This is a genomic window from Psychrobacter celer (genome assembly GCF_016107555.1).
GTDB classification, from domain to species: Bacteria; Pseudomonadota; Gammaproteobacteria; order Pseudomonadales; family Moraxellaceae; genus Psychrobacter; species Psychrobacter celer.
Genome location: NZ_JABASU010000004.1, coordinates 1 through 57,671, shown reverse-complemented (window position 1 = coordinate 57,671; position 57,671 = coordinate 1). Strand labels below are relative to the sequence as shown.

The window sequence follows — 57,671 nt, the reverse complement described above, 5'->3', positions numbered from 1 at the left end:
TTTAGTAGTGACTCTAAAACTGTAAGGCTAACCCTGTATGGCGCTCAGTGGGCGTTTGAACGGCTTTTTCTAGTGCGTGTTTTGTACTATATATGGTCACTTGTTTTTTGGCACGTGTCACAGCGGTGTAAATCAGCTCTTTACTCAGCAGCCTTGCGTGACTATTGTCAAAAGTAATGAGCACATGATCAAACTCTGATCCTTGGGATTTATGAATAGTCATCGCATAAGCGGTGGCGATGACCTCTTCATTGAGCAAATTAACAGCAATCCCCTGCTCCTTATTTTCAAAAAACACCTCGAGACGGCTACGATCATCGCTAGTCTGCAAACAAAAACCAATATCGCCATTAAACAACCCTAACTCATAGTTGTTTTGTAGAATCATGACAGGGCGGCCATGAAACCAAGTGTTTTGACCCAGAGGCAGCTTCAGCTCAGCAAGATGCCACTGGGTAAAATAGTTATTGATGTAATGATCACCCCATTCACCATTGTGACCGGCAGTTAATATTCGAAACTGATTGAAGGTGTTCATTAGTGAAGTAATGGTTGTTTTGACTGATTTTGGCATGGATTTTTCTACTGGTTTTTGCAGAAGAGTTTTGATTTTATTTAAGTATGAGTTGTAATGTTTAGTTGCTTTTGATATTTTTTCTCTATTGCTTAGGCTATTTATTATAGCGTTATCATTAGCTGATGAAGTTGGCAAGCTATTGACATTGTTTATATACTCAAAGCTCAGCGCCTCATCATATTTTAACAACTGCCAAATAGCCTGCGTGTCCGTTTCTATTTTATTTATTTGATAAGCAAGTTTACCAATACCAGAGTCAGCGGTAAATCGGCGACTTTCTGTGAGCTCCGCATGAATCGCCTGCAAGCGCGGAATACGGCATAAATCAGCCAATACCGCCCCTGCATCTACCGCAGCCAACTGGTTGGCATCACCCAACAATATCAGTCGCGCCCCAGGCTTTACTGCGCTGACAAGGTAATTTGCCAGCTCCACCCCTAGCATCGATGCTTCATCGACGATAATGATATCCTCGCCAAGTGGATTATTGGCATCATAACGCGGTCTGCCCGTACGTCCGATACCTAGCAAGCGATGAATGGTTTTGGCTTCTTGTAATTGTAGTTCGACATTCGCGGCATCTAACGCGGCTTGCAAAGACTCTTGCATACGCTGTGCCGCTTTACCCGTTGGCGCGGCTAACGCTAGGCTAGCACTGTCTGTACTAAACTTGATTTTTTCATGTGCCGCCCCCCTACTCTCTGTCGCTTGCTGCAATGCCATCACCAGCTGCGCCACGGTGTAAGTCTTGCCCGTGCCTGGGCCACCTGTAATGATACTAAAGGCATTTTTATTAGCGATATCAATCGCCTTTATCTGATTTTTGTGAAGGTTGTCAGGTATTGCTATCTTAAGCGGCGTTACTTGTTGGTCTAAAATAGTATTGATGCGTGCCGCTAAGTTAAATTCCGCTTGCCACGCTCGGTGTAACCAAAACGTGATTGCTGCGTTTTGGTTATCATCCTCCTTGCTGTTAATGTGCTGATAAATGATAGGTTGGTTATTTTTACTTAGGCTATTTTTATTTTCATTATGGTTTGCGTTTGCATTAACGTCAGCGAACAAAGTGTGCTCATCGATTAACTTAGCAAAAAACGTTAAGTTACTATTTTTCAATAACTGGTAGAGTGCCGCTACTGCATCAAGCCTGTTAACCAACATCTCTTTTTCATGATTGCTAAGTGCCAGCTGCGCCCATAGCTGGTCTTGCTTAGCAAACAAATTCTCCAGCAACACAAATATTGATGCCTCTGCCGTAATATCAACCTCTGATGGAACCGCTATTTGAGTGTCAATCAAGGCAATCAGCGGCATTGCTAGCATCTCTAACAGCTGCTGTTGCCACTCATATAGTGTCACTGTCTCGCCACCAACCTGACCACTATGCGGCGCTTCATGCTCAGTTTCCTGAATGCTTAGTACAGTATGCCCCTCTTCTAAATGCGCAGCCAACATAGTAAATAGAGCGGTAAATAAGCCGTTATCTGATGCTGAGTCTACTTTTGCACTACTGTCCTTAGCCGTTGCATCGGCCTTGCTATAGGCTACATGCGTTTGCTGACGACGTAGCAAAATATAATCGCTAATATTACTGGCCCAGCTTTCTTGTGAGCTGATATCAGCTTTACTTTTATTGTTATTATTACTCATGATGTGTTCTTCTCTATATTTATATAATCAGTTCAATTTAGGGCTTTAAAAAAGTATCCTAGCAGCACTATGTTATCCTTAGATTTAATAAACTATAGACTGCTAATTTGGTATGCCAAACAACGTGTCTAAGGCCTTAATAAAATCAATGGGTATATCCCACGTCACCAGTCCGTAGCGGGCATTGCTTATTGGCTTATCATGCATTGTCTCACTGGCTGTTGAGTCGCCGCCGCTCAGTATGTTCGCCTCTTTTTCCTTAGTCGCCAACTGAGAGGCTGGATCATATACACCTCGTAAAAAGACATACTCCACTGCGCCCAAATATTTATCTTCATTGCCTATATAATCAGCAATTCGCATCGACAAAAACCGATTCAATGCCACTTGATAAATGGCAGCTTGTAGCCAGTACCCTGCTTTCGACATTGCTCGCTTGAGCGTAGTTTCGTCATAATCGCTTAGGCTATTTCCTAAAAAATTACTTTTATAATCGACGACATAATACTTGCCAGCATGCTCATATACCAAATCGATTTCACCACGTAAATAACGATACAAATGCGCTTTGTTTTGCGGAACCAGATTGATGTGCTTGTCGGTCTCATCTGGTAGGTACTTCTCAAAAAGCTGATTGATATCCTGTGCTTTAAAACGCTCTGATAGCCCCATATTGAACTCTAATTCGGCAAACCTATGACCTTCATCAATAGCATGTAACGGCTGATCAGACGCTAAGAGTGGCGTATGTAGCACCTCTTCTATCCAGTCAATGAGCGCTTCATGCTTACTAACATCGATCGCCTCCGAATCCAATAAATCAGTATTTAATGACGCACTACCACCTTTGTCTTGTGTCTTTGCTTGTAGGCGACGGCTTTGGGCCTCAGCACTGCTATACACCAGCGGCAGCTGATAGCTACTGACAGCCCTATCGATAACCTGTGGCCACTGCGATTTATTGCTAAAATCAATTTTTTCAAATATCTCATGCAAAAACGTACCCGCATTGGCACCTTTGACAAAGGTAAAACGAATATCATCCTCTAACTTGATATTTGCCTGATCGACTTGCGCGGCAGACTCATAACTATCTGGTTCATGACCACCCAGTGACGGTGAAACTGACGTTTCGGTGATATTGATATCAACATCAATATCTACCGCATCATCTATACGCTCATCCATCACAGCCATTGTCTGCGCCGATTCATCTAGCTGACGAGCCAAGGCGGTAAAACTGGTCTTGGCCCAACCATAAAAATAATTGATTTTCATAACCTCTGAAAAATCATCATACTGAATAGGCTCGGTTTTGGGCTTAGTCGAGGCAAGCGCGCCATTATTCGTTAATGCGCTTATTGCTGTCACGCAGTTATCACGATAAAACGCATCGACCTTATGCCCTCTAATCATGCCTATGATGCCTTTGAGCCTATCTGGCAATTCAAACTTGGCCTCCTCGGAGTCAAACCAATAACACACTGGCCTGAAGTCACAATCAATATTTCTATAGGCATCTTTTAATACCACATAAAGCTGTTCACTGGCGCGCGTAAAGGCGACATAGCCAAGCCGGCGCAGCTCATCAAAGCCCTCCTGCGTCTCAATATCAGTATAATAGCCGTCTGTGGTCGCAGAGCCTTGCACTGGTGAGAATCGGCGCTGATTGCCTGTCGATTGCTGCGCCAACGCTGACTGATTTTGTTGAGAAGCGTCTTGTTGAGTAACATATTGCTGGCTAGGGTTTTGTTGCGCATTATAGAGATACAACCCATAGTCTTCTTTATTACCTGATTTTCTACTGGCATCGTCCATACCCAGTACATAGACAATGGGAAACTCTAGTCCTTTAGACTTATGAATGGTCATTAGCTGAACGCCAGACTCTGTCGGTAGCGGATATTGCTTAGCCCAATCACTGCTCGGCGCGCTATCTATGTTCTGTCTAAACCACGCTAGCAGCTCATACTCACCCATGCCGATACCATACTGCGCCAAGATATCCATCACATGACGCAAATCCATAATATGACGCGCGCCTTCTGGATGCGCGGCTAGTGCTTGCCACACGCCTTGCGGCTGTACAGGGCTTTTGTCCAACAAGTAATGCATGGCCGATAATATGCCAAAGTGCTGCCAACGCTGGCCGCCTTCTTTTAAATAGCTAATAAAGTCTTGATAGCTGTTCTTATTATCAATGGCTTGTGTATTAGCGCTATTTAAATCTACAACCCCTGACTCATGGTCCGTCATCATGGCTTTGACATCTCTGATGCTTAGGCCATATAAATGACTGGTCAGCACCCGATTGATCATATCGTGACGATACGGGTATAGCATGGCACTTAGCAGCGCTGCCACATCCTCTGCCATGATGGTTTCAAAGATACTGACATCACTGGTGGTCAGGGTCGGCACACCAAGCTTGACAAGCTCGTCTTCGACTTGCTTTAGGTCTTTTTTGGCACGTGCCAGCACACCGATATCGCTCGGTTGAATCGGTTTGCCTTTAAGTGTCTGATGGCTGCTAAGCAAGGTGGCAATATGACGGGCTGTGATTTCAAACTCGTCGTACTCAAGCGCCTTATCATAAGGCAGGTGCAACACACTCACGGGCTGAGCAGAGAGCACGTCATTTACTAAGTCATCTACCGAGTCACTATTTAGGTCGCTGTTTGGCATGTCTGGCTGACGAAACCAAGACAGCTGATTTTCTTGCTTTTCAGCTTTGATGTGCTGGTAATAAATACCACTACCTAACTGTGCCAGCCTATTCTCTTGAGTCACTGGCGCAGGCATACCGAACCAGCAGTTTAGAGCGTTAATCACACTGGCGTTTGAACGACGGTTAGTATCGAGCGTCCATAGGCTGCTTTTTTCAAACTGGGCTTTCATATAATTGTAGTTGGCGACATCACCGCCGCGAAACCCATAAATGGCCTGCTTAGGATCACCTACCAATAGCAAAAACTCATGGTTGGCTTTATTGCTCGCTTTATTACCCGTAGCCTGCTTGTCATTGGCCGATGGTTTACGCTTCGGCAGATAGATGCTTTCAATCATAATGGCTTGCTCGCCATTGATGTCTTGCGACTCATCAATCAATGCCACTGGATAATGATGACGAATATAACGCGCCAGCTTCTCTCCTTGCCGACCGGTCAATGCTTGGTTTAAGCGTACCATCTGCAAGCTAAAGGTGGTCTCACCGCGCTCTTCTAAGATAACCGGCAGTCTGTCACGCACCGCCAGCACGATATGGCGGTTGATATTGGCTAACAACATCACAATATGCTGATTTAAACCATCAACCATATCTAAGATAGCCATTAATTTACTAATGGTGTCTAATGCGAAAAATGCTTCATGCTCTTTTTCTCTATTCTTATTAAAATTCTTAATTTTACCTTCTTCATTGGGATATCTAGAATCCTGCAATGAGGTAAGAATCTTATTTTCACGTTCATTTAAATAACTGGTAAACGCCAGCTGATGTTCCGCTATTTTTTGATGCACCTCAATAATGGCATCAAACTGTGTCATTAAATTAGAGCGCCCATTAAACCCTTGAGACTTTCGATAATCAGGATTTAAGTACGGTTGAATATCTGCCAAATCTAATGTCGCAAACTCATGCAATAGCTGTTCATATAAACCAAAATCAAAATCTGCTAGCCTTACCTCATCAATCGGCGCAGAGATGAAATTCAGTGAGCGCGTCACAAAGCTCTTGTGATCCCCCACTGCCGTCAGCTTGCCTTGCTGATCCATCAATGCATAAAGCTTGGGCTGCTCATGGTACAGTCGGCTTTGAAACTGACGCAGTTCATCATGAATGATACTGTCCGTCACTTGCTCGATGCTACTGTCGTCAATAATGGCCATGCCTTGCTGGTGGCCTGTCTCGCTACTGTATTCTGTAAGCCACTTTTGTGCCAAGCTATCGAGGGTACCGACAAACAGCTTATCCAAGGTCGTCAACACCAATGCCGTACGGCGAATCGCCTCTGTCATAGGATAGCTATATACATGATCAAGCAAGTAGCCAACCAGATGCAGATTGATAGGATCTTGCATGATGTCATCTAAGCGCGCACCTTTTGCCTGCGCGACTAGCCATTTTTCACGATTTTGTTTTGCTTGTACACGCTTTTTGGCCGCGGCTTTTTTGTCATGGGCTTTGTCATAGTCAATGTCTTGGTTGAGTTCATCAGCGTCTTTTTCAGCAGTCGCATCCGTGTCTGCGTGCTGACTTACCTGATTATTCTTCTTATCTTTATCGCTGTCTGGCATCACTTGTAGGATAGGTGGATATAAATGCTCTTTATTTGCAGAGTTGGCACTCAGGCTACTCACCCATTGCAGCAGCTGATAAAAATCCACCAAACGATCATGAATGCGCTGACGCATCTCGGCTGCCGCAGCGCGAGTAAAGGTCGTTGCAATGATTTGCTCTGGCGCGCGCCGTGCTTCAATGAGCAAGCGCAGTACGATGCCCGTAAGTGTCCAAGTCTTACCCGTACCGGCTGATGCTTCGATAAGATGCCGACCTGTCAATGCCACCTCAATCGCTGGTATCACCTCGGCCTTGGGCTCTGCAACATCCAAACCTTGAGAAGAGGGTTGGTACAATTCATCGTCAAAACTCGGTGATATAGGTGTATCAGTGATAAATTCTGTCATAGGGGCGTACACTTTTTATTATCCATTAAGCCAAAAGGTAAAAAACGAACCGTGTTAAGTAATCAGTAATCAGCAAACAACTAGTAAGCAATCAACTAGCCAGCTAACTATCTAGACTTTGCAGGGCTTTATACATCAGCTCATACAGCGGCTGTGCTAACGTCGTTAAGGCTGCTGATAGGGCTTTAAAGGCATCTTGATCACGCAGTACGTATTGCCAAATGGCATGCTGCGAGCAGGTATCATATACCGTATCTACGTGATAATTGGGCCTTAGCCACTCTAAGAAATCTGCACGTTTTGGCCAATAGCTGCCGCTCTCATCTTCACTCTCTGCCGCTTTTGCGCACTTATCAAGATAACTGAGCGCATATTCTGGCAATAAGGTAATCGGTACTTGACCGACTAGCTTGCCAAAAATTGCCCATTTTATTAGCTCGGCCAACGCATCTTCATACACAATAGGGCTGAGCTGAAAGGCGGTTATTTTTTCATACCTTTTAACTTGTGAGCTTGGTTTATTAAAACGCCAAATACTCACGCCATCATCTGCTGCGACTTGCTCGGCAGTTGTGCGTCTGGCGACTTGCCAATACAGATGTGACAACCAAAACTTGATTAAATGCTTGGGGCTAGCAGAATTGGGCAGTATATTTAACCACTGCTTGGGGGATTGCTCGGCATAGGACATGCCAGCCTGTAGATTAGCAAGAGGATTATTAGCATCTATCGGTACTGATGTTGGTACTGAGCCTTTTATTTTAACCACTTTAGGTAATAGTTTTAGTAATGACGTATCATCAGCCTCATTACTAGCATCAGTTAGCACAGATGCTAGCGCTAGCTGCACGGGATGCTCGATCGTTGGGGTCAGTAGCTGCAAACCACTTATACCATTTCCATCAACTAGCTGGGCATTATCCAAATCATTGTCCAAGCCATTAGCAACCAGCTGCTCTTTAAACTCCTGACATTGCTGCTGCAGTTTTTGCTGCTGATTGGGCAAGGTCGTTTGGCGCGCCACCCCTGCTGGCATGATTTTTTGATACATTAAAATTGGGTGATCTTGCTTGGCTGTACTATCACTATCAACATGGTTATTAGCGGCATCGCTCGCCAGTTCATGAATCAAATGCGCTTTGATCTGATAAGTCGTCAGATTGTCTAGGAATAGTGGCTCTTGATTAGCCATCGCTTCCTCGCCTTGCACCACATGCACCTTTTGAGTACGCAAAAACGCCTTGGCGGGATGACGCACTTGATAGGCCAATGCGCCTTCAACGTCTATCTCCTCAATATTGAACACCGTATCAAACATAGCGTCGATATTAATGGTGTCTATACCAGACCCTGCGTCTAGTGATAGCATCTCAGCCAATGCCGCTAAGGTTTGATTGTCTACTTGCCCCAATTGACCTAGAGAGTGTCCAAGCAGCTGAGCGATGGCTTCATACTGGGACTTAGTCGGCAAACCAACCAGCGCTGTCTGCTCATAAGATGCACTATCCTTTAAAGTACGAAACACCGCTTGCCACAGCGGCGCTGGCGGAAATTGGCGTTGTTGCGCAAGCTTGGTTTTGCGCATGGCGGTATGCAAAATAGCATCCAGCGCATCTGTCTTGTCTTTATCGACGCGCTCGCTCTGGTTGGGATGAAGGGTTGAATGAGGCGTAGACGTATCAGATGCTTGCTCAAAAGCATCCGCCTCTTCACTATTTATTTCAAACAAGCTCTCGTGAAACGGCAGTGCCGGATGCTCCGTCACCAGCCACTGCTTAATCAATTTAGGTAAATAACGCTTAAGACTCTCGGTGGTAGAGTCAACACTCTCAGGCAATGCGTCTAACGTGTCTAAGGCTTCAAGCGAGTTGACCTGCCACTGCACCTCGCCTTGCAAAAACTGCAACAGCTCACTGACTGGGTTGGCAGGCAGGTGCTCGTGGGTGTCTGTCAGACTTTGACCATTATAAAATATCCAGCACGCACTGCGCGCGCACAGTAGTGCGTCTAAGAACGCACCATTATCGTCATCTTCACTGACTCTATCACCGCGGCGAGCATTGGCAGCTTTCATCAAATCATAGCGATTATCACGGTCACGCCCAGGGAACTCAGATAAATCCATATTGAGCATCACCACCAAATCAAAAGGCACGTTTCTGAGCGCTCCAAATCGACCAAAAGTAATCACTCCAGTCGGCTCAGCACTGACCTGCTGACTCTCAAGCTCCGCCTCGATACTGTCCAGCATAAAGCTCAGCTTAAGCGGCAACTGCTCGACACCTGCCAGCCTGTGTTCTACCTCCCTGTTGGCACTATCACTACTGGCATACTGTCGATAGTGGCGATTGGCCCTCAGGCTTGATTTAAAGCCATTCATGGCATTATAGATGGCACGCATCGTACGTGTCTGATCGACATCACCGAAGTAGCGATGAATCACTTGTGTCTCAATCTGCGCCAGCCAGTCCTCGGCTTTGAGTTTTTTTGTATGGTCATCACGGCGCGCAGTCAAGCCTGAATAAATACGGCAAAGCGCTTCAACAATCATCGCATCATTTAGGCTCACTTGCGACAGCGGCAGAGTCATCTCGGGCAAGGCGGTGCTTGGCCAGTCCTCCTGTGCCAAAGGGTATAAGCAATCGCTCAAACTGGCTTCTGGCATCACCAGACCAAGCGTCAATCTATCTAACGCTTGAGCAAAGGTAAATCGGTAATCATAGTCGTGGCTATCTAGGGTTTGTTTAAGATGCCATTCATCAAAACCGCGAATAAAGCCTGCCTCGATCAGCAGATCACAACCACGGCTCATCTGCTCATGGGTTAAGCCGAAGTTTTCATACAGCGGTGGCAGCATCAGCCAATCAAGCACCTCAGCCGCTTCAAAGCGGGCGCTATGACTGCCTAATAACTTATAAAAACCAATAATAGCCTCCCATAGCTGACGAATATCGGCATCAACCACCCCCGTCACCTTTGCTGGCAGGGTTAAACCATCTTGACCTTTACCACTGACAAATATAGAGCTGATCAGCGCATGATGCCGCTCAACATCGGGCAGCAACACGACAATATCGGATATATGGCGTTTTTTCTCACCAGATGCTAGGGGTTCATTGAGCCAGCGCCCAATCATGATACGCAGCACTTCTAGCTGACGCTGTAGGCTATGGCATGAGTGAATGCTGAGGCTATTGTCTTGTGCAGACATCGCCCACAAACGCTCCTTCTCAAAGCGCTTGTTTTCTAATACTTCATCGTCATACCACGCCGTTTGCTGCAGCTTTTGATCAACTTGCTCAAAAGACAGCTCTATTTGCTCACTGACTGCTTGCGAGACTTTGGCTGCGGTCGCTTGCTGGGTAGACTGCTCATCTAGCATCAATACATCATTTTGCAAACGCTTTAATAAGCTTGGGCTGTCTTGCGGCTGTTGCGCACTGTCATCAGAATCAATACCGAACGCATCGCTCAAGCCCTTATTGCTATCATCGCCCTCATCAAAGATGTCCTGCCATTCGACGAGTGCGTCTTGGTACTGCTCATTACCCGATAAATTCGCAAGCATCGCAAAAGTATCGCGCGACTGCTTGCCCAAACGCGATAGCAAACTGTGCCCATAATCACGCAAAAACACGCTTTCAGGGTTGATAATCTGCTGACGCTGTAGCCACGACTTGTCCACGATATCCGCCCAAAACAGCTTAGACGGGTTATAGTGTAGTAGCGTAATATCCATGTATTGCGATAAGCGCTGCAAAAAGTCGAGCTCGGTCTGTGGCAATTGCTGAATGGTAAAAATGCGCAGCACTTTGGGCAATTGCGCGCGTTCATTTGCCTTGTTTTCTTTTAAGGCTGACCAAAAGGTATCCTCAAGCGCCACCCGGTGCTGATGCACATCAGCAAACAAATGCGACCATAAGAAACGCTGCGCGACCTCTAACTCTACATAATGCGCCACCAACCAATCAGGGGTGCCTCGCGCATACTTATCAAAGCGCAAAGACAGAGTATCCTTTTCAGCGATCAGCGCCTCTACAGTCAGCGGTTTATCATGCGACCAGAGATCTAGCCAGTCCTCACGGTGGGTTAAATAGCGGTTAAATACCCTCGCCAAATCACTTGCCAGCTGCCAAATGCGCGCGTCTTGCTGTGCCTTATCCTGCTGCACTTCTTCTTGCGCCTCATCAATCAAAGATGCCAGCAGTGGATAAACGGGATGTTTTTCATCAGCGACAATGGCTTCTTGATAATAAGTCAAATAACCAAACAAGCGCCACTGCATCACCGTTGGTGACAGCACTGCCACCTCAGGTACATTCAATGTGGCCGCATCAGGGTTTTGTTCTAGCAAATAAGCATTGTGACGGCTCAACACATCTTGCATCAATGTCCACTGATACTGACCCCAAAACGTCGTCGTCACTAAGGTGCTGATACCCGCTTGGCTTGCAATAGACTTATCTAGCCAATCACCAAGCACCATGGACGGTACAATGACCACAAACTTCTCAAAGACGGGTTGGTTTTTGGACTTATAGGCAGCTAACAACTGCTCAACCAACAGCTCGGTACGGTGGGACTGAATGATTTTAAACATAAAGGCGATCTAATTGGAGTAATAATAAAATAACGAGGCGACGGATGCATACTAGGTACGATCAGGTACGGTAACGTGCAAACATAGCCTGTCATGGTGCAAAGCATAATAGCAATACTGCCGACGACACTCATCAATTCATGTTTGATGGTCGTTCGCTTGTTACATTTCTGCTAGCATAATGTCGATATCAGAATGCATGATAAAGCAGCTTGATAACGATAAAAAGCGTAAGATGCGTCACTTGCCGATCAGTGTGCCATTGTTTATGGCGGTTTGCCAGTATATCATCTGCTCAGTAAGACAGCCTGCGACAATGGATGTCGTTAAGTTTTTACCTTAACTCTTTTGTCAACGAGATAAACAACTATTATGCCCCTGCGCCCTATTGATGCCATTTTCGTCCATCCAAAAAAACGGCTGTACGTCGTTTATTATCGCAGCGAGCTTTGGCAACTGCCATGTATGCGAATTAACGATAACGCCTGGCAAAACCGAAAGCCTTATAACGACGATAGTAGCGGACTCTACTTGAGCATTCATCAAGCCATCAGCGATCCGATACTGGCACAAAAGCTTCGCACTCTAAACCTCCCCGCCGCCGTCCACGGTAGCTCACTGTCACGTTTTGAAGCATGGTGGCAGGCGCATGGCTTTAAATGGCTCAAAGACAAGCTATCAACAGGTGAGTCGCCGCTTGCCGCTCATCAAGTAAAAACCATTGACAACAAACCCACTTCCCCTTCACACTATCATCCAGCAGCGGCGAGCAAAAATGATGATACTAGCGCGCCCAGCCGCCTAAAAACCAACAGTCCAAGCGGCAACGATTCGGCCGTAAATACCGCTGCCACGACGGATATCTTTGCAAACATGCTGGCAGATTTGGCAGAGGAAGTGCTGTATCAGTCGCTTTAGGGATAATAACCTGATAGCAGCAGCTCTTAGGGCGCACTCTGATATCGAAGTCTGATTTTTTGCGTTATCTGAGTACCACCTTGACCATTCACTACCGATTATAAGAAGAGCAGTCATATATGAAAGACTACAAGCTGCTACTGGCTGGGCTAATTTTACTATTGCTCATCGTTTTTATCGCCATTTTTATGTGGCTGTGGATCAGTAACCGTAAAAACATAGACCCCTTGCCGATTATGGCAAACAACAATGAAGCGTCAGCCATAACGGCAGAGAGTGAAGAGGACGATATATCAACCTCAACCTTACATGTGCAAGCAGAAGAGCGCCTAAAAGTGCCTTTGGACGATGTAATTGTCAGCTTTGAGTCTCGCTATCCGCACGTACAAGTTTTGGCCAATTATGTGCCCCCTCATGCGTTCTTGCAATTAGCAGATAGCGACATGGCCGCCGAGCAGCCTGCCTCAAATATCGGTACAGACATCATCATCGCCCACGGTAGCTTGACAGCCAAACGCCTTGAGCCTTTGCAGGCCCAGCTAGCGCTGATGCAAAATGCGTTTAATAAAAAGCAAGCCAGTACCGCCTCTCATGACCAAGCGGTAGATACAGAGATGGGTCAAAGTGCCACTAAAGCCAAAACAGACAATCAAGAAGCGCGCAGTTTAAATGCATTTAGCTATGCATTAACAGATGAAGAAAGCTTAGACGGGGTGATTTTGTCCGATAATAGCGTTGCCATCAGCTTTCGTAACTTTTTGCTATCGAGCGCAGGACAGGATATATTAAAAAAATACGATTATGATAATATCGATGGCTATAAAAACAGCGTAGATGATTTATTTAATCCAACGTCACGCGCCAAACAAGTCTCAGGTGAAAACCCCGTAGACGTCACCGACGCGCTCAGTAATGGCAAATAAAGATAGTCTGTCTATTTGTAGATTGCTCATTGCTTTTGGCGCGGCTTTTTTCTACAATATCTCTCCACAACGCGCCTATAGCTCAACAGGATAGAGCAGTTGCCTCCTAAGCGACCGATCCGAGTTCGAGTCTTGGTGGGCGCACCAATCATTGTATTTAGACATAACCTCGCATTACCTCAAACCCTCCAAACCCCTTATACATATACATAGTTGTCTTTATTGATTACTTGTTATTACCTGCTAGTACCTCTACAATGTTGTTAAATTAGTTGTTAAATAATATGCAACGTCATTTTCTGTTGTTAATTATGCAGTGAGGTTGTTGTTAAACCTCCAAGCGCCTTTAGGTATAAGCCATGACGAGAAGACAAGACTACCGATTAACTGACGCTGGTGTGAAAGCCATTGCCAAACAGTCCACTCCCACCAAAGTCACGCGCCATGGTGATGGCAACAATTTATATCTTATACAACATCCAAATGGCTCGCTATTTTGGCAGATGACTTATCGCTATCAATCCCCTAAAGATCTTAAGCCAAAGCAAAAAACTTATCAGATTGGTATTTATAAATCTGCCAAGCAAATCATTGGCTCTACATTTAAACCAGAGGTGTCACTAAAAGAGGCTCGGCTGGTACGTGATAAAGCTCAAGCATTACTGGCTGATAATATTGATCCTACTGAACATAAAAATAATGATAAAAATAACTATGAGCAGAAGGACTTATTTAAAATTATTGCTAAGAGCTATATTGACGAAAAATCTACCACTACCTCTAAGAAGAATATTCAAAAACTTCACAACTATCTAAATAGGCATATTGCACCCCATATCGGTGACTATCCTATTGCCTCTATCACTGCACAGGACGTCATCAAAACAGGTCTAGCAATTCAAAATCACTTCGAAAAACAAGGCAAATGGACAGCCGATACTACAAGTAAGTGTGTTGAACTAATTGGCTCAGTTTTTGAATATGCTATTAATACGTTAAGCTACGATGTCATTAATGTCGCTTATGGTCGTAATAAAGCTTTAAGACCTCATCAGGCTAAGCGTATGAAAGCGGTCGAGCAGCATCAGTTTTCCGAATTATTACGTAATATTGATAAATATGTTGAAGATCATCCGAATGCCCATGAACAAACCGTGGCTGGCATGCAGCTGATGACCTTCTGTTTTGTTAGAACGAAAGAACTACGATTTTTTGAATGGTCAGAAATTGACTACCATAAAAATGTCTGGCGTATCCCAGCACATAAAATGAAAATGCGTCAAGATCACATTATTCCCTTGTCACCGCAGGCAATGGCCATTATCGAGCGTATGCGACCTTTAACAGAAAAAACAAATTACGTATTTTATAACTTCACGAAGAATCAGCCTTATAGTGAGGCTTGGTTTAATCAAGCTCTGAAACGTATGGGCTATACGGGTAGTCCCTACCCTGAAATGACTGGACATGGATTTAGGCAGCTTGCCAGCACGGGATTGTATGAATTAAAGTTCAGTGAGGATGTGATAGAAATACAGTTAGCCCATCTTAATCGGTCTAGTGTCAAAAAGAGATACGATTTATCTGCACATCTAGCAGAAAGGCAAATGATGATGAATCAGTGGGCAAACCATCTTGATGACTTACGAACTGGCAAAGCTGTTAGCTTTGACTTAATGACACCAGATGAAATTGAAAGAGAGATGAATAATCGTAATGAGCAAGCTACTGATATAGCGCTGCATGATAAAGATCTTTTGATAAATAGTTTACGAGCCCAAGGGATACCTGATGAGTTATTAGGACAGCTTGTTGATTATATAAAGTAGCACTTAGATAAATCTATTTAACTCGAAGACCCAGGAGTCTCGGTAATCACCCCAAAAAATAATAACACCTAAAAGTAGAAACTAACTGCTAAAATACCAGCAGGAGATTTCGACATGAAAAAATCAAGATTTACCGACACTCAGATTGTTGACCCCTGCCGTCAAATCCGTACACATAAACTTGGGAGATTTTAATTACGCAGCCTGACGATAATAATCAAACCACACCTGTCTTGGCGATTGATAGCCCAAACCCTTTTGAATCCTCGTCTGATTGTAGTACAGCTCGATATAACTGATAATATCATTGATGGCTGTGAACCTTGTTTTATAGTCTTGATGATATACTAATTCATTCTTTAATACGCCCCAGAAGCTTTCTATCGGAGCGTTATCGAAACAGTTGCCTTTGCCGCTCATTGAGCCTATAAATTGATGCTGCTTAATGGTCTTGTGGTAGGCGTGACTGCAATACTGACTGCCTCTGTCTGAATGAACGATTAGCCTTTTGCTTGGACGTTTATTCTTGATGGCCATATTTAGTGCTTTGCAAACTAAATCTGCGGTCATACACTTGTTAATAGCGTAACCGACAAGCTCTTTGGTGTATAAGTCTTTGACCCCTGCTAAGTACAGCCAACCCTCATTCGTCCAGATATAGGTGATGTCGCTGACCCACGACTCGTTAGGGCGCTTAGCATCAAACTTCTGATCCAGTACGTTTGGATAGACCAGCTTGTTGTGATTGGAGTCGGTGGTGACTTTAAAGCGCTTATGACGACGACATTTAATGCCGTGTTGCTCTTTGATGCTTCTTACCATATACAGGCTAATGTTATGGCCTTGCTCGCTTAGATGAGAATGCAGTCGATCTGCGCCATAACGTTCTTTCGTTTCATTGTGAGCCGCTTTAATCAGTAATTCAGACTGGTTGCGATGTATCTGTTGGTCGCTGAGATCACGACTTAGCCAGTCGTAATAGCTTGATGGCTTAACCCTTAACACACGGCACATAGTGGTGATGCGAAAGAGGAACTGGTTGTCTTTGATAAAGGCGTACTTGACTAGCTGTTTCTCGCGAAGTACGCCGTGGCCAACTCGAGCATAGCTCTCCCCTTGCGTCGGGGCGAAGCAGTGCTTCGCTTTATCCCTCCTCATTTAGTATTTCGCGTTCCTCTTCGGCAACTTTAAGCTGGCGTTTGAGCTGCTTTATCTCTTTAAGAGCACTCATAAGGTCAGGATTATATTGCTCTGTGCCAACAAGCTTGCCTTGATTGGCTTTGTTATGCCAATTTGAGAGCGTTTGCATGGCGATGCCAAGTTGCTTTGCGGTCGCTGAAATATTGCCGTTGTTATCCGCTATCTTCTTGACGGCTTCAGCTTTAAATTCGTTACTGTAAGTTCTTAATTTCTTGGTCATGGTAAACTCCTATAATTGTGCTTAGTTTACCAAGTTTAGTTGTACGGTTTCTTCAGCATAGCTCATAAAGCCTAAACGGCGTATTAAACGAGACAAACCCCAAAAGCTTGCTGTACCTTCTAACATCAATCAAAGCTGGAGCATGGACTTTATGCACGATGCTTTAACCGATGGTCGTGCCATTAGACTCTTTAATGTCATTGATGACTTTAATCGTGAAGCATTAACCATTGAGGTTGACTTCTCGTTGCCAGCTCAAAGAGTGATACGTAGTTTAAATCAGCTTATAGAGTACCGTGGTAAGCCTAATCAAATCAGGTGTGATAATGGCCCTGAATACATCAGTAATGATTTAAAGGATTGGGCAACTAAGCAAGGTATCGTTATTGAATATATCGAGCCTGGTAATCCCCAGCAAAATGCTTATGTTGAACGATTTAATAAAACAGTGCGTTATGATTGGCTTAATCAAGAATTGTTTGATAGTTTAGATCAAGTGAGACAACAAGCCGAAGCTTGAATCAATCACTATAATAACGAAAGACCCAATATGGGTAATGGTGGCTTTACGCCGATTCAGAAATTTAATATGGCAGCTTAGTTCTACTTATTTAGTGTTTTAAATATGGGGGTATTTCCTCTCAATCTAAATAATATCTTTTACTATTTCAGCATTTTAATACTCCAAGATATTGAATAAAGATCATTTTAGAACGTTGAATCTACGTTTCAATTTCAAACCCTACTCTTATTTATTATCGAAATAAGAGCTGCTATATTCAATTATAAAGCTTTATATTTATAACTTATAGATTTGCGAGTATTATCTAATAAAATTCAAATTCCCCTAAAGACCAGGATATTTAAAACTATGACTACTGACAACTCCTCTACTGATAAAAATGAACCTGATGAAGAGCAAGAAATAGATCGTAATATAGATATAGTTGCTTTGAAAAAAATAATTACTACCCTTCAAGCTAGGACTAATAGTTTAGCCGTTGCAATTGAGAAAATCCTTAGTGTACCTACTAATTTAAATATTGCTGAGAGTATGTTACAACATAGCACGTGTTCTGATTCAGAGAAAAACAATAATATTATTTTTTTAGGTGATATCGAACAAAAAACTATTTCGTATTGTGATAATAATTTTAATTTTGATTTAGAAGCTTTCGAAAATTACTCCTTACCTAGCGAATACTTAGATGAGTGTATAGCTACTGGAGAAAATAAGCTTACCTATCTACTAAATCGTTATACAGAAGACGTTTTATCCAAGTTATTTTCAGATTTTGTCAACAATCCTGAAAACTACGCACTTTTTAGAGCTACGATCTCTTCATTTCAAGAGTCGGAGATAGACAGATTGAACTCTAATGTAGAGTCTATAGTTGAAGTATATTTGTATAAAACCATTTCAATTCTGGCTTATCGTTTAGATGTTTATGATGTAGCGCTGATGTACCATGATTTTTTAATGACAACGTATAGTGGGGGAATTATTGAGGTTTCCTACGATAGTGGAAGTTACTTTAAAAGTGAAATATCAAAAAAGAATATTAAAGCAGCTAATGCGGGAGCCAAGGATAAGCGACTCTTTAGGCAGAGGAAGAAGAAACAGTACTTACAAATCATGGAAGAAAAGTCTTTTACTAGCTATGCTAAAACTGCTGAATATATCAAACTAAATATTGACACTGATGAATCGCCAACTTATCGAACGGTAGAAAAATGGTTATCTGAAGCTGATAAAGGAGATTTTTCTTAGTTGTTCAATTCATCTTCTTTTACAGTATGCGCGCACAGTGTACATCATGCACGCACAGTGATTTACGTTACTGCATAGAACACCTAATATTACTTCACAGCACTAGGCAACACCAACTCACAATGCTGTGGAGTAGTATTATGAAATTGAAAAACAAGTTCTTGCGGATGTCCGATCTTGCAAACCAACCTGAGCGTCCAGCTCGTACTTATACCACTGAATCTGGTCAACAGCGTAACGTTACAGCTAGGCCCGCCATACGCGGTATTACTGGGTTTTCCGCTAAACACATTTATCACCTCATAAATGAAAATAGATTCCCTGCACCTATAAAAATAGGACGCGCCAGCCTTTGGCGTGTGTCTGATATAAACAAATGGTTGGATAGTCAATCCTCATCTAACAGTGAGGAGGCATAATCATGAGTAAATACAACAAAGCAACAGCTCTTGAAACTATTGAAGAGCAATCAGTTGACCGAATAAAAAAGCCGAACATCCTGCCAGATGCTCAGCTTTTAGAAACTACTACTGATGACATAGACCAGCCATCATCAGATATTTTACCACAACAAGATTTAAAAATTAGTTCAGATTTAGCACAAATTGCTATTGATAGACTAGCTAAATTATCAGAACTAGATTACGAGCTTGAAAGAACTGAAACCGCGAAATCTCTTAATAATATGTCAGTTCGGTCGCTTGACAAGCTAGTTAATAAAGCTAGAAGTAAGATAAAGTCTGAGGCTTCAGAAAGCTTAGTCGTTGATACTGAGCCATATGCAGAACCGATAACAGATATTGCTTTGGTGGCTAATCAAATATATCAGATATTAGACGATCATATTGCCTGTACTGATGCAGTAAAGATCGCTGTTACGCTATGGATAATATTAACATGGGTCATACCAGCAAGCCATATTTTGCCCATTGCGTGGATTAATGCCCCTGAGAAACGTTGCGGTAAAACTACGCTTTTAATACTAATGAGCCGTTTGAGTAAAAAATCGCTGTCAACATCTAATATTACAAGGTCGGCCCTATATCGTTGCATTGAAACTTATAAACCCACGCTATTTATTGATGAAGCTGATACTTTTATTAATGATGACAAGGAAATGCGAGGCATACTAAATGCAGGGCATAGCCTCCAACTTTCAAAAACTTTACGCTGTGTTGGTGATGATAATGAACCAACTACATTTAATGTTTATTGTGCGAAAGCGATCTCAGGTATTGGTAAAATCCATAGTACACTAATAGATCGTTCAATATCGCTAACTTTGCGTCGAAAAATGAAAAATGAGACAAAAAAACGAGTGCGTGATCTGCCTATAGACTTCACTAACAAAATCCAGTCACAACTTGCGAGGTGGTCTAATGATAATATAGATGCTGTCAAAGCAGCTAAACCCGTGTTGCCACCTTATATCAATGATCGAGCACAAGACAACTGGGAGATTTTGCTAAAAATAGCTATGATGCTAGGTGATGATTGGTTAGAGAAGGCTTATAATGCTTGTATCGAAATCTCTGGTATTGAAAGCGATGAACCTAGTTTAAATGAGCAGCTATTAGCCGATATTCAAACCGTTTTTAATCTATATGGAACAAATAGACTTTTAAGCAGAGATTTGCTTACAGGATTATGTAGAGATACAGAGATGGTTTGGTCAACTCTAAATCATGGCAGGCCTATAACTTTATATCAAATTGCTAGAAGATTAGGTGAATTCAAAATTTCATCTAAAGATATGAGAACGCACGACCTACGCGGTAAGGAAGTGCGAGGTAAAGGGTATGACCTTGATGACTTTCAGGAGACTTTTTCACGTTATCTATCGTAACATTTGCTCTTGTTTTTAGAATCTCTACGAAGGACTGAGGTATGTTGACACATATCTCAGTCCTTTTATTTTGTCTGACCCTATTGTTTGTGCCTTGATCTGAAACAAACCATCTTAGAGTAAGTTGGTACAAGCTTTTAGTGTTTATGCTTTTCTTATCTAAGCATGAGTGTGAGTGTGAGTACATTAGGCCTCATATCTTTATTTCATTACAGCTCTTTAGATTAGTGACGATGTCATCTAGAATAGCTATAAATTTTGCCTTTGCTATACTGCACTCATTCCATAAAGACCAATAGTTGACCCATGAAACTTATAGACAACTTGAACCACAGATTTGGCGATGACATAAAAGAAAATCTGCATGCTAGTTCTAAGCTACAGATAGCGGCCTCATTTTTCTCTATCTATGCTTATGCTGCTTTAAAGCAGGAGCTTAAAAATATCGATGGAATGCAATTTTTATTCACCTCTCCTACCTTTGTACCCAATGATGTTACGGATAAGTTCAAAAAAGAAAAGCGTGAGTTTGTCATTCCTAAGTTTGATAGAGAGGACAGTCTATATGGCACTGAATTTGAGATTCACCTGAGAAACAAACTGACTCAAAAAGCAATTGCTAGAGAATGTGCAGACTGGATACGCAAAAAAGCGGTCTTTAAGTCCAATACTACTAATTCGCCCATGCAAGAATTTGTATGCGTTAAAGACAAGGCATCATCATTTACTTACATGCCTATCCAAGGCTTTACTCCTGTTGGGCTTGGCTATGAAAAAGGCGATGCTGTCTCAAACATGGTCAATCGATTTGATTCAGACTATGCGCTACCCTACCTCAATTTATTTAATCAAATATGGCAAGATCAGAAAAAGGTGACTGATATCACTGATGAGATTGTTCGTCATATCGAATCGGTCTATCAAGAGAACGATCCTGAGCGCATCTACTTTTTGATACTTTACAATATCTTTAAAGAGTTCCTTGAAGACTTAAATGAAGACGTCATGCCTAACGACCTGACAGGTTACCATGACACACTTATCTGGCAAAAGCTCTATAATTTTCAAACAGATGCCGCTGTCGGTATCATTAATAAACTTGAGACCTACAATGGCTGTATTCTAGCGGATAGCGTAGGTTTGGGTAAAACCTTTACCGCACTTGCGGTCGTTAAATATTACGAGCTGCGCAATAAAAGTGTTTTAGTACTTTGCCCTAAAAAGCTTGGCGCTAACTGGACCAACTACAATGCCAATTTAACCACCAATATTTTTGCCAAAGACCGTTTCAACTACGACGTACTCTTTCATACCGATCTATCGAGGAATAGCGGTGAGACTTTGGGCATAGACTTAGCTAAAATCAATTGGGGCAATTACGATTTAGTGGTTATTGATGAGTCGCATAACTTTCGTAACCGAGACAACTTTAAAGACAAAAAGACTCGCTATGACCGCTTAATGGAGCAAGTCATTCAGCAAGGCGTAAAAACAAAAGTACTGATGCTATCGGCCACCCCTGTCAATAACCGCTTTAACGACTTAAAGAACCAGCTCGCTTTAGCATATGAAGGTGATAGTAAGCATCTTGATGATAAACTTGATACCAAGCGCGATATTGAGACTATCTTTAGAAATGCACAAGCCAGTTTTAACAATTGGTCAAAATTACCCGTAGAGCATCGCACCACTAAAGCAATATTAGATATGCTAGACTTTGACTTTTTCAAGCTACTAGATAGTGTCACTATTGCACGCTCTCGCAGACATATTCAGAATTTTTACGATACGAAAGAGGTCGGTCAGTTCCCAAAACGCTTAAAACCACTATCATACCGCTGTGCGATTACAGCAGATGAAAGCATAACCTTCAATCAGATTTATAAGGATTTAGCATCCATTAGAATGGTTGTATATGCGCCTCTCACGTATATTTTTCCTAGTGCTTTAGAAAAGTATGAAGACCTATACGACACTGAGATTGAAGGTAAGGGAAGCCTCAAGCAACAAGATCGTGAAAAAAGCTTACAAGCTTTGATGACAGTTAACCTGCTCAAACGACTAGAGAGCTCTGTGTATGCTTTTCGTCTGACGTTACATAACTTAAAAGACCGCTTAGAGCAAGCGCTGTCTAGTATCGCTGAATATCAAGCTCGAAAAAACAATGATCTGCTATCTATTGATATTGGCACAGGATATGATGACAATGCCCATGACGAAGGACTTGATGAGCCAACCAATCCTAACGATTGGGTGGGCGGCAAACTCAAAGTTCATCTTGATGATATGGATATACTAAGATGGCACACTGATCTACAAGCAGACTATGCGGTGGTCAGACGGCTAATCACTACTGTTAGTACAGTTACACCAGAACGTGATCATAAGCTACAACATCTCAAACAGCATCTGATTGAGAAAATCAATAATCCTATAAACTCAGGTAATCAAAAGGTACTGATCTTCACAGCTTTTGCCGATACTGCTAATTACTTATATGAGCATATAGCGCCAGAACTATTACGCGACTATAGCTTACACACTGCTAAGATAACGGGTACTGACAATCATTCGACTATCAAAAGCATGGTAGGTAGCCGTAAGGGTTACGACATGCAAGGGCTACTGACTCTGTTTTCGCCTAGATCCAAGCAAAAAAGTGAGATCTTTCCAGATGAGACCCGTGAGATAGACATACTTATAGCCACAGACTGTATCTCTGAAGGGCAAAACTTACAAGATTGTGATTACCTTATCAATTATGATATTCACTGGAACCCTGTGCGTATTATTCAGCGCTTCGGACGTATAGACCGCATTGGCTCTAGCAATGAGCAAATACAGCTGGTCAACTACTGGCCAGACATCAGCTTAGATGAGTACATTAATCTACGTGAACGCGTCGAGAATCGCATGATCATTGTCGATATGGCGAGCACAGGTGATGACAATGTACTGAGTACCAAAGCTAATGATATCGCTTACCGCCATGAACAGCTTAAGCGTCTGCAAACGGAAGTCTTAGATTTAGAGGATGCCAATACAGGTGTGTCTATTACTGACTTAGGTCTCAACGATTTTCGTATGGATCTGCTTAGCTATTTGGATGCAAACCCCAACCTAAAGCGTCTGCCTAATGGCTTACACGCGGTCGTCCCTGCCGCTGACGAGTTAGGATTACCAGCTGGCGTCATCTTTGCTCTAAAAGCGCGGCAAGTCTCTACAGTAGACGGTGAAAAGACCAATCAGCTTTACCCTTATTACTTAATGTATATCGATAATGATGGCAATATAATAGCTGACTATACACAAGCGAAGCATCTACTGGGTTTGGCGCGGCAAGCATGCCGTGGACAACCCGAACCTATACTAGCAGTATGCGAGACCTTTAATCAGCGCACCGCTGACGGTCAAGATATGAGCCATTATAGTTTGCTACTCGACTTAACCATTGAAGCGATAAAAAACGTTAAAGCGGATAAAGACATCGACAGTCTATTTAGCGGCATGACGACTACCGCTTTAAAAAACGACTTAAATGAGCTGAATGATTTTGAGCTTATTGGTTTTATCGTAGTAGAAGAGCTTACTTCATCCAATGTTCAACAGACCAGCACGACTAGCGAATTATGATTTTATACCAATACCCGCCCTCAGCTGCCGTTGATAGACCTGTAGCTAAAAAAAGGCTTTACGAACAAGGCGCTGCTAATAGTAAGCTTAAGCAGAAGTTTATCGATCAAGTGGCAAAAATTACATGGGCGTATAAACTATCGGCTGGCACGCTAAACATTCAAACTGATACTTTATTTCAAGAAGTGCAAATATTTAGGATTGTCGCGCGCACCGCTGACATCGATACCAAAATCATAAAATACATCGATAAGCTCATACCGACACCCGTTATTTTTGAAGTGATTTATAACGATAAGGTTCAGGTTGTTGCCACTTATAAACGTGTAAGCCAAGCAGATAAGTCAAAAATCGTACTGAACAAATACTATAGCTCAGAGTGGCTCGCTGATGATCAGCGTGAGCCCCTACCCTTTGTGCTCAATCTATCTGACTTATATACTCATTTGATCGAGCAGTTGCTACCTAGTATTACCAACGATGCGCCTTTAGACCAGCTAAAACCTCCTAGTCAAGCTATTCACCCAAAAGCCATCGACGCTGATACTTCTTCTAATGCTGTGAGTATAGTGGCAAAGGCAGAGCTAAACCCAACGGCTAGAGTCTCTATAAACGCTGGAGCCAGCATAGAGGACAAGCTAAAGCACGTGCAACAAGTAGAGAGCTTGACCAAGCAAATCAGCCAACTGCAAAAAAAGGTCAAAAAAGAGGCTCAATTCAACCGCAAAGTTGAGCTAAATATGCGCCTGCACAAGCTTAAAGATGAGCTCAATCAGCTTATCGCTGAATAACTTCTATAAATAATCATCATACTTTACTCATACTCAATAGCTTTAGGAATATCTAGATGACCAACTCTGCCCTAGCAAACAAAAATGATGACGATATGCTCAGTATGCACAGCCCTAACCTAGTCGATGACAATGTGCAAAAGATCATGGCGCTGTTTCCCAACTGTATTACAGAGTCAAAGGATGAAAACGGTAATCTAAAAAAGGCGGTAGACTTTGATTTACTACGGCAAGAGCTGTCACAGTCGTTGGTTGAGGGCGGGCAAGAGCGCTATCGTTTAGACTGGCCAGGTAAACGCCAAGCGATACTAGAGGCTAACTCGCCTATTGCCAAAACGCTACGTCCTGCTCGTGATGAGAGTGTCAACTTTGACACCACTGAAAATCTATTTATAGAAGGCGATAATTTAGAGGCGTTAAAGCTACTGCAAGAGAGCTATCTCGGTCAGGTCAAAATGATCTATATTGACCCGCCGTACAACACGGGCAATGATTTTATTTATGAAGATGACTTTGCGGAAGATGCAGGAGACTTCTTAGAGCGTTCTGAGCAAGTCGATGAAGAAGGCAATCGTTTAATCACCAATACAGAAAGTAATGGTCGCTTTCATTCGGATTGGTTAACGATGATGTATAGCCGTTTGAAATTGGCTCGTAGTTTGTTGAAAGATGATGGTGTTATTTTTATTTCTATTGATGATAACGAGATTTATAACTTAAGAAAAATCTGCAATGAAATCTTTGGAATAAACAACTTTTTAGCTGAAATTGTTTGGCAACATAGTGTTCAACCCAAAGGCTATACTGGCAAATTTTCTATCCACCACAACTACATTCTAGTCTTTCAGAAAAGCGATAATTTCGAGCTACAACTACTAGAACGTACAGAGGAACACAACAAAAACTACTCAAATCCAGATAATGATCCTAATGGTAAATGGAGAGCAGGAGATGTACGAAATGCTCTATACAGACCTAATTTAATATATAACATCAAGACACCCTCAGGAAAAACTATCTCGCCACCTGAAAAAGGATGGAGATGGAGTCAGGATACGTTGAACAAAAAAATAGAATCTGGAGAAGTTGTTTTTAACGAAGATGAGACTAAAATAACACGTAAAATTTACTTAAAAAATCTAGATGGGCGAACTCCTGAAACACTATGGTTTGGGAAAGATTGTGGCACCACAAGAAGCGCAGCAGGACAAATTAAAAGCTTATTCGAATCAAAAGCTGTGTTCGATACACCAAAGCCCCTAGAATTACTCAGCCATATTTTTCAGATTTCGATTAAAGAGAATGACTTAGTTTTAGACTTCTTTGCAGGCTCATCTACTACTGCGCATGCTCTTATTGAGTTAAATGCACAAGATAATGGAAACCGTAAATTTATTATGGTTCAGCTTCCTGAGAAAACTGCTGAAGACTCTGTTGGAAATAAAGCAGGTTATTCTACTATCGCTGAGATATCGAAAGAACGTATCCGACGAGCAGGTAAAATGATCGTAGAGGACAACCAAGATAAAGACGGTATCGACGACCTAGATATTGGCTTTCGAGTGCTAAAAATCGATGAAACCAATATGAAAAAGGTCTATTACACACCTGACGAATACTCACAAGCAGAGCTTGATAACCTAGAGTCGCATATCAAAGAAGACCGCACGGGCGAGGACTTACTCTTCCAAGTCATGCTCGATTGGGGCGTGCCGTTATCCTTACCCATTGAGACCAAACAGATTCAGGGCAGTACCGTCTATTATGTCGGTATCAACAGCCTAGTTGCGTGTTTTGATACACTAACGACTGACCTAGTAGATGAAGTATCAAAGGACGAGCCTCTCAAGTTTGTCTCAAGCGAGCTGGCGATCACCCATGACCAAGACAAGACCAACATCAAAGCACGTTTTGCGCAGTTATCACCTGATACGCAAGTGAAGTTCATCTAAGGGGCGAAAACATGGAAATTAAATTTAAAGAGCTCCAGTATCAGCTAGACGCCGTCAATGCCGTTGCAGACTGCTTTAAGGGGCAACCAAAAGAGATTGCACAGCGATATACTATTGACCAAGGCAAGCAAAAGCTACCCGTCAAGCCAACGGGCGAGAGCTTGCCTTTATTTAGCGAGGATGAGCTGGCGAGCACTGAGCAGTCCTCATTATTCGATGAGCTACATATCGGCTATGCCAATGCCCCGATTAATGACTTATCAGCGGTATTGCAAAACATTCAAAGTGTGCAGGCAAGCCAAGGTTTACGCCAGTCATCTGAACTTATTACCGATGATACCTCGACCAAAGGCGGTAAAGGTCAAAACCTAACCACTAGCCCTATCAACCTAAACATTGAGATGGAGACAGGCACAGGTAAAACGTACTGCTATATTCGCTCTATGATGGAGCTAAATAAGCGCTATGGCTGGTCAAAATTCATCATCGTCGTGCCCAGTATTGCCATCCGTGAAGGCGTGGCAAAGACCTTTGAGATGACCGCTGATCACTTCCAAGAGATTTATGGGAAAAAGCCACGCTCATTTGTCTATAACTCTGACCAACTGCATGAGCTTGAAACTTTTAGCTCAGACGCTAGCGTCAACGTAATGATTATTAATATCCAAGCTTTTAACTCACGTAGTAAGAGCAATCGCCGTATCTATGATGAGCTAGATGATTTTGGTTCCCGTCGCCCTATCGACGTGATACGCCGTAACCGCCCTATCGTCATTATTGATGAGCCCCAAAAGCTAGGTTCTGAAAATGCGCTCAAGTCTTTGGCTGAGTTTGATCCCTTGTTTATTATGCGTTATTCGGCGACCCATAAACGCGACTACAATCTGATTTATCGTTTAGATGCACTGGATGCCTATAATCAGAAACTTGTCAAAAAGATTACCGTCAAAGGGGTTGAAGTTAAAGGTTTGTCAGGTGCTCATGGCTACTTATATCTACAGGATATAGAAATATCTTCATCCGACCCTACTGCCAGACTTGATATCGAAGAGAAGACCAAATCAGGCGTCAAACGCCGTATCCGCCGTGTCAAAAAAGGCGATGATCTCTATACCCTATCTAAGCAAGCTGAACAGTATAAAGACCGTTATGTGGTTGCTGAGATTGATGCACGTGATCAATCATTGACGTTTACTAATGGTATCAAAATTTATGTTGGTCAAGCACTCGGTCAAATCGATGAAACGCTTATGCGTACTATTCAGATACGAGAGACCATCCGCGCCCACTTAGAAAAAGAACGAGTGCTGTTTAATCAAGGCCTCAAGGTTCTGAGCCTATTCTTTATCGATGAAGTCGCAAAATACCGTCAGTACGATGACCAAGGTAACCGTGTTGATGGTGAGTATGCGCAAATATTCGTTGAACAGTACAATCAAATCGTTGAGGATATGATAGGGCTAAATATAGACAATGATCCTTACATCGACTACCTACGCAATATTGATGTCGATCATACTCATAATGGCTATTTCTCAGTCGATAAAAAAAGCCAGCAGATGATCGATCCCAAAACCAAAAACTTTGTCGATGAAGAGCTGGGCGGTAAAGTCAGTCTAACCGACGATATCGATGCTTACGACCTTATTTTAAAAGATAAAGAGACGCTACTCTCCTTCCCTCAGCCAAATGACTCAGAGGAGACACGCCATAAGAAAAACGTTCGCTTTATCTTCTCACATTCGGCACTAAGAGAAGGATGGGATAATCCAAACGTGTTTGTTATTTGCACCCTAAAGCATTCTGAAAACACCATCTCTCGCCGGCAGGAAGTCGGACGTGGCTTGCGTTTGGCAGTACGCAGTGACGGTATGCGTATGGACGCCAATCACTTATCTAAAGGTGATATCCATCTTATAAACAACCTTACCGTTGTCACTAATGAAAGCTACACCGACTTTGTGACTAACTTGCAGAAAGAGCTGGCAGCGGCCTTGTCTAGCAGACCTACCAAAGCAACGAAAGACTACTTTAACAATAAGATACTGACGTTAGATGATGGTAGCAAGCATGAAGTCAGCGAGCGTGAAGCTGATATGATTGTCCATTACCTTATCAAGAATGATTATATAGATTTTGATAAGCATATTACTGATAGCTATCACGAAGCGATTAATAACGATGGCCTAGCACCACTGCCTGAGGCTCTCAAACCTTATAGCGATCAAATTATAAAATTAATCGGTGGCATCTTTGATCCCAAAGCACTTGAAGATATGACGGACAATGATAATAAGACCACACATAACCCAATCAATGAAAACAACCTCAAAAGAAAAGAGTTCTTAGCGCTATGGAACCGTATTAACCATAAAGCAGTATTTGAGATTCAGATTGATAGTGTTAAGCTCATAAGCCAAAGTATTGCAGCTATCGAAGCGGCCGCAAAGAAAAGAAACAACAACTTTGTAGAAACGCTTAGCTATAAGCTTGCTGAGTCTACTCAGCGTGACACCATCTCTCATGAAGAGTTGGTTGATAAGCAGTCGTTTAGCAACCCTACTACTTCAACTGAATCCGCAAATACTTCTATACGTTCACAGGTGAAATACGACTTGATAGGCTCACTTAGTGAGCAGACCGACCTTACTCGTCGTAGTATCGTGGCGATTTTGAAAGGTATCAATAATGCTATTTTTGCGCAGTTCAAGAATAATCCTGAAGCCTTTATTCGTGAAGTTGCTCGCCTAATTAACGAAGCACGAATCAGAATGGTCATCCAAGGGCTTACTTATTATACGACTGACCAAACCTACCCACTTAATGAAGTTTTTGTGTCCAATCAAAAAATTCCTAGTGACTCGCTAAAAGTGAGCCGACATGTATTTGATTACGTGAAGACAGACTCTGGAAAAGAACGAGAGTTTGCTCTTGAACTAGAAGGTGCTGTTGACGATGTAGCGGTATATGCGAAGTTACCTGATAGATTCAAAATACCGACCCCTGTAGGCGACTACAACCCTGATTGGGCCATTGCGTTTAACGAAGGTAAAGTGCGTCACATTTATTTTGTGGCTGAAACAAAAGGCTCAATGATAGACGCGGATTTACGTGAAAAAGAAAAGTATCGCATCGAGAGCGCTAAAAAATTCTTTGAGGCAATAAATATGAAAGCTGGCGAGAATAATGACCTTGCAGATCAGACTGTGAAATATGACGTGATTGATAGCTTTGATGAATTATTGAAGTTGGTCGGGTAGAGCGATAGGCTTTATCATATATGAAAACCACTAAGCCTTACTCCTGGGCTTAGTAGACTTTTACTATTTTTAGCTTTTCTCAGTTGGGTTGGTTGATATTGAGGTTTGCACCTTTATACGTGACAACGTGACATGCTATTAGATACGTACCTTTCAGCAGATTATAAGCGATGAAAGGTATTAATAAGTCATGCATCCAAACAGCCTGTGAAGCCATACAATATATGAGTTGTCACGGTGTCACGTTAAAACCACCTGCCCTATACCCCTCTCTATTATTACCGAAGACTCAATATTCTGAGTAAATACAGAAGAACGCTAATACTAAAGGCAAATCGAAGCTCGATCCTCTAATAATGAGATGATTAGAGGATCGAGCTTCGATTTGTAGAATATTTGAAATGGCTTATCAGTAATCACCTTATGTAGGTTACCTAAAACGAATAGCGATTCAAACTGTCATGTTTAATAAGGATGAACACAATGTAAATTATTATATTTAATATTAATAATACACTGCATGCAGGTTCAGTTTAATATTTAGTCATAATGACACGTAATAGTATTTTTCTGAGTACTGTAAACTGCGCCTCTATCCGCCATTTCACCCCAGTATTCCATAGCACGGGTAGTAAAGTTTGGCCAAATAGCTGCCACATCTGCATTTGATGCAAACTTTAAAACATCTTCACCACCTGATGATTCGGCTCTAAATTTAAATATATATCCATCTAATGGTTGATTACGATATTTTATACCGTCTATAAAATCAACGTAATACTCAATATATTCTGGCCCCTCAACCATTTTTACATCCTTGATAATGTTGCGATGCTCTTGCGACCATTGTGATTTAGGCTTTATGAAGTAAGTATAGTTTTTTGATCCTTTGATACTTTCTGATAATGACTGGCCTTTTAAAAGCTCAAAACCTAATTGATCGCCAGTACAAGCGTCTTCCATCCAGCCAAAACGATAGACCATATCACTAGTTGGTATAGTTTGTGGCTTACTTGCTGCAGAGGTAGCAACAGTTTTCGTAGTCTGTTTTGGTGCTCCACCTAAACCCAGCCTAACCCCCTCTGCTGCGCCTCCTACAACTTCTGTGACTAAGGAGCCCATACTTTTTGCTACTGTACTGCCCATTGTCTGACTTTCAGCGCAGCCTGATAAAGCAATAAGGCTGCTAATAGCAACCACTGATAACAAGTGATTTGATGTCATAATACTAACTCTCGAATGATTAAATAATTGTCGGTAGATAATAGCAAATATTTGCCGACAACTTAACTATTTGTCTGCTCAAACTGAACTTTATTTTCATGATATTTACTTTGTTCTAATTTTCATGCTTAATCTGGTTTTAGTTCTATTCATAGCCTGACAAAGCCTTTCATGACATGCCAGTATATGCATGAAGTGCGCGTTGTGGTCATCAACTGCAATATCTAACTAGATAGAGTATTTTAGTCACCATATACCCCTACACCCTTTTTTACCGTGACAAAGTGACAACCCTTATGCTCTATAGTATTCAGAGTAAAATTATCCGTGACAACCTCTCGGTCAAACAATTTTAAAATTAGCTTCTAGCCCTTACAATATATGACTTGTCGCTCTGTCACCTTGCTCTTACGCCCTACTCGAATAAATCAGCCTAATAACGACTACAAGTTACATAAAAAAGTAATCACTCAGAACTATAAAAGTCTCTAGTTTTCAATGAGTATCATCAGTAAATAACCAAAATATTTCATCACTCCCGAAGAGCCATAATAATCATCCGTCATAGCTAAATTCTTATCAGAACGCTTACGTTTTTTCTGTACCACTCGCACTTCATAACCATGGAAACTCTCACGATCACCGATACGTATTGAGATATCGAGCCCTAGATCTTTTTTAATCTTTCGTACTGCTTGCTCGCTATGCGCTCTAATCTGCCAATGACTGGCATCTATCAATTGACAACCTACTGCCATAAAATTCTGTAGCATCTCAATCTGGGTCTCTTTAATCCCAAAATGAATCGATGAGGTATTTAAGTTTTGTTTAACAAAAAATATTTTTACAAAATCTTGAAGCTCATCAGGACCATTAATAGACATCTGATATACTCGATCCAGGGCTGTCACTAACAACTCTTGGTTTTTATGTCCTGTCGGCGCATTCAAAAGCAATTTACCATCAGTAAAAATCTGACTGGCTCTATCGTAAATCTGTCTAGCATCATTGACAGAGATACCATGCCGAAGTGCGATCTCTGCCAACCGATCTGCTCTTTTATCAACGCTTATTTCTTGAAGCTCCTCTAATAGTGCAATCACATCATAAATTTTAGGATGGATAAATATAGACGGTCGAGTGTTCGCTGCGTCATTTTGTGTGTTTTGCTTATAATCTGTATTAGCTGGTGTTCTGTTGTCATCGAATAAAATACTCTTGTTAGCAACCTTACTGATTAAATAGCCACGCATCTTATCAAGATGTACCTGTTTAGTGCTAGCAGCATAAGCCCTGTCATCCTGTCTATTCACTGTCTGATAACCAATACCTGTCACCATCTCAAATACGGTTATAGGCATAGCAAGCTTAGCCTTACTCATCTGCCACCCAGCCAGCAAATGAGCGGTATGAATATAGTATTCAAATGTAGTGTCTGGCGTTAGATGCCCAGCAAGGCTAGCTAATCCAAACCACATCCCCTTTTTTTTGTTATTAGCAAGCACAGCGCTAACGATAGCGTCGCTATGGGCTATATCATAATCTGTCATCACCTGTGCAAGTGGTGAGCCGCTTGACACCAATGCCAGCTGACTAATAGCAGTATGCCGAAAGCTATGAAAGGTAAAGTCGTGGGCAATTAGCAATCTATCCCATATTATTTTCATCATATTACTGAAAAACACAGATGGTAGTGGCTGATCGCCTGAGCCTTGTGAGAATAAATAACGGCGCTTCAACCTTTTTTGTTGATAATAGAATGCGATGAACAGCTTTAACTCATCATCCTTGAAAAGACTATCTATCGGTATAACCCGTTTGGCACTACTGCTTTTGAGCCTACGATAGCGATTGGGTTTGAGGATTATTTTAGGTACTTCAATTACTTGACCATTAATAAACCCTATATCTACAATATCACCGACTTTGATGCCTATTATTTCATTAATACGCATGCCAGTGCGATAAGCAAGCGCTAAAACAATCAAACAAAGTGGCTTTTGATCAATCTCTAACTCTGATGACTGCACATACTCTTTCATCGCATAATAAATACGAGGTGATATTATATTAGCTTTAACAACTTGCCGATTACTCCCCCATGGGAAATAGACATAAGGCGCATCAAAGTGCATACGCTGGTAATCGTGAAATGCTTTTAGACGACCATAAGTAAATTTCTGACTATCTTTTAAACGATCAAGATAGGAGAGCGGTTGACCAGCATTATTATCATTATCTATACCACTAGAAATATCATCATCAAACTCTGATGACTTGCTCAGCACAGATACCCTGCGGCCATCTTTTACCTTACTTTGAATAATCTGCTCGTAAACTTCCTCAAAGTCACTGCCCTCCCACTGATCAACATCCTCATCCACCGTCAGCATCAGCCAGTCGCGGCCAATGCAGCCAATATACTTACTGATGGTATTAAGCCGAATGCTATGATCACCAAGTAAAGACAGCGCCCAGCTCAGTAGACGCTGAACATTGGGCTGGCTAGCATCTGCCTTTAACATTGTAATAGTGGAAATAGCGGTGTTTCTAGTCAATTTGAGCGTATCTTGTAGCTCTTTGATCAGATTTTTACTAAAACTAGGGTAGTTTATGGTACTACTTTGGCTATTCGACTTTATCGATGATTGATAGCTGGCATCAAACAGCTCAGACCACTCGAGTGGCTCAGGACTTGGTTTAATTACTTCTTTGTTATAATTAATGAGCTTATCCGTAGGCAAGCCCGTCGTCTTTATATCGCCTTGCTTCACCACGGCAAGCGCACCATCAATCAGACTACCCTCTAGCTGTCGCCAGTGGTAGTTGGCATGTTTGATGAGCAGTGAGTGCTGCGGGCGATCAATATCTTTATTGGTGAGTTTAAGCATTTTTGAGATATCGTTGATTATGGTACTAAACGGCTTTATCTTGGCAGTGTTTAACTCTTTATCCTTTAGAGCATATAAAAAACACAGGCTCATATCATCGGGAACATAATCAACAAAACGGTGTAAGCTTTCGCTGTCATCTAGCGTAGTTCCATAATTATCATCACGCACTCTAAGCGGTATTATAGCCAAATATTCTACTCTGCTTTTTTCATCAGTCGCTGGCATGTTAATTTTATACATACAGCGCTCACCAAACAGCCAATCATAGAACGCTCTTAGCACCTCAATGTCGTTAATACCGCCATACACGATGCTGCAATACAGGAACCCCTCAACCAAGTCACTCACTGAAAAACGCCGCTTTCGTTGCCAAACCTCTATCATTGTCGCGCTACTGTCTGCTACAGCGCGTCCATTCACAAACCAGTCATAGTTAATGGTCAAGCGTTCACGAGTCGCCAGTATCGGTACCACAGGCTCATTAAGGTATATCTGGTGAGCTTTATTATAATCACGAACAAACTCTAAGAACCCGCGCCGCGCCAATTGGAAGTTTTGAGCGGTGTCGAACGTCCCTTCTAGTAACTGGTTAATCGCTTCATAATGATGCTGCAGCTCACAAGGCAGTTGCATAGAATTTTGATTGATATATTCTTCGATTAATTTTTTAGCATCACGCTTGATACTCTTTTTAGCCTCTTCTCTATTAAGCTGTCGCAGTTTATGAGCGCTAACATTATCCATATAGACGAACCTCAATTTGTTTTAAGTGAAGATCTGTAGCAATCGCATCTAAATGAGGACTGAGCTGGTGCAGCTGATTGATAGAGCTTGATGACATCGGGTGCATAAATTCCTGATCAGCATGTTCGTGACCGTAAAGCGCGCAAATCAGATAGTCAGACACTCGCCCTGTGAGCATAGATCTCAGCTGATGACGCAGCCAGTTATCCTGATGGCTAAAAAAGTCTTGCAACTGATAACGAACTCGGCTTGGCGTAATACTGGCAAAGCCTTTTGGATTTTTTTGGTAAATTTGAATGAGGGGTTGTTCTGATTGCAAGATGTCATTGATAGGATAAGGCGCCGCTGGACATAATGAATTATAGATGGCAGCAAATTGCTTAATATAAATAATGTAGTTTTGAATAGCCGTTATCAAAAACTTGCTAAGAGGAATGAGCCTGCCATCAGACTGCGCATGACGCTCTTCTTTGTCAGATACCCATAGCATGCACCGCTGAAAGTCAAACTGATGTAGCAAGCCTGGTGCGTGCTTGACCGGGCGAATTCCGGTTTGAATCATGACAATATGCCACAACCAAATACTATAGCTATTAAACTGCGCAATATAGCGATCCATGTGGGACTTTAGCTTGCCATTAAAGCTCTCGGTACTGACAGCCAGTTGACTAAAGAACTGCTGACACATTATGGTCTTTAGTGTCATATCACTACCAATGTGGCTTTTATGCCCGTTCATCGGTACGCTACACTCATCTATTAAAAGTGCTTTTTGCTCATCATTGCAGTATTCAGTTATCAGCTCCACCGCTTTTATATAAGTTTGCTCTAGCTCTACCGTTTTAGTGCTAGTGTAATACAGCGCAGAACTATGCCTTACATCAACGCCTGTAATCAGGTCGGCATGTAAGGGCTTATTAAGTTCGTTTTTGATAAGGATAAATAGCCCTGCTTCAATATACTGGGGACTCAGTACTGGCAGGTTCAATATATCTTTAGCGTAAGAGATAGCGGCTTTAACAGTATCGGATGAAACGGTAATTTTATCCTCAAGCATAATCTGTAAAGCTTCAGGAAGTGCGCGATAAAAGGTACCGCCATAGCTTTGTCTATGGGCAAGCAGATGACTTCGAGTATTAGTGGTCACATCAATCGTGATGGCGATACTACTGACTTTACGGACACGGTCATAGACGAAATACTGCCGTTGACTGTGACTGCATTGCCAATCAGCAATGATGCTATCAATACTAAGACCGCTTAACAGTGATAGTATTAAAACGGCATACCCAGTGCCACTCTCTTTATCAACACTCATAAAGCGCTGCCAAAGCGTAGCAAATAGCATCTGGTATCCAGTAATGCTTAGCTGACGATGATTGGTTGGGAAATGAAATTGATTACGGCGGGCGTGTTGATGGTTGTTTTTTAATCGCCACTGCTGCAGCTCAGAGGATTTAGCAATTTGTGTGGCTGGCTTAAAGTTATTGTCTAGCAAGGGTACTTCATCGTCATCGGCAATATTTTCAGCAATTGCCACGTTACTGTGCTTTTTTGATTGTTTCGTACCAAACACTATTCTTTGTAGCGGCTCACCATCGATATGCGCAACTGTCTTGGTGACTGTTTGAGCCGACTTTGTACGTTTAGTGTCCTTAGTATAGGTTTTGCCAACAAAGGTTTTATTATCGATTGCTACCTCATAAGCCAGCCTGATTTGACCAATTTTACTACCAAGATATTGATTGGCTGTTTTACCTTCTGCTACTCCCTGTTTGACGCTTGCTTCATATTGTCTGATAGCAGATAAGCATGAGGATAGGCCATTGCAATGAGCGTGAATGCTGATTAACTGGTCGAGAATGCCACGTTGTGGATCATTAGGTCTTAGCGCCATACGAACACGCACACCAAGCTTATCTATTTTGGCAAAGTGCTTATCATGGCGTGCTGTGATCATGAATATCACTTTTAAGTAGCCGCTCATAAACCGCCAAGCGTTACTCCTAATGTCTATGGCACCATACGCCTGATAAAAGACAATTAGCATATAGGTAACCGCCCACACGCCTGTTTTGCCTTGCCGAGTGATTTGATTCATCACATCTACACAGTCTAACCCAGTAAAGTCTGCAAAATTAGGTTCTGGTGTTGATTGTAATGAATCAATATCATCATCTGGCACTAAACTTATCACATCGATCATAAGCTGAGACATTTGTATGTGATGTGGTGAATCTATTGGGATAAGCTTATCCAACACTCGCCTGTCGGTCACATCATTAAATAATTTAGTGTGCCCCATAAGATGCATCCATCCAATTCAGGTTTTTGGGCAGCCCCAGCATCACCTCATCATTGGCTAATTTACACTGCTGATACTCATAAGCACTTTGGCTGATACCAGCGAACCTACAATAATTATCTACCGTCAGACGCTCAATATTCATGAGCTCGCAAATAATACTTTTTGGTGCACTAGAGCTTAAAGCCTTTAGAAACTCAGGGTGATTAATTCCCCTTGAAAAAGCCAGTTCGACAACCTCACTCCAAGCTAAGCGCTTAATATCTCTCAGGCTTTCAGCGGCAACTAAGCAAGGCTGACGTGAATTCATCTCTTCTATTAGAATTTCATCAAACCTTCTAAACTCATTAAAAAAATAATAAGTTTCGTTTTTATCATTTACCAAGCGTAGTGGTGGTCGATAATAATCATCCAAGCTAGCCATATTTATACTAGCTATTCTTGGCCTAAATTGATGCCATATCAACAATGCCTTTTGCGCATCTTGATGAACAACCAAATTATATTTACTGAAAGTTATAAACTTCTGAGTAGGCTTTAGATGAATGTTATTCATTTTACTATTCATAATAGTGAATTATATTAATTATGATATGTTATCACTTATCAATTGTAAAGCCTTTAATATTGCTGTTATATTTTTATCCCTATCCAACTAAAATACTGATTCACAACCATTTTTTAGACAAAAAAATACTCCCTAACCCATGACAAATAAAGGTATAAAGAGTATTTAAACATTTCAATTTTAGTTAGGTGAGGAGGTTAACGTCTTATATCAGTAGACCTTCCTATCAAGCTTAGTTCTCTTCATTAACATCGGGAACATACTTCAAAATATCCCCTGGGGTGACTTTTAATACTTGGCACAACTTACTCAGGGTATCGAATTCTATGCGAGTTGTCTCATCGTTATAAATTCTATGAAGCGTTGACTTGCTGATGTCCGTCATCCTTACTAAATCTGCAACTCGCAATCTTCTTTCCGCTAAAAGCACTGGTAGATTACATGAAATCACAATAAAATCCTTATTGGTAAGTAAAAAATACTTGCCAGTGACTACTTTTCTGTTAAAATAATACTCGTTGGCAATAACTAAGTTTCCGTCAAAAAATATTTTGTGCTGACTAACGCTTCATTATGTCATAGACTCATCTTACTGCTCAATAGCTGGCTAACTATGATGGGTGCGACTTGTTCGATAGATATAGTGACTATAAAAATGTGACACTAATCATAGTCATTCTGCCATCAAAAAGGAGTATATTGTGGGCATCAGGATTGAATGGAGCATGACACAAAATGCTTGGGACAAACGAGTCTGTGAAGATTACTGGGCCTATAATCATAAAATCAGCTATTTAGATTATGTGCGTATGCTCTGTCAAAAATACAATATTAGCTCGCAAACATTGTTTGAAACTATAGGCCAATGCTATGCTTGCTTAGATGATGTGTGCTGTGAATATTGTGGGAGCGCCTGTCCTATTGAGGTACCTGCTGATATCGCCTGTATGCGGGCAAAAGAGAGTTGGTTTTGTGCAGTATGTGAGCATGCTATGTGGAGAAGTGACTTCATTAGCAAATAAATAATCAAATCTACTTTTTGCTAAAAAACTGATGTTTTTATCTGACCTAATCAATCCCTCTCACTCAAAAGAGGGCGTTCAAAACTCTGTGTCAACTAAATTAAAGACGCATCACCGAATCTAATCGACCAGGGAAATAGATAGACAGCTGCATCATCGTCTGTCCCCAATTACGAATCGGCATCGTCCACTTGGCAGAGGCATTTAACATACCAACATACAACAATTTGAGCAAGCTGGTTTCATTCGGGAAAGCGCCTTTGGTTTTAGTAAGTTTACGAAACTGACGATGTACCGCTTCCACCGCATTGGTGGTATAAATAGGCTTTCTGACTGCTTCAGGATACTTAAAATAGGCAGATAGTAAATGCCACTTGTCCCGCCAAGACTTAATCACCGCCGGATACTGATCGCCCCAAACAGCCTCTAAATCATCAAGAGCCAGTTCAGCTGACTCCTTATTAACTGCCTTATAAACAGGCTTTAAATCGCGCATAAAGGCTTTTTGATCACGACTAGCTACATAACGGATACTATTACGGATTTGGTGAATCACACACAGCTGTACTTCTGTATTGGGGAAAATGGCATTGATGGCTTCAGGAAAACCCTTTAGGCCATCCACACAAGCGATGAGAATATCTTGTACGCCACGATTGTGTAAATCTGTGAGCACAGATAGCCAGTAGTTTGCCCCTTCGCTTTCAGAGCAATACAGACCAATGAGTTCTTTTTTGCCTTCGGTATTAAGTGCCAATAGCGTGTAAATGGCTTTGCTGACATAGCGTCCTTCGTCTTTGACCTTGTAGTGAGTCGCATCAAGCCAGACAAACGGATAAACGCTGTCGAGTGGACGAGATTGCCATGCTTTAAACTGCGGTATCAGCTCATCAGTGATGCTACTGATGGTCGCCTCTGAGACCTCAAGTTGGTATATCTCAGCAATGTGGTGGCGTATGTCACGGTAACTCATGCCATGAGAAAATAGCGATAGGATGCGGCTATCGATCTCAGCGGTGAGTTTAGTTTGATGTTTCTTGACCAACACAGGCTCATATTCACCGTTACGATCTCGTGGCGTTTCAAGCTCGAAGCTGCCCGCCGCTGATTTGACGGTCTTTTTGCTGTAACCGTTACGACGGTTGCTTGTAGAACTTTGTTCAAGGTGGCTTTGTATTTCGGCATTTAAGGCAGCTTCGGTGAGCTGTTTGATGAGTGGGGCAAGTACCCCGTCACTGCCTGTGATAGGTTTACCTGCTTGAATGCCTTTTAAGGCTTCGTTAAAGTCAAAGTTTTGCATGGTGTCATTCCTTGTTTTTTACATAGTTTAGGGGAATGACACAGAATTTTGAACACTACCACTCAAACACTAACTCTGTTCGTATTCATAGCGATTTGGTTTTCTTTAACTTTATTCCAGATAGTTTGCGAGTAACTGATTAGGTCTCTATCGGTCAGATTTTCAGTATAGAACAGCTCATTTAACCTTGCGACTATTTTTGATAGCCAGTCCTCTTATTTATCCTTAGCATTGCCAGCTCCACAGCTACCATTATTCAGCGGAAAGAAACCATCCTCTTACAGCTTTAAACCCTGTTGACGTAGCTTAGAAAAGCAGTAGTGACTCATATAATATTACTGAAATAAACCTCATCATCGAGCCTCTCACATAGTATAGTCTCTATATCCTCATTATCGTAATCGATAATCTGCGACATAAATTCATATTGACGGGTTTAATCATGGTGATCTTACACTAAGTCGCTTCGGTGCATTAGTAGCCCTTTTAGTATTTATCATTGTGTTTATTAGTCTTTAAACAGCTGGCTAGTGCTAAAGCTCACTGATGATTATGCTTTTAATAAAATTATTTTATGGATTAAATAGTAATTTCTTAGATGCTTATAGCCTTGTTAACGAGGATTTAAGATTATTAGCGTGATGAATAAATATCGATAATGATTAGATATAAGTAGTAGCAAAAAAAGATGCTAACGCTATATACGGCATATTGTTAGCACCCTTTTTGGGTTCGAAAATTTACTCAGGTGAGTTTGTCAAAATTGGGGTTTGAATCCTCGTTTGGTTGTAGTACAGCTCAATATACCCAATGATATCGCTAGTGGCTGCAAACCTCGTTTTATAATCTTGATGATATACTAGTTCATTCTTCAAGACGCCCCAGAAGCTTTCTATAGGTGCGTTGTCATAGCAATTACCTTTGCCGCTCATTGAGCCTGTAAACTTATGCTGCTCGATAATCTTATGGTACGCATGGCTACAATATTGGCTACCTCTATCTGAATGAACAATCAGTCCTTGAGTAGGTCGTTTGTTCTTGATTGCCATATTGAGTGCACGGCATACTAAATCAGCGGTCATGCGCTTATTGATAGCGTAGCCGACCAGCTCTTTGGTGTATAAATCTTTCACTCCAGCTAAATATAACCAGCCCTCAGCAGTCCAGATATATAGTAGATTCAATTTAAAAATGTTATAGCGCTACTGGTATAAATTTCCTTGCGTGCTGTATACACAGAGGCTGCGAAAAATTCATCCCAGTAGCGCTTTGGAACTTATGACAGTTTTGTTTTGAACTGACTATAGGTAATGTCGCTGACCCATGCTTCGTTAGGACGCTTAGCGTCAAACCTCTGATCTAAAACATTGTCATAGACCAGCTTGTTGTGGTTTGAGTCAGTAGTGACTTTAAAGCGCTTATGACGACGGCATTTGATGCCGTGTTCCTCTTTGATGCTTCTTACCATATACAGGCTAATGTTGTGGCCTTGTTTGCTTAGATGAGCATGCAATCGACGCCATAACGTTCTTTCATTTCATTGTGAGTGGCTTTAACTAGTAGCTCGCACTGATTGCGGTGTACCTGCTGTTCGCTGATGTCACGACTCAGCCAGTCGTAATAGCTTGAGGGCTTAACGCTTAATACACGGCACATAGTAGTGGTGCTAAATATCTGACGATTGTCTTTGATAAAAGCGTACTTTACGGGCTGTTTTTCGCGAAGTACGCGGTCGCCTTTTTTAGAATCTCGCGCTCCTCTTCAGCCACTTTGAGCTGACGCTTGAGCTGCTTTATTTCTTGAAGAGCACTCATAAGGTCAGGATCATATTGCTCTGTGCCAACAAGCTTGCCTTGATTGGCTTTGTTATGCCAGTTTGATAGCGTTTGCATGGCAATACCTAACTGCTTTGCAGTAGCTGAGATATTGCCATTATTATCTGCTATCTTCTTGACAGCTTCAGCTTTAAATTCGTTACTGTAGGTTCTTACTTTCTTGGTCATGGTAAACTCCTGTCAATACGCTTAGTTTACCAAGTTTAGTTGTACGGTTTCTTCAGCATAGCTCAATTATTCAATCGTATAATATCTTTAGGCTAATAGAATCAATGTATATAAGATAACATCATTTCTTACAGGTTCGTCGACCTACCTTGACATGGTAGAGGTTGCCGATTGCCCCATCCACATACTATCGTGCTAAAGAGCTAGAAGAAACCCCTGAAAAGCGTTCACAGCGTAGTCAGCATGACGATTTCTATCTAAATGAAATCAAACGTATTTGGAAGGACAGCAAATGCCGTTATGGTACTCGTAAAGTCTGGCAACAGTTGAAAGCAGAGGGTATACATCCTGCACGCTGCACTGTAGAGCGTTTAATGCGTCAGCATGGAATGCAGGGTATTTGGCGAGGTAAAGGTAAGATAACGACTAAGTCTCGTGACGATCAAAAGCGTGCTGATGATTTGGTTAATCGTAACTTTAATGCCCATCGCCCTAACCAACTATGGGTTGCTGATTTTACCTATATAAAGACACTGAGTGGCTGGGTATATACCGCCTTTATCATTGATGTATTTGCTCGCGCTATCGTTGGCTGGAAAGTATCAGATCGAATGAACACTGATATGGTGATGGCAGCACTAAACCAAGCCATTGCAGACAGAAACCATCCTAAAGATGTCATTCATCATAGTGATCGCGGCGTTCAGTACTTATCAATTCGCTATACTGATAAGATGGCTGATTCTGGCGTCATTGCATCTGTTGGTACAACGGGTGATTCATACGATAATGCGTTGGCTGAAACGGTTAACGGGCTTTATAAAACGGAGGTGATTGAATATTTAAAACAGCAGTGGCAAGGTGTGAGTGATGTTGAATTAGCAACCCTTGAATGGGTCGATTGGTTTAACAAAACTCGCATTCATAGTACGATTGGCTATGTGTCGCCTTTTGAGTTTGAGAGACGATACTATGATAATTTTATTGAGTCAGACAAAGCTGCCTGACTCAAGCAATCAAGTCTCCGATATAGTCGGGGCGGTTCAATTTCCCTGGTCGATTAGATTCGGTGATGCGCCTTTAATTTAGTTGACACAGAGTTTTGAACGCCCTCCCAAGACAGGTGTGGTTTGATTATTATCGTCAGGCTGCGTAATTAAAATCTCCCAAGTTTATGTGTACGGATTTGACGGCAGGGGTCAGACCAAGTGTGCTCAGTCTTAAGGAGCAGATACTACTAGCCCTGACTTATTGGCGTGAATACCGCACGCTTTATCATATCAGTATGGACTTTGGTATTCATGAGTCTTCTGCTAGCCGTATCATTCGTAAAGTAGAAGACACACTGATTGACTCTGGCAAGTTTGAATTGCCTAAAAAGCTGCCCAGTCGTGTCGATGAGGACATCAATTGGTCAGTCGTCATTGTCGATGCCACCGAAACCCCTATTGAGCGTCCAAAAAAAACCAAAGAGACTACTACAGCGGTAAGAAAAAACAACATACCTTAAAAGCGCAAGTGATCGTTCATTGGCAAACAGGATTGATACTGGACATGCAAACATCTAAACAATATGGCTTCCATGACTTGTCTGTCATTTTTCCAAGTATGACAGCCATGAGCCTTCATGCTACTTTGGAGTTGTTCCCATGTATTATCATTAAGCACTGTTCTTGCCATAATTTAGAGAGCCATGTTTGAAATAGTCTCTTTATTTCAAAGCCTTTATACTTACTTTTCCAGATTAGGGACACACCCTAAAATCTCTCAAGTTTATGTTTACAGGATTGACGACAGGGTTAGGGCGCGTCTTCAATTCACTCAATAGTTATCTAAATGTGTTGAAAACTACTATCAATAAAATATAGCAGATATATGGTAAACGCATCTGCTTAAAGCTTTATACAAGTCTTAACGCTCACCTAACCCTTCAGAGAATGTTTTGGTGATAGGCTTGGTAATATAGGACAGCACCGAGCGTTCTTTGGCTTTGATATCGACTGAGGCTGTCATACCTGGTTTAATGACTATTTCGTCACGGTGGTCTTCAAACTCGGCGCCCGTAATTTTGATTTGCGCTCGATAATACGGCTCTTCACCTTTCGGTGTTTGCTCCATCAGAGTATCGGGACTGATATAAACCACATTGCCATTCATAGCACCAAATATAGAATAATCATAGGCATCCAGCTTGACAGTAGCCACCTGACCTTCTTTCACATAAGCAATATCCATTGGGCTAATCTTGGCCTCAACGATGAGATCGCTACTGGTTGGCAATATTTCCATAATAATCTCACCAGGCTTTACGACCCCGCCAATAGTGGTAATAAGGATGTTATTTACCTTACCATCGGTTGGGGCATATAGGTTTTTTTCTTGCAATACTTGCGAGTAGTCGCGCAGCTGCTCAAGCTCAGTATTGAGTTCCTCTTGCGCCTTGGTCATTTCCGACTGCGCTTCTTCAAAGTATTTATTGCGTTTGTTGGTGATTTGCGCCTGTATTTCTGCCACTTGCCGACGGAGCTTAATTACATCAGCCTGACTGACATCTCCATGAGCAAGTAAAGGCTCGTTCATACTCAGCTCTTGATTTGCCAATACCATCATTTTTCGTAAAGAACTAACATCCTGCTCGATAGCACGGCGGCGGCGATTGTACAGTTGCGTTTGATTGTTTATATATTCATCATACTGCAAAATATCATCTGGAAACGTTAATGGTCGCTCATATATTTCAGCTTCAAGTCGAGCCAGCTTGGCTTTTAGGGCTGCTATTTTAGAGCTTGCATTGGCGACTGCCGCTTGTGCCCGCTCTTCTTCTAAGGTAACAACCAGTTGCCCTTTAGTGACGTCTTCACCTTCTTTGACTAAGATATCAGTCAATACGCCACCCTCAACCGCTTGAATGTCTTGTGTACGAGCACTAGCGATAACAGTTGCTGTGGCTCGAGTCACCTGATCTATTTTTGCAAAATAAGCCCAAATAACTAATACAATGATACCGAATAGAGCGCCCCAAATAATGATACGGGTACGTCCAACTTTAGGATCATAAGACTTATGTTGGTAATTATTCATTGGCTTGCCCCACATTATCATCTTTATCAGACTGATCATCAGCTTTCACTTCAATACTTGAGGTTTTTTTACTGATAACACGAGTTTTTGGTTGGCTGACCTTTACTGCGGTTTTATGAGCAGGTTTTCGCTCTTCATTGCTTTGTAATTGGGCCAGCACTTTTGATTTTGGCCCATCCATCACGATTTTTTGATTGTCCATAATGATGATGCGATCAACCAATTGCAGCAGTGGCATTTTGTGAGTGGCCACGATTAAAGTATGATCTTCTCCAAAATGCTTATGCAACACATCGATACACTGTGCTTCCTGCCGATTATCCATAGAGGAGGTTGGCTCGTCCATCAATACCACCGAAGGCTTGGTTAATACTAAGCGTGTAAAAGCAACCAACTGTTTTTGTCCTCCTGATAATCCCTTGCCTCCTTCACTAATAGGCAGATCTAAACCACTAGAGTGGCTGGCAACTAGTCTAATCAGTCCCGTCTTGACCAACGCATCATACATAACGTCATCGCTAGGCGCTGGTAAGCCGATCAATAGGTTTTCTCGTAGCGTGCCCTCAAAAAGGCGATGATCCTGTTGTAGGTAGCCCACTTGCGCACTCAAAGACTCACGACTGATCTGCTGCATGTCAAGCCCGTCTAACAATACCCTGCCCTGTGTGGGCGCATATAATCCAGACAATACTTTTAATAGGGTTGATTTGCCAGAACCAATAGGTCCTAAAACAGCAATACGCTCGCCTGCTTTAATCTGTAGCCTACTGATAGCTAAAGCGGGCTGATCATTATTTTGGTAGTTGAATATCACTTTTTCTAAGTCAAAATTACCTGAGATATGACTGGGCGATAACGGGTGACTGACACCGTGATTGTCTTGCTCTAGTGAGAACAACTGCTCTATATTAAGTTTGGCAGCTTTGGCATGGGAGTGCTGTACCAATAGATTAGGAATACCCATCACTGGTGCTAAAATACGACCGCCTAAGATTGAGCAAGCGATCAAGCCACCCATGGTCATATCTCCTGACATCACTACAAAAGAACCCACAATCACAATACCGACATAGCTGACCTGTTGTATCATCTGTGACAAGTAACTTAGGTTGTCATTGGCATGCTTCATATCCAAATCATTTTTGGTGGTGATGTTCATCACATCAAGCCAGCGTGACAAAAACTTCCAGTTGCCTGATCCGGCCTTAATCGTTTCAACGCCCTCTACCGTCTCTACTAAGATACCTGTCTTGCGATAAGAGGCTTGCGCGCCCACAGCGGCGATACTGTCGATTTTTTTGCGTGCACCAAGACCTAGTACAATCGCCACCACGGCGGCAACAATAGGTACTAAAGCGACTAATGGATTACCAATAATAATAATAAGGGTTACAAATATGATCGCCATCGGTATATCGACCAAGCCAAACAACGTACTTGCTGTATAAAAACTGCGAACCTGCTCATATCCACGCAGCTGCGCCGCCATAGACCCCACAGACCCTGGCATCTGATCGATGCGCACGCCTAATAGACGCTGAAAAACCTCACGTGATAAATACTGGTCGAGATTGACCACCACTTTGTCCATAATCTTGGAGCGGGCAAACTTCATAAAAGTTTCAAATAAGATGACCAGACCTACCCCACTCGCTAAAATAATCAAAGTGTATTCGCTACGAGTTGGAATCACACGATCATAGACCTGCATCGAAAACAGCGATACGGCAAGCGCCAACATATTGATTAAAAATGAGGCAACAACTGCCTCTACAATAATGCCACGGTAGTTTTTGAGGTCTTTTTTTAGAATCTGATCAAAGCTTAACCGTTTACGCTTACTAGGCTCGCCCTCTAATCGTATTCGCAATAGCTGAGTAAAAGCATCACTTGGATGGATACTCACATGCTCAGCTTGACGAAACTGCCACAGCGCTTGTGGTGTTTGCTGTTCAATCACACCCCAGCCTTGTGTAGGATGTAAAGCCAGTAAAGGTAGAAAAGCTGCATCTGGCATGGGTAATGCCTCTGGCAGTTGCTCAACCCCTAATTGCTCCAGTACCTTAACAACACTAGATAGAGTCGTCAGCTCCATTTGTTGATGCAGCACGCCATGGAGACGGACATTATCTACAGGATAGCCTTGCTGGGTAAGTAAAGTACGTAACGCAGTGGCCAATTGTGTTGCTTGTTCACTCAATTGCTCATCAGCAGTAGGTATCGATAGCTGGGCGGCGGTATTTTTTGCAGCGTCATTTGGTGATTCATCATCGGCTTTGGCCTCATCAGAAGCTGAAAAAGGGGTACTCATGATACATATATCCTACTGGTTTACTGGGAGGGGATAAGTGTTTACCCCTGTCGCACTCTTGGGCTTGGCGACATGATCTGATTGCAATACGACTGCCTCAATAACTGCCTGATCGGGCACCTGCCTAGCAGCATCTTGACGAATAAACCAGTTTTTGACGGGATCTAGTGGGCGGAACAGCGGGTCTAGCTGACGACTTTGATCAAACTTCTGCCATGGCATCATGCCAAAATCAACTTGCAGTTTATAATACGCTGCAATAATAGACGTTCGTGTCTCAACTAACTGCGCCTGATATTGAGAATGCTCGCGCACCGCATTGAGCACCTCAAGCCAAGACTTGCGTCCAGCGATAAACTGGCGGCGATAAGAGCTCACCACAATCTGTGCGCCTGCGACTGCTGCGATCAAAGAGCGCTCTTGATCCTTAGCACTAGCAAACTGCTGATATTGAGTTTGAATGGTCTCAAGCACTTGTCGTCTTGACGCTTCTTTTGACTGTGAAAGGCTGTTTACTCGTGAGGCTGATGCCCGGGCTAGTGCCAAATTAGATAGGCCTGCTCCTGGATCATAGCTTAAGCCTACCGAAAACTCACCTTCACTATTATTCTGATTGTTGTTTCTATTTTCATCATGATAGTAGTCGTATTCGTACTGTGCATAAAAAGTCGGATAACGCGCCGCCTGTAATGACTTAACTTCTTGCTTAGCCGCTTCAACTTGATAGTGCCCTTTTACCACAGTAGGATTATAAAAGCTGGCCTGATCGAATGCCATTTTTTCAAAGGTTTGAGAGTAGCCTTTGGCATAGCTGACAAGCTCACCAATATTCGGCACTGGCAGATCAGCTGCTGACAGCTTACGGCCAGTGATTTGCTCTAATCGAGCGATAGCAATACGCTGCTGCTCTACTGCTGCTTGATACGAGTTTTGCTCTTGTAAGATGCGATTGGTTACTAAATCCATCTCGATACGCGCCGATACACCTTGATTGACTCGGCGCTGCATCATTTCCTCAAACTCTATCAACAGTTGCAGATTATCATAATAGACTTGCTGCTTAGACACAGCAGTGATATAGCTTTGCCATGCCTCAATGGTGGTTTTAGCGACTTGATTCTGTTGCTCGTAAATATACTCTGTGGCTGCTTTATCATCAAAAAGTGCTTGATTGACGTTGGCAGTAAGCTTGCCACCCGTCCATAATGACTGCCGTAGCTGAAACCGAGAGACCATGCCATCGTCACGATCATAGCCTGATGACAATGTCGGTGCTGGTAGCAAGTTGAGCTTGGCAGCACGGATACTCTCTGTCGTCGCCTGCTGCTCAGCACGTGCCGAACCAACGAGAGGATGGGTTTCAATCGCTTGGTCAATCAATGTATTAATATGCGTATCAGCATTGGCAAATGCCGCACTTGATAGCGTCATCAGTAACATACCTATTGCGGTTGTCGATACCAAAGGTGATAAGCTATGACGTAGTTTTTTTATGATAAAGCACCTTTTAAACATTGGCTTTTTGATCATTGCTTGGGACTGATCGGGATAAAAATAAAAGTGCAACATGATATTATGGCTTCTTTGCTGCTATTGTTTTTTAGATAATAACAAAGTTCATCGTGATGATTATCAATGATTAAAGACGTATTGAAGCGTTTATTAAAAAGTTTTGAGCCCTCAGCGTCAACATATGGATTACCCTATGCCTCACCCTTCAGCGCCTACGCCAACGAGCAAACCAAAAGATCAGCCAATCCTAACCATCGTATTGGCTCTATTACTGCATGTTTTGCTAGCAATCGTTGTCTACTTTACCGTATTCGACCACAAAAAAACGTCTGAATCGCAAGCCTTAATAAATAAAAACCAGCCTATTACCAGCAAACCTATGATAGCAGAAGACACTAAAATCACAATTGATCAAATAGCGGTTGATCAGGTCACAGTTGATGATACAGAGGTTTTTACCGCTAAAGTGAGCGCAAATACAGAACCTACCGCATCAGCAGCCCCCGTATCGAACAACAATACTGCGACCCAAAACCATAAACCGCAAGAGCATACACCACCCCAAAAACCCCCTTCGTCACAAGAGCCGTCTGTTATAGAGACAAGCCGCAGAGCCTCTTTGAGCAAGGATAGCGAGGACAATGATGATCTTTCAGTGACGACTATCAATAACAGAGCTGTCAATGGTGAGCAACAAAATCTGTCTGGATATCGACTGCAGCAAACCCAAGAAACTCAGCAGCTAAATGCAGATATTGACAAAGACAGCGAACAACTCTCCAAGCTCATTAATGAGGTCAAGCAACGCAATCAACAGCAAATCGATGCGCAACAAGCCAACCAGCCTATAGAGCCGCCTATACTTGCCAGCCCCGCTGATGAGATGACGACACCTGATTATCCCATCTCCCCTATTACCTCATTAGACAAGTCAAAAAACAACTAAATACGTAACAAAAAAGCCATCACAAGTATGGCTTTTTTGTTTACATCAACATTATCTAGAAAAGATAGCAATTATATCACGGTAATATCAGTATCGACATATAGAGTCACCGATGGATCTATAGTGCTCTGATACTGAGCATATCCGGTCTCATCAGACGTTTGCTGTTTTTCAAAATCCGCTGTTAAAGAGACACTATCAGCATTGTCGCCATTGATAAACAGCTCATTGTTACTATCGGTCATCTCAATGACATCACTGGTAGTAAGGTTAGTCAATGACTGCGCGCCAACACCCAGTTCTATGACTTCCATGTTATCAATCACGCTGCTAAAGTCAATACTAGTATCTACTAACAAGGTATCTATGCCGTCACCACCATCCATCAATAGGTTATCTACAGAGAATACAATTTTATCGTTACCTGCACCACCTTTCAGCGTATTGACACCAGTGCCACCATCGAGGAAGTCATTACCGCTACCTCCGATTAAGGTGTCATCACCAGCGCCGCCTTTATAATTCACAGCTACAGACTGTCCAGAGGCATCAACGATATCATTCTCTGCTGTACCTACAAAGGTTTTGCTAAAAGCAATATCGACAGATATAGACGGTAATTTACCATTGTTATCTGTATAAACGCCAGACGTATCCGTCATAGCCCCTACAGTATCGGTAGTGCTAAGCGCAAAGTCCAAATCACCTTTTAGCGGTACAGAAGACTGAATTTGTAAGTCATTTATTTGCTCAGGGGTGATACCAGTTATGGTATAGCTATTAGTACTATCATCCCACACGGCAGTCAACATTTCACCTGTACTCTTCACCCTAAAGCGTAAGACATCATCGGTTAAGCTAACGCCATCATCAGTGATAACCATATTAACGGTCTCACTACCATCCGTGTCTTGCATAACTGCGTTTAGGTTAAGCGTGGTCCACTTACCCTGACTACCAAGAATAGTAGAAGGATTAGCAGTTACCCCATCAGCGACTGGGGTCACATCGAGATCAATCACTAGAGGATCACTAATCATACCGCTGTCATTAACCACCTTCATCTCGATACCAGTTACTTCACCGCTGATATTTTCAGGGGGCATAATGAATATATTAGGCGTTTCACCTGCTGCGCCACTGTTGACGTTACCCAGTTTGGAGGCGTCAATAGACCATGAGTTATTACCGCCAGAATTACCATTGTTACTTGCCAAGACGGGATCGCCATTAGTATCGGTATAGTAGACCAGATAACCATTAGGGATATTGTCTAAGGTGATGGCAGTAGCGGCATCAGTATTGTCTTTATCGATAGTCGCAATCTTATAGTCGATAGCAATCATAGTATCTTCATTACCGCTAGCAGTGGTTTTTGATTGATCACTCTTATCAGTAATACTTAGATTGTCTGGCTGCGACTCGACTGTGACGTCATAACTGTGCTTATAAGTCTTTGTACCACTGTCATGTCCGCTGATATTATGACTCTCTTTATGAGCGGCATAGACATCAACTGTTGCCGTGCCGTCTTCATTTTCGGCAGGTTCATAAAAAATAGGCGTGCCTACATCTACGATATAATAATCACCAGCTGGAATATCAGCAACGTCACCATCTGCCAATGTTACAAGCGTCAAGTCGTTACCATTATCATCCGTTAGTTTTCCGCTAGTGCCATTATCAGTCGTTAGACCAGACTCATCCAGCTGCAGATACAGCTTATCATTAATAATCTCAACATTATTACCGTCAGCCGTGTTGGTTAAGTCGATCTCAATTTCTACTTTGGTGTCCTCATCCGTATCAACTATCGTGGTTTTACCATCATTGTCTATCGGATCCGTAACTGGCTTGATCTCAACCTTGACGTCGTCAACCTGCACTCGTTCCTCGCCACCATCTTTATCCAAGACGGTAAAGTTGGCATTAAAGGTAAGATCTTGGCTACCATCTGTCATATTGGTGCTAAAGTCCTGAGGCGGCTTGACCATTACCTGATCAAGGGCGGCTTCTGGACTAAGGCTGGCATCATCAACACTGATGATCCATTTACCGCCAATCTGCTGCACACTCACCGCTGGGTTGGTACTCTCTAATACAGTGCCTGCTGGCAGATCAGTCAATGAGAAAGTATAAGAGTCGACAGTATCAGCGGTCACAGGATTCAGAGTCGCATCTAATATATCGCCAAGAGTAAAACCAGTATCCTCTAACTGTGCTGGTATTTCTGCCTTACTAGTAAAGCTATCTATTAAGTCAGGCTTGACAGGCGCATCACCACCGCCCGTTCTATCTAAAATAACATCAAAGCTTCCTTCTACACGCGCTTCGCTACCGTCACTACCTTGACCATTAATATCTTGTGTAATACCCGTCACTTTAATAGTGAAAGACCCTTTGGGTATATTGACCGTGCTGTCATTACGCTCAAGCACTAATTCATAAGTCGGCGCTGTGGTAGTGATGGCTGGGTTATTAGGCACATCAACGTACCAGATACCATCTGATAAGATACCACCCACTACATTCAGACCCTCAGGAACATCAGTAACTTCTAGGCGAGTAAAGCTCTCTGAGCCATCTTGGTCAGGTGACGATAGTGATACGGTGACAGAAGCAGTATTATCCGTACCGCTGTTATCAATAGTGCCATCGTTTACATTCAAAATCATACTCGGCTGATCAGTAACCGCTTGGAAGGTCACATTAACAGTAGCACTACCTGAAGTGGACTCCTTAATCTCTGAATTATCAATCAATTTAGCGGTGTCAGTATAAGTGTAGTCAAAGTCTATGCTGACATCATCATCGCTATGACGTTTATCGTCATCGTACATAATCTCGATTGTCTGATCGGGCGTAAATGTCAAAGTTGGTGGTGGGTTAGTTGTTAAGTCCACTTCAGTACCGTCAACACGTAATATGACGTCTTTAGCCATTAGATCAGTTGCTGATAGCGTGATACTCTCAAGCACTTCTTGACCTTCAGTTAAACCGCCTTGATCTGTGGTTGTAAAGGTTGATTCAAAGTCAATAGTCGCCCACAAATCTTCAGTGGCAACGACTTGAGGATTGCTTATCGTGCTATCAGCAGCATCGGGTGTTACTAGAATAGAGACGTTTTGCTGATTGTGGGTGACACTATCACCAGATACCTTCTCTGTAGTGGTACCCGTGATGGTAAAGTTAATTTCACCAGCGAAGTTATCTGGTGTCTTTAACTGTGCAGTATTTTTCTGTAGCGCCTCTAGGGTCACTGACCATACTCGATCAGAACCACTGCCACCTAAGAAAGTGACCCCTGCACCAGTTAAGTTAAAACCAGCAGGTAAGTTTTCAACCCGATAAATAACTTGCTCAGCAGCTGGGCTGTCACCATCATAAGCCTCGATATCCGCAACATCCTTGAATAGGCTAGATAAGGCAATCTGATGGTTACCTGTACCATCTAGCGTCGCCTCGTCAGTGACATAAGTATAGTCCTTACCATTGATAGTGGCGGTCTCTTTTGCTAAGTCATCATTGGTTATTAGATCTGCCTTGCCAATGACTTTAACTGGTAGTGTCAATGCTGGATCAGTTAGGGTACCTGCTGGGAAGAAATCTGATTCATCACCATCGCTCTCAATACTCTTCGCTTGAACCTTGAGAGGCACAGTGCCACTAAAGTTCTCGGGTGGGACAAAGTATAAGTTATCTACCATATTGGTATAATCAGCTATAGTGACTGAACCACTGCTGGTATCTAACAGTGTTACTGTACCATTGTTATCTTGATACAGCTGCACACCTGCTGGTATATCCGATATAGTGACATCATACGTCTCAGAGCCGTCATTATCACGCGAACTTGGACGGATATTGAGTGGGATGCCAGCGTTAGGAATGACATCCCCTCCTTCAGATTCAGCTCTCATATCCGCAGCAGTATCACGATTATTACCACCGGTTATCGCCTGATCTTCAAAACCCCTAGCAGGATCAACCGCTAAGGTTGCTGGATCGGCTACGCCTTTTACATCAAATTCAAATGTTAGGTAACTTTCGCCACTGATGGCTTCACTTACGGTATTATCGCCAGCATCTTCGTCAATATCGACGGTTTTGGCCTCGACTTTTACTGCTGTCTCGGCACCACTGGCAAGGTTGTAGTCGCTATAGTCTTGCGGTGGGGTTACGGTGACGGTATTTAGGTACTCCACAGGAATCTCAACGCCTTCACCGTTGTCGGTTAACTTAATATCCTTTGTTCCGTCATTGTACTTAAATACTGCCCCTTCAACCGATTGGAAACCATTTGCATCATTATAACCAAAGGTCATAAGGGCGAAAGTTTGTTCATAGGGGTCTTGGTTTTCCCAATAACTTCTTAGGTCAAACCCATCGGTATTAAGATCAAAAGCAGTATCTTCTTTTGCGTTAGTCGTATAAGTTTTATCTGGATTAATAGTTAGGTCAGGTCTACCATCGCCGTCACTGTCTACTACGTCACCATTATCGTCAACAACTTTTTCAGCGACTGGAGTAACTGTTACTTTTTGGGTTAATTCTGCTGTACCTGTAACGGTGTTACCACCATCGTCATCAGTGTCTTGGCTGGTCACTGTAAAGGTAATATCAGCATCTTTAGATGAATGAGGTGGTGGAGTGACTGTCATTTGACTTAGATCCGCTGATGGATCAGTCATATTAATGGTTATGGTACTGCCAGTTATGATTGCAACACCAGTAGTATCTTCAAACGTCCAACCCGCTGGTAATTCAAACTTAATCTCGGTGATGATTTCTGCACCAGCGCCATTCTTATCATCCAGCACTTTAAAGCCAAACTTATCAAGGGTGACAGCAGTGTCCTCTTTAGTGCTAGCGTCATTAGCAGTCACTTGACCAGCAACTGGAGTGACGGTTAAGTCTACTTCAACTGTATCTATCAGCTCAGGTACAATCACACCACTTGAATCAGAATCATGATCCTGAGTATATAAAGATACTTTAATGTTATTCATATCAAGAGAATTATGATCATTCGTTTTGATACTAATCTGCGGCGTTGATCCGCCATCAACTAGCAAGGTGGTTTCAGTAGGTGTAGCCGAATCAATGCCGATCAATACTTGACCGCTACTATTGGCAGTAAACTCTTGTACTGCACCACCACCAGCTGGGGTAAACTCGATTACAGTACCTGGAGCCAGACCCTCAATAACAAAACCATAGGTTTCTCTGTTACTGTCATTACTATAGACCAAATCACCGAAGGCGGTGGAGATTGGCAAGGAAACGGTACTGCCTTCAGCAACATTAGCGATTACATTATTACCAGTAATTGAGGTAATACCATCATCAGGCGTAATGGTATAGTTTGAATCAATGCCAAACTCGCTAAAGTCGTCGCCACTTTGGTTATTACCACTGGTATCAGTGACGGCTTGGACATCAACAATAACGGTAGTGCTAGCAGGTTTTCCAGCAACTCCTGTCAATATAGTACCACCACTATTTACTTCATACTCTGTCACCGCCATTTTGATGCTCATGTTGGTAGCATCATCTTTTGGCGGTGTGAGCTTCATTGACTCAAACTGCTCTTTGGTCATGGTGATAGTGCTTGAGTTTTTACCCGGTGGGTTGTTCACTGTACTTACATTGCTAAGCTCAATTCTAACCGTTTGGTTATTACTAGTAATAGTCACAGGGTTTGCACCACCATAATCTAGCACTGTACCCGCACGGAAACCCGTTAAGCTCACCAGTCCAATACGCTCAGGAGTATCATTACTGGTACTTGAGGTATCAAGATCTGTATTGTCTGTAATTGTCGGTGCTGATAGTCCTCCTGATAGTCCTGCAGTTATACGCGCTTGTGATCCTAGCGCTACTGTGGTGTCTTCATCTGTGTCAATGGTATTTTTACCAATTAGGCCAGGTGCATCAGATGCTGGGTTGACGGTGATGGTTAGGGTTTCAGATCCAGCGGAGCGATTAGGGTCTCCGATTGGTAAGCCATTAGAGACGTTGGCGGTGATAGTTGGTGCTTCACCACTATAGTTAGCCGCTGGTTTAAAGCTATAACTACCATTGGCATTAACAGTGATCGTACCAATAGTATTAATGCCATCTGGTATTAATGTGGTTGTCGTACCAGGTGCTATATCTGTCACACCTAAAACGTCATAACTCTCGACAACTAGGCTTTCACCAACATCTGGATCATTAGTATCGTTAGTAAAGATATTGCCTGTTGATGTTGCACTGTCTTCGTTTACTGTCTTTTTATCATTTTTTAACGATATACCATCATTAGTACCCGTGATCGTAACTTCTACATAACGGATTTCACTTTTGCTGATTTCGTTGCCATTCGCTTCTGTAATAACACCCTTGTTATCATTGACTTGTACGGCATAACGGATGGTGATAGTTTCGCCTTCGGGGAGGAAGTCCAGTTTAGTAGAGGGAGCATTAATGTTCCAAGCGCCATTGTTATTGGTTGCTTGAGCAACTGAGAATATACCTTCTAATGCTGCCTTTTGATCAGTTGTCAGCGGTATGTTGTTAATATTACCATAGATATTTTGAGATTTTGCGTAGCTCAATGTGAGGGTATCACTGGTATCAATATCACTAAAAGCAATAATGCCACTTTGAGTAATCACTGAGTCATCTGTCTGCTCGACGAAAGTTATATTTGCAATATTGCCATTACTGTCAGCAGTGATGGTTGGTTGATCATTAGTACCTGTGATGGTGATAGTGAGCTTGGCAGTATCAGTACTACCGTCAGCATCAGTGATCGTATACTCAAAGGTTTCTGTTAAACTTTCACCTAGTGCCAAATACTGTATAGCAGTATTATCAACATCATAAGTATATTCACCATTCGCATTGAGCGTTAGTTCACCGTATTGACCTTGTGTAACGCTTCCAATTGCACCAGTGTTACCATCCACTGCTGTTACCGTAGTTGCTGTTATTGAATTATCAGCACCTAGATCATCAGCCACATCATCTGTCGCGGCACCCGTTGACGTAAGCACGTTGCCTGAAACGATATCTGTTTCTTCGCTAATGGTGTTTTTGTCATCATTAGCAGTCGGTGCGGTGTCGATGATTTCAATATCTAAGGTGTCATTAATAGTATCGCCAATGGTGTTGGTTAATACCACGTCAAACTGATCAAATACCGCACCAGCCCTATGATCTTCTGCATTGCCGTTTTCTGTATATTTGTAAGTTAATACAGCAGTTTTTGTAATTGTATTGACAATATAGCCTGTAATCTCTAGCTTGCCTGCACTACCGTTAATAGTGATAGGATTGCCAGAGGTTGCTAGAGTGACATCTTGACCACTGACAGTCAGTGCAGTAACACTTTGTGGGTCAGTGATATTAAAACTGCCTGAAACGGTATCGCCAGTTGCTTCGGTAACGCTGTTGTCATTTACGGTTAGTGTCGGTGCGGTATCGTTGTCGATAATCGTACCGGTGCCACTGTCATTACCAATGGTAATCGTGGTGGTCTCATCGTTCTCAAGGATACTGTCATTGAGTGTCGGGTAGCTGACACTAAAGTCGGTGACCCCCGCTGGAACGGTGATGGTGCCTGCTACTGGATCATACACGATGTTTGGATTACTAAAGACGGGATTGTTGAGGTAGTCATTACCAGTACCTTCGGTGGCAGGGTTGCTACCACTTGGGGTTAAACTAAACTCATAAGTGACGTCCGCCTGCGTTGTCGCACCATTAACGGTGACTTGATGCACTAAGTCGCCGCCTTCGGTGACGCTTGCATCGCCAACGCTGACGGTCGGTTTGTCGCCTTCTTGCGGTGTTCCGTCTGCAGCGTCTTCATCATAAATGGTACCAGTGTCAGATGCTTGACCAATCTCAACAATGCCA

General features: G+C 42.4%; 25 protein-coding genes, 1 tRNA gene and 6 pseudogenes. 15 read left to right on the top strand and 17 right to left on the bottom strand.

Going from position 1 to position 57,671, the window contains the following annotated elements; all coding sequences use genetic code 11:
- Nucleotides 1-13 precede the first annotated feature (13 nt).
- From recD to JFC05_RS03385, 3 genes are all read right to left on the bottom strand, one after another.
- Complete coding sequence (gene recD, locus JFC05_RS03395) at nt 14-2,227, bottom strand: exodeoxyribonuclease V subunit alpha (RefSeq protein WP_198335776.1); 2,214 nt, start codon at nt 2,225-2,227, stop codon at nt 14-16.
- Between the two features lie 102 nt (nt 2,228-2,329).
- Entirely contained in the window at nt 2,330-6,913 is a 4,584-nt protein-coding gene (locus tag JFC05_RS03390) for a UvrD-helicase domain-containing protein (RefSeq protein ID WP_198335775.1), read from the bottom strand.
- 103 nt (nt 6,914-7,016) lie between these two features.
- The gene (locus JFC05_RS03385; RefSeq protein ID WP_198335774.1) at nt 7,017-11,513 is read right to left on the bottom strand and encodes an exodeoxyribonuclease V subunit gamma; all 4,497 of its coding nucleotides are present in this window, start codon (nt 11,511-11,513) and stop codon (nt 7,017-7,019) included.
- A 372-nt stretch (nt 11,514-11,885) separates the two neighbouring features.
- Between JFC05_RS03385 and JFC05_RS03380 the strand changes: the two genes are divergently transcribed.
- The 4 genes from JFC05_RS03380 (at nt 11,886) to JFC05_RS03365 (ending at nt 15,183) form a co-directional block, all read left to right on the top strand.
- Entirely contained in the window at nt 11,886-12,431 is a 546-nt protein-coding gene (locus JFC05_RS03380; protein WP_198335773.1) for a hypothetical protein, read from the top strand.
- A 119-nt stretch (nt 12,432-12,550) separates the two neighbouring features.
- Nucleotides 12,551-13,354, top strand: coding sequence for a hypothetical protein (locus JFC05_RS03375; RefSeq protein ID WP_198335772.1), 804 nt, complete (start codon nt 12,551-12,553; stop codon nt 13,352-13,354).
- 71 nt (nt 13,355-13,425) lie between these two features.
- A tRNA-Arg gene (locus tag JFC05_RS03370) sits at nt 13,426-13,501 on the top strand.
- Nucleotides 13,502-13,713: 212 nt separating this feature from the next.
- Nucleotides 13,714-15,183 carry a tyrosine-type recombinase/integrase gene (locus JFC05_RS03365; RefSeq protein ID WP_198335771.1) on the top strand — a complete coding sequence of 490 codons (1,470 nt, stop codon included), beginning with the start codon at nt 13,714-13,716 and terminating at the stop codon, nt 15,181-15,183.
- A gap of 195 nt (nt 15,184-15,378) precedes the next feature.
- Here the strand turns inward: JFC05_RS03365 and JFC05_RS03360 are convergent.
- Nucleotides 15,379-16,603 (bottom strand): annotated as a pseudogene (locus JFC05_RS03360) (IS3 family transposase).
- A 64-nt stretch (nt 16,604-16,667) separates the two neighbouring features.
- Here JFC05_RS03360 and JFC05_RS03355 point away from each other — a divergent pair.
- The 8 genes and pseudogenes from JFC05_RS03355 to JFC05_RS03320 form a co-directional block, all read left to right on the top strand.
- Nucleotides 16,668-17,204: pseudogene (locus JFC05_RS03355) on the top strand (integrase core domain-containing protein); the annotation flags it as partial.
- 270 nt (nt 17,205-17,474) lie between these two features.
- Nucleotides 17,475-18,374, top strand: coding sequence for a hypothetical protein (locus JFC05_RS03350; protein WP_198335770.1), 900 nt, complete (start codon nt 17,475-17,477; stop codon nt 18,372-18,374).
- 140 nt (nt 18,375-18,514) lie between these two features.
- On the top strand, nt 18,515-18,793 hold the full coding sequence (locus JFC05_RS03345) for a helix-turn-helix transcriptional regulator (protein ID WP_198335769.1): 279 nt from the start codon (nt 18,515-18,517) through the stop codon (nt 18,791-18,793).
- Between the two features lie 2 nt (nt 18,794-18,795).
- Nucleotides 18,796-20,220 (top strand): DUF3631 domain-containing protein, encoded by a 1,425-nt coding sequence (locus JFC05_RS03340; RefSeq protein ID WP_198335768.1) that lies wholly within the window; start codon nt 18,796-18,798, stop codon nt 20,218-20,220.
- A 306-nt stretch (nt 20,221-20,526) separates the two neighbouring features.
- Nucleotides 20,527-23,853, top strand: a complete 3,327-nt coding sequence (locus tag JFC05_RS03335) for a helicase-related protein (protein ID WP_198335767.1) — start codon at nt 20,527-20,529, stop codon at nt 23,851-23,853.
- The gene (locus JFC05_RS03330) at nt 23,850-24,644 is read left to right on the top strand and encodes a DUF4391 domain-containing protein (RefSeq protein ID WP_198335766.1); all 795 of its coding nucleotides are present in this window, start codon (nt 23,850-23,852) and stop codon (nt 24,642-24,644) included. Before JFC05_RS03335 ends, JFC05_RS03330 begins: the two co-directional genes overlap by 4 nt.
- Nucleotides 24,645-24,700: 56 nt before the next feature.
- Nucleotides 24,701-26,596, top strand: a complete 1,896-nt coding sequence (locus JFC05_RS03325; protein WP_227697385.1) for a site-specific DNA-methyltransferase — start codon at nt 24,701-24,703, stop codon at nt 26,594-26,596.
- An 11-nt stretch (nt 26,597-26,607) separates the two neighbouring features.
- The gene (locus JFC05_RS03320; RefSeq protein ID WP_198335765.1) at nt 26,608-29,856 is read left to right on the top strand and encodes a type III restriction-modification system endonuclease; all 3,249 of its coding nucleotides are present in this window, start codon (nt 26,608-26,610) and stop codon (nt 29,854-29,856) included.
- A gap of 540 nt (nt 29,857-30,396) precedes the next feature.
- On the opposite strand, the gene JFC05_RS03315 is transcribed toward JFC05_RS03320, so the two are convergent.
- The 8 genes and pseudogenes from JFC05_RS03315 to JFC05_RS03280 form a co-directional block, all read right to left on the bottom strand.
- Nucleotides 30,397-31,080 carry a hypothetical protein gene (locus JFC05_RS03315; RefSeq protein ID WP_198335764.1) on the bottom strand — a complete coding sequence of 228 codons (684 nt, stop codon included), beginning with the start codon at nt 31,078-31,080 and terminating at the stop codon, nt 30,397-30,399.
- 488 nt (nt 31,081-31,568) lie between these two features.
- Entirely contained in the window at nt 31,569-34,214 is a 2,646-nt protein-coding gene (locus JFC05_RS03310; protein ID WP_198335763.1) for a tyrosine-type recombinase/integrase, read from the bottom strand.
- 496 nt (nt 34,215-34,710) lie between these two features.
- A complete protein-coding gene (locus JFC05_RS03305) occupies nt 34,711-37,023 on the bottom strand; it encodes a hypothetical protein (protein ID WP_198335762.1) in 2,313 nt (770 codons plus the stop codon).
- Nucleotides 37,010-37,579 (bottom strand): hypothetical protein, encoded by a 570-nt coding sequence (locus JFC05_RS03300; RefSeq protein WP_198335761.1) that lies wholly within the window; start codon nt 37,577-37,579, stop codon nt 37,010-37,012. Before JFC05_RS03300 ends, JFC05_RS03305 begins: the two co-directional genes overlap by 14 nt.
- A gap of 244 nt (nt 37,580-37,823) precedes the next feature.
- Nucleotides 37,824-38,042, bottom strand: coding sequence for a helix-turn-helix domain-containing protein (locus JFC05_RS03295; protein WP_198335760.1), 219 nt, complete (start codon nt 38,040-38,042; stop codon nt 37,824-37,826).
- Between the two features lie 671 nt (nt 38,043-38,713).
- Nucleotides 38,714-39,913, bottom strand: coding sequence for an IS256 family transposase (locus tag JFC05_RS03290; protein ID WP_198335759.1), 1,200 nt, complete (start codon nt 39,911-39,913; stop codon nt 38,714-38,716).
- Between the two features lie 740 nt (nt 39,914-40,653).
- A pseudogene (locus JFC05_RS03285) lies at nt 40,654-41,085 on the bottom strand (IS3 family transposase); the annotation flags it as partial.
- 134 nt (nt 41,086-41,219) lie between these two features.
- Nucleotides 41,220-41,916, bottom strand: a pseudogene (locus JFC05_RS03280) (IS3 family transposase); the annotation flags it as partial.
- Nucleotides 41,917-42,080: 164 nt separating this feature from the next.
- On the opposite strand from JFC05_RS03280, the pseudogene JFC05_RS03275 reads away from it, so the two are divergent.
- Both JFC05_RS03275 and JFC05_RS03270 read left to right on the top strand, forming a co-directional pair.
- Nucleotides 42,081-42,923 (top strand): annotated as a pseudogene (locus JFC05_RS03275) (IS3 family transposase); the annotation flags it as partial.
- A 167-nt stretch (nt 42,924-43,090) separates the two neighbouring features.
- The gene (locus JFC05_RS03270; RefSeq protein ID WP_198335758.1) at nt 43,091-43,426 is read left to right on the top strand and encodes a helix-turn-helix domain-containing protein; all 336 of its coding nucleotides are present in this window, start codon (nt 43,091-43,093) and stop codon (nt 43,424-43,426) included.
- A gap of 53 nt (nt 43,427-43,479) precedes the next feature.
- On the opposite strand, the pseudogene JFC05_RS03265 reads toward JFC05_RS03270, so the two are convergent.
- The 4 genes and pseudogenes from JFC05_RS03265 to JFC05_RS03250 form a co-directional block, all read right to left on the bottom strand.
- Nucleotides 43,480-43,596 (bottom strand): annotated as a pseudogene (locus JFC05_RS03265) (IS5/IS1182 family transposase); the annotation flags it as partial.
- A 231-nt stretch (nt 43,597-43,827) separates the two neighbouring features.
- Entirely contained in the window at nt 43,828-44,997 is a 1,170-nt protein-coding gene (locus JFC05_RS03260; RefSeq protein ID WP_198335757.1) for an HlyD family type I secretion periplasmic adaptor subunit, read from the bottom strand.
- Complete coding sequence (locus JFC05_RS03255) at nt 44,990-47,308, bottom strand: type I secretion system permease/ATPase (protein ID WP_198335756.1); 2,319 nt, start codon at nt 47,306-47,308, stop codon at nt 44,990-44,992. The genes JFC05_RS03260 and JFC05_RS03255 overlap by 8 nt, the downstream gene beginning before the upstream one ends.
- A 12-nt stretch (nt 47,309-47,320) precedes the next feature.
- On the bottom strand, nt 47,321-48,739 hold the full coding sequence (locus JFC05_RS03250; RefSeq protein WP_198335755.1) for a TolC family protein: 1,419 nt from the start codon (nt 48,737-48,739) through the stop codon (nt 47,321-47,323).
- A 274-nt stretch (nt 48,740-49,013) separates the two neighbouring features.
- On the opposite strand from JFC05_RS03250, the gene JFC05_RS03245 reads away from it, so the two are divergent.
- A complete protein-coding gene (locus JFC05_RS03245; protein ID WP_198335754.1) occupies nt 49,014-49,766 on the top strand; it encodes a hypothetical protein in 753 nt (250 codons plus the stop codon).
- A 71-nt stretch (nt 49,767-49,837) separates the two neighbouring features.
- Here the strand turns inward: JFC05_RS03245 and JFC05_RS03240 are convergent.
- On the bottom strand, nt 49,838-57,671 hold a 7,834-nt coding region (locus JFC05_RS03240), incomplete at its 5' end, for a VCBS domain-containing protein (protein ID WP_198335753.1).

Excerpts from the sequence above, each read along its gene's own strand:
- JFC05_RS03320 (WP_198335765.1), top strand. The coding sequence starts at position 26,608 with ATGGAAATTAAATTTAAAGAGCTCCAGTATCAGCTAGACGCCGTCAAT.
- JFC05_RS03250 (WP_198335755.1), bottom strand. The coding sequence starts at position 48,739 with ATGACGCTATCAAGTGCGGCATTTGCCAATGCTGATACGCATATTAAT.
- JFC05_RS03290 (WP_198335759.1), bottom strand. The coding sequence starts at position 39,913 with ATGCAAAACTTTGACTTTAACGAAGCCTTAAAAGGCATTCAAGCAGGT.
- JFC05_RS03315 (WP_198335764.1), bottom strand. The coding sequence starts at position 31,080 with ATGACATCAAATCACTTGTTATCAGTGGTTGCTATTAGCAGCCTTATT.
- JFC05_RS03245 (WP_198335754.1), top strand. The coding sequence starts at position 49,014 with ATGCCTCACCCTTCAGCGCCTACGCCAACGAGCAAACCAAAAGATCAG.
- recD (WP_198335776.1), bottom strand. The coding sequence starts at position 2,227 with ATGAGTAATAATAACAATAAAAGTAAAGCTGATATCAGCTCACAAGAA.
- JFC05_RS03255 (WP_198335756.1), bottom strand. The coding sequence starts at position 47,308 with ATGAGTACCCCTTTTTCAGCTTCTGATGAGGCCAAAGCCGATGATGAA.
- JFC05_RS03390 (WP_198335775.1), bottom strand. The coding sequence starts at position 6,913 with ATGACAGAATTTATCACTGATACACCTATATCACCGAGTTTTGACGAT.
- JFC05_RS03330 (WP_198335766.1), top strand. The coding sequence starts at position 23,850 with ATGATTTTATACCAATACCCGCCCTCAGCTGCCGTTGATAGACCTGTA.
- JFC05_RS03305 (WP_198335762.1), bottom strand. The coding sequence starts at position 37,023 with ATGGGGCACACTAAATTATTTAATGATGTGACCGACAGGCGAGTGTTG.
- JFC05_RS03335 (WP_198335767.1), top strand. The coding sequence starts at position 20,527 with ATGAAACTTATAGACAACTTGAACCACAGATTTGGCGATGACATAAAA.
- JFC05_RS03300 (WP_198335761.1), bottom strand. The coding sequence starts at position 37,579 with ATGAATAACATTCATCTAAAGCCTACTCAGAAGTTTATAACTTTCAGT.
- JFC05_RS03325 (WP_227697385.1), top strand. The coding sequence starts at position 24,701 with ATGACCAACTCTGCCCTAGCAAACAAAAATGATGACGATATGCTCAGT.
- JFC05_RS03345 (WP_198335769.1), top strand. The coding sequence starts at position 18,515 with ATGAAATTGAAAAACAAGTTCTTGCGGATGTCCGATCTTGCAAACCAA.
- JFC05_RS03340 (WP_198335768.1), top strand. The coding sequence starts at position 18,796 with ATGAGTAAATACAACAAAGCAACAGCTCTTGAAACTATTGAAGAGCAA.
- JFC05_RS03375 (WP_198335772.1), top strand. The coding sequence starts at position 12,551 with ATGAAAGACTACAAGCTGCTACTGGCTGGGCTAATTTTACTATTGCTC.
- JFC05_RS03380 (WP_198335773.1), top strand. The coding sequence starts at position 11,886 with ATGCCCCTGCGCCCTATTGATGCCATTTTCGTCCATCCAAAAAAACGG.
- JFC05_RS03270 (WP_198335758.1), top strand. The coding sequence starts at position 43,091 with ATGTGTACGGATTTGACGGCAGGGGTCAGACCAAGTGTGCTCAGTCTT.
- JFC05_RS03310 (WP_198335763.1), bottom strand. The coding sequence starts at position 34,214 with ATGTATAAAATTAACATGCCAGCGACTGATGAAAAAAGCAGAGTAGAA.
- JFC05_RS03350 (WP_198335770.1), top strand. The coding sequence starts at position 17,475 with ATGACTACTGACAACTCCTCTACTGATAAAAATGAACCTGATGAAGAG.
- JFC05_RS03385 (WP_198335774.1), bottom strand. The coding sequence starts at position 11,513 with ATGTTTAAAATCATTCAGTCCCACCGTACCGAGCTGTTGGTTGAGCAG.
- JFC05_RS03260 (WP_198335757.1), bottom strand. The coding sequence starts at position 44,997 with ATGAATAATTACCAACATAAGTCTTATGATCCTAAAGTTGGACGTACC.
- JFC05_RS03365 (WP_198335771.1), top strand. The coding sequence starts at position 13,714 with ATGACGAGAAGACAAGACTACCGATTAACTGACGCTGGTGTGAAAGCC.